47 protein-coding genes and 2 pseudogenes are annotated in these 57,671 nt (G+C 40.1%); 35 read left to right on the top strand and 14 right to left on the bottom strand.

The window, feature by feature from the left end; translation table 11 throughout:
• Positions 1–7 precede the first annotated feature (7 nt).
• The 3 genes from H5200_RS09105 to zapB form a co-directional block, all read right to left on the bottom strand.
• Positions 8–1,027, bottom strand: coding sequence for an MBL fold metallo-hydrolase (locus H5200_RS09105; protein ID WP_182761355.1), 1,020 nt, complete (start codon positions 1,025–1,027; stop codon positions 8–10).
• A gap of 107 nt (positions 1,028–1,134) precedes the next feature.
• The gene (locus H5200_RS09100; protein WP_149980511.1) at positions 1,135–1,434 is read right to left on the bottom strand and encodes a cell division protein ZapA; all 300 of its coding nucleotides are present in this window, start codon (positions 1,432–1,434) and stop codon (positions 1,135–1,137) included.
• Complete coding sequence (gene zapB / locus H5200_RS09095; RefSeq protein ID WP_145238165.1) at positions 1,434–1,664, bottom strand: cell division protein ZapB; 231 nt, start codon at positions 1,662–1,664, stop codon at positions 1,434–1,436. Before zapB ends, H5200_RS09100 begins: the two co-directional genes overlap by 1 nt.
• Before the next feature lie 234 nt (positions 1,665–1,898).
• Between zapB and H5200_RS09090 the strand changes: the two genes are divergently transcribed.
• On the top strand, positions 1,899–2,738 hold the full coding sequence (locus H5200_RS09090) for a 23S rRNA (adenine(2030)-N(6))-methyltransferase RlmJ (RefSeq protein ID WP_145238319.1): 840 nt from the start codon (positions 1,899–1,901) through the stop codon (positions 2,736–2,738).
• Between the two features lie 51 nt (positions 2,739–2,789).
• On the opposite strand, the gene H5200_RS09085 is transcribed toward H5200_RS09090, so the two are convergent.
• Positions 2,790–3,605 carry an META domain-containing protein gene (locus H5200_RS09085; protein ID WP_182719583.1) on the bottom strand — a complete coding sequence of 272 codons (816 nt, stop codon included), beginning with the start codon at positions 3,603–3,605 and terminating at the stop codon, positions 2,790–2,792.
• Between the two features lie 149 nt (positions 3,606–3,754).
• The gene (locus H5200_RS09080) at positions 3,755–4,321 is read right to left on the bottom strand and encodes an alkylphosphonate utilization protein (protein WP_145238171.1); all 567 of its coding nucleotides are present in this window, start codon (positions 4,319–4,321) and stop codon (positions 3,755–3,757) included.
• Positions 4,322–4,576: 255 nt separating this feature from the next.
• Here H5200_RS09080 and H5200_RS09075 point away from each other — a divergent pair, with 255 nt between their 5' ends.
• The 13 genes from H5200_RS09075 to H5200_RS23985 all read left to right on the top strand — a co-directional run bounded on the left by H5200_RS09075 (position 4,577) and on the right by H5200_RS23985 (position 21,444).
• Positions 4,577–5,851: an EAL and HDOD domain-containing protein gene (locus H5200_RS09075; RefSeq protein WP_182732177.1), complete on the top strand. Its 1,275-nt coding sequence runs from the start codon at positions 4,577–4,579 to the stop codon at positions 5,849–5,851.
• Between the two features lie 47 nt (positions 5,852–5,898).
• Entirely contained in the window at positions 5,899–6,507 is a 609-nt protein-coding gene (locus H5200_RS09070) for a paraquat-inducible protein A (protein WP_145238177.1), read from the top strand.
• A gap of 86 nt (positions 6,508–6,593) precedes the next feature.
• Complete coding sequence (locus tag H5200_RS09065) at positions 6,594–6,962, top strand: hypothetical protein (RefSeq protein ID WP_149980515.1); 369 nt, start codon at positions 6,594–6,596, stop codon at positions 6,960–6,962.
• Between the two features lie 87 nt (positions 6,963–7,049).
• A complete protein-coding gene (locus H5200_RS09060; protein WP_182761354.1) occupies positions 7,050–8,375 on the top strand; it encodes a TolC family protein in 1,326 nt (441 codons plus the stop codon).
• Positions 8,365–10,110 carry an efflux RND transporter periplasmic adaptor subunit gene (locus H5200_RS09055; protein ID WP_182761353.1) on the top strand — a complete coding sequence of 582 codons (1,746 nt, stop codon included), beginning with the start codon at positions 8,365–8,367 and terminating at the stop codon, positions 10,108–10,110. The genes H5200_RS09060 and H5200_RS09055 overlap by 11 nt, the downstream gene beginning before the upstream one ends.
• 8 nt (positions 10,111–10,118) lie before the next feature.
• The gene (locus H5200_RS09050) at positions 10,119–13,235 is read left to right on the top strand and encodes an efflux RND transporter permease subunit (protein WP_182761352.1); all 3,117 of its coding nucleotides are present in this window, start codon (positions 10,119–10,121) and stop codon (positions 13,233–13,235) included.
• A 252-nt stretch (positions 13,236–13,487) separates the two neighbouring features.
• Entirely contained in the window at positions 13,488–14,018 is a 531-nt protein-coding gene (locus H5200_RS09045) for a hypothetical protein (protein ID WP_182761351.1), read from the top strand.
• A 61-nt stretch (positions 14,019–14,079) separates the two neighbouring features.
• Positions 14,080–14,406, top strand: a complete 327-nt coding sequence (locus tag H5200_RS09040) for a hypothetical protein (RefSeq protein ID WP_182761350.1) — start codon at positions 14,080–14,082, stop codon at positions 14,404–14,406.
• Positions 14,407–14,446: 40 nt separating this feature from the next.
• Complete coding sequence (locus H5200_RS09035) at positions 14,447–14,752, top strand: hypothetical protein (protein WP_182761349.1); 306 nt, start codon at positions 14,447–14,449, stop codon at positions 14,750–14,752.
• A gap of 241 nt (positions 14,753–14,993) precedes the next feature.
• Positions 14,994–15,347 (top strand): hypothetical protein, encoded by a 354-nt coding sequence (locus H5200_RS09030; RefSeq protein WP_182761348.1) that lies wholly within the window; start codon positions 14,994–14,996, stop codon positions 15,345–15,347.
• Between the two features lie 23 nt (positions 15,348–15,370).
• The gene (locus H5200_RS09025) at positions 15,371–15,697 is read left to right on the top strand and encodes a hypothetical protein (protein ID WP_182761347.1); all 327 of its coding nucleotides are present in this window, start codon (positions 15,371–15,373) and stop codon (positions 15,695–15,697) included.
• A gap of 384 nt (positions 15,698–16,081) precedes the next feature.
• The gene (locus H5200_RS09020) at positions 16,082–16,522 is read left to right on the top strand and encodes a hypothetical protein (protein WP_182761346.1); all 441 of its coding nucleotides are present in this window, start codon (positions 16,082–16,084) and stop codon (positions 16,520–16,522) included.
• 425 nt (positions 16,523–16,947) lie between these two features.
• Positions 16,948–21,444, top strand: a complete 4,497-nt coding sequence (locus H5200_RS23985) for an RHS repeat domain-containing protein (RefSeq protein ID WP_182761345.1) — start codon at positions 16,948–16,950, stop codon at positions 21,442–21,444.
• Between the two features lie 368 nt (positions 21,445–21,812).
• On the opposite strand, the pseudogene H5200_RS09010 reads toward H5200_RS23985, so the two are convergent.
• Positions 21,813–22,148 (bottom strand): annotated as a pseudogene (locus H5200_RS09010) (transposase); the annotation flags it as partial.
• 71 nt (positions 22,149–22,219) lie between these two features.
• On the opposite strand from H5200_RS09010, the gene H5200_RS09005 reads away from it, so the two are divergent.
• Entirely contained in the window at positions 22,220–23,059 is an 840-nt protein-coding gene (locus H5200_RS09005; RefSeq protein ID WP_182761344.1) for a transposase, read from the top strand.
• Between the two features lie 130 nt (positions 23,060–23,189).
• Here H5200_RS09005 and H5200_RS09000 read toward each other — a convergent pair whose 3' ends face one another.
• Both H5200_RS09000 and H5200_RS08995 read right to left on the bottom strand, forming a co-directional pair.
• A complete protein-coding gene (locus H5200_RS09000; RefSeq protein ID WP_182761343.1) occupies positions 23,190–24,245 on the bottom strand; it encodes a porin in 1,056 nt (351 codons plus the stop codon).
• A gap of 114 nt (positions 24,246–24,359) precedes the next feature.
• Positions 24,360–26,180 carry a methyl-accepting chemotaxis protein gene (locus H5200_RS08995; protein WP_259399194.1) on the bottom strand — a complete coding sequence of 607 codons (1,821 nt, stop codon included), beginning with the start codon at positions 26,178–26,180 and terminating at the stop codon, positions 24,360–24,362.
• A gap of 531 nt (positions 26,181–26,711) precedes the next feature.
• Between H5200_RS08995 and H5200_RS08990 the strand changes: the two genes are divergently transcribed.
• Positions 26,712–27,167, top strand: a complete 456-nt coding sequence (locus tag H5200_RS08990; protein ID WP_145238201.1) for a hypothetical protein — start codon at positions 26,712–26,714, stop codon at positions 27,165–27,167.
• A gap of 54 nt (positions 27,168–27,221) precedes the next feature.
• Here the strand turns inward: H5200_RS08990 and H5200_RS08985 are convergent, their stop codons facing one another.
• The 3 genes from H5200_RS08985 to H5200_RS08975 all read right to left on the bottom strand — a co-directional run bounded on the left by H5200_RS08985 (position 27,222) and on the right by H5200_RS08975 (position 31,416).
• Positions 27,222–28,709, bottom strand: coding sequence for an exopolyphosphatase (locus tag H5200_RS08985; RefSeq protein WP_182719198.1), 1,488 nt, complete (start codon positions 28,707–28,709; stop codon positions 27,222–27,224).
• Positions 28,702–30,789, bottom strand: a complete 2,088-nt coding sequence (gene ppk1, locus H5200_RS08980; protein ID WP_182740448.1) for a polyphosphate kinase 1 — start codon at positions 30,787–30,789, stop codon at positions 28,702–28,704. The genes H5200_RS08985 and ppk1 overlap by 8 nt, the downstream gene beginning before the upstream one ends.
• A gap of 120 nt (positions 30,790–30,909) precedes the next feature.
• Entirely contained in the window at positions 30,910–31,416 is a 507-nt protein-coding gene (locus H5200_RS08975) for a glycine cleavage system protein R (RefSeq protein ID WP_149980525.1), read from the bottom strand.
• A 359-nt stretch (positions 31,417–31,775) separates the two neighbouring features.
• Here H5200_RS08975 and H5200_RS08970 point away from each other — a divergent pair, with 359 nt between their 5' ends.
• The 10 genes and pseudogenes from H5200_RS08970 (at position 31,776) to H5200_RS08925 (ending at position 42,615) form a co-directional block, all read left to right on the top strand.
• The gene (locus H5200_RS08970) at positions 31,776–34,010 is read left to right on the top strand and encodes an ABC transporter permease subunit (RefSeq protein ID WP_182761341.1); all 2,235 of its coding nucleotides are present in this window, start codon (positions 31,776–31,778) and stop codon (positions 34,008–34,010) included.
• Between the two features lie 14 nt (positions 34,011–34,024).
• Positions 34,025–35,674: pseudogene (pstA, locus tag H5200_RS08965) on the top strand (phosphate ABC transporter permease PstA).
• A gap of 27 nt (positions 35,675–35,701) precedes the next feature.
• The gene (gene pstB, locus H5200_RS08960) at positions 35,702–36,529 is read left to right on the top strand and encodes a phosphate ABC transporter ATP-binding protein PstB (protein ID WP_145238219.1); all 828 of its coding nucleotides are present in this window, start codon (positions 35,702–35,704) and stop codon (positions 36,527–36,529) included.
• A gap of 54 nt (positions 36,530–36,583) precedes the next feature.
• On the top strand, positions 36,584–37,285 hold the full coding sequence (phoU, locus tag H5200_RS08955; protein WP_064668157.1) for a phosphate signaling complex protein PhoU: 702 nt from the start codon (positions 36,584–36,586) through the stop codon (positions 37,283–37,285).
• Positions 37,286–37,456: 171 nt separating this feature from the next.
• A complete protein-coding gene (locus H5200_RS08950) occupies positions 37,457–38,134 on the top strand; it encodes a TIGR00153 family protein (protein ID WP_145238222.1) in 678 nt (225 codons plus the stop codon).
• A gap of 39 nt (positions 38,135–38,173) precedes the next feature.
• On the top strand, positions 38,174–39,442 hold the full coding sequence (locus tag H5200_RS08945; protein ID WP_182719201.1) for an inorganic phosphate transporter: 1,269 nt from the start codon (positions 38,174–38,176) through the stop codon (positions 39,440–39,442).
• Between the two features lie 92 nt (positions 39,443–39,534).
• Positions 39,535–40,455, top strand: a complete 921-nt coding sequence (locus H5200_RS08940; RefSeq protein WP_149980528.1) for a hydrogen peroxide-inducible genes activator — start codon at positions 39,535–39,537, stop codon at positions 40,453–40,455.
• 111 nt (positions 40,456–40,566) lie between these two features.
• Positions 40,567–41,109 carry an RNA polymerase sigma factor gene (locus H5200_RS08935; protein WP_182735511.1) on the top strand — a complete coding sequence of 181 codons (543 nt, stop codon included), beginning with the start codon at positions 40,567–40,569 and terminating at the stop codon, positions 41,107–41,109.
• Positions 41,102–41,692 (top strand): hypothetical protein, encoded by a 591-nt coding sequence (locus tag H5200_RS08930; protein ID WP_182761340.1) that lies wholly within the window; start codon positions 41,102–41,104, stop codon positions 41,690–41,692. Before H5200_RS08935 ends, H5200_RS08930 begins: the two co-directional genes overlap by 8 nt.
• 11 nt (positions 41,693–41,703) lie before the next feature.
• The gene (locus tag H5200_RS08925; RefSeq protein ID WP_182761339.1) at positions 41,704–42,615 is read left to right on the top strand and encodes a hypothetical protein; all 912 of its coding nucleotides are present in this window, start codon (positions 41,704–41,706) and stop codon (positions 42,613–42,615) included.
• Between the two features lie 63 nt (positions 42,616–42,678).
• Here H5200_RS08925 and H5200_RS08920 read toward each other — a convergent pair whose 3' ends face one another.
• Positions 42,679–42,903 (bottom strand): hypothetical protein, encoded by a 225-nt coding sequence (locus H5200_RS08920; protein ID WP_145238241.1) that lies wholly within the window; start codon positions 42,901–42,903, stop codon positions 42,679–42,681.
• A gap of 203 nt (positions 42,904–43,106) precedes the next feature.
• Positions 43,107–45,632: an EAL domain-containing protein gene (locus H5200_RS08915; RefSeq protein ID WP_182761338.1), complete on the bottom strand. Its 2,526-nt coding sequence runs from the start codon at positions 45,630–45,632 to the stop codon at positions 43,107–43,109.
• Between the two features lie 168 nt (positions 45,633–45,800).
• On the opposite strand from H5200_RS08915, the gene queA reads away from it, so the two are divergent.
• The 8 genes from queA to H5200_RS08875 all read left to right on the top strand — a co-directional run bounded on the left by queA (position 45,801) and on the right by H5200_RS08875 (position 55,616).
• Positions 45,801–46,832, top strand: coding sequence for a tRNA preQ1(34) S-adenosylmethionine ribosyltransferase-isomerase QueA (queA, locus tag H5200_RS08910; protein WP_182719211.1), 1,032 nt, complete (start codon positions 45,801–45,803; stop codon positions 46,830–46,832).
• A gap of 174 nt (positions 46,833–47,006) precedes the next feature.
• Positions 47,007–48,134, top strand: a complete 1,128-nt coding sequence (gene tgt / locus H5200_RS08905) for a tRNA guanosine(34) transglycosylase Tgt (protein ID WP_145238250.1) — start codon at positions 47,007–47,009, stop codon at positions 48,132–48,134.
• 25 nt (positions 48,135–48,159) lie between these two features.
• On the top strand, positions 48,160–48,498 hold the full coding sequence (gene yajC / locus H5200_RS08900; RefSeq protein ID WP_016709184.1) for a preprotein translocase subunit YajC: 339 nt from the start codon (positions 48,160–48,162) through the stop codon (positions 48,496–48,498).
• Between the two features lie 16 nt (positions 48,499–48,514).
• The gene (gene secD / locus H5200_RS08895; protein ID WP_145238253.1) at positions 48,515–50,374 is read left to right on the top strand and encodes a protein translocase subunit SecD; all 1,860 of its coding nucleotides are present in this window, start codon (positions 48,515–48,517) and stop codon (positions 50,372–50,374) included.
• A gap of 9 nt (positions 50,375–50,383) precedes the next feature.
• A complete protein-coding gene (secF, locus tag H5200_RS08890) occupies positions 50,384–51,331 on the top strand; it encodes a protein translocase subunit SecF (RefSeq protein ID WP_149980534.1) in 948 nt (315 codons plus the stop codon).
• A gap of 963 nt (positions 51,332–52,294) precedes the next feature.
• Entirely contained in the window at positions 52,295–52,825 is a 531-nt protein-coding gene (locus tag H5200_RS08885) for a hypothetical protein (protein WP_182761337.1), read from the top strand.
• A gap of 94 nt (positions 52,826–52,919) precedes the next feature.
• On the top strand, positions 52,920–54,707 hold the full coding sequence (locus H5200_RS08880) for a bifunctional diguanylate cyclase/phosphodiesterase (RefSeq protein WP_182761336.1): 1,788 nt from the start codon (positions 52,920–52,922) through the stop codon (positions 54,705–54,707).
• An 81-nt stretch (positions 54,708–54,788) separates the two neighbouring features.
• Positions 54,789–55,616 carry an ABC transporter substrate-binding protein gene (locus tag H5200_RS08875; RefSeq protein WP_182740446.1) on the top strand — a complete coding sequence of 276 codons (828 nt, stop codon included), beginning with the start codon at positions 54,789–54,791 and terminating at the stop codon, positions 55,614–55,616.
• A gap of 48 nt (positions 55,617–55,664) precedes the next feature.
• Here H5200_RS08875 and suhB read toward each other — a convergent pair whose 3' ends face one another.
• A complete protein-coding gene (suhB, locus tag H5200_RS08870) occupies positions 55,665–56,468 on the bottom strand; it encodes an inositol-1-monophosphatase (protein ID WP_145236520.1) in 804 nt (267 codons plus the stop codon).
• Positions 56,469–56,758: 290 nt separating this feature from the next.
• Here suhB and trmJ point away from each other — a divergent pair, with 290 nt between their 5' ends.
• Positions 56,759–57,481: a tRNA (cytosine(32)/uridine(32)-2'-O)-methyltransferase TrmJ gene (gene trmJ / locus H5200_RS08865; protein WP_145236524.1), complete on the top strand. Its 723-nt coding sequence runs from the start codon at positions 56,759–56,761 to the stop codon at positions 57,479–57,481.
• Positions 57,482–57,671: the final 190 nt, after the last annotated feature.

Below are 57,671 nucleotides of genomic sequence, written 5' to 3'. Positions count from 1 at the left end.
GCGAGCGCTATTTTGACTGTTTAACTCGTTTAAGTCCAGCCTCTAGAAACAGCGGGTAAGCTTTTCGTGCTATCTCATCAACTTGGTAGTCTTTCGCAAACTGCTGATTAAAGCTTTGCTGTAATTGCACTAAATCTTGCTCTGGATAGTTTGTTACATGCTGTTGTATCGCGTGCAAAAAGTTTAATGGTTGCTGTAAATCGTCTCGTTTTAGTACGCTTCCGTGGCCAGGCAGGATTATCTTGATGCGCTGATCTGAGTGAAGTTGTGTGAGTATTTGCAACCAGTTATTAAAATTACCATGGCCGGGATAAGGTAGCCAATCAACCACATCAGCACCGACTAAAATGCGATGATTTTCGGCGCTGAGAGTTAAATCACCATTAGTATGGGCTTGGTGTGCGTTAATCGTGACTGGGTAGTTGCCAAGTTCAATGGTTAAGCTATCAACAACGTAAGTTTGTGGTGGTTGTAGTTGATATTGGCGCCATCGTAATAATCGCTGCTTAGCTAAGTTGAGTTTGTTTTGCCAGTGCTGTTGTTGCGCTGCGGGCTGCTGGGCTAAACGCTGTAAACTCAATTCGATACTTTTTTCATAACTATCAAGTTTATTAGTATAGGTTTGTTGGAGTTGACTAAATTCAGTAGCAAGCTGTTGATGGACAATTAATTGAGCATCGGGGAAATGATGCTGCAAAATAGCCATGCCCAGTAAATGGTCGTCGTGGAAGTGACTAGCAACTAAGTAACACAAGGGGGTTTTTAAGGTGCTTTTTAGTTGCTTAACGGTTGCTTCAACAGCGGCAAAGTCGCCACTAGCATCAAACATTAGCGCGCATTTATCACCTTCAATGAGCACTTGGTTTGAGTCATAAAAGCGTAGGGCTCGTTGCTGCTCTAAAAATTGTACGTTAGGGGAGATTGTTTGCCACTGTGTTGCTGCAACAGCAGAGCGGGGTGCAACAAGACTAAAGCTTAGCAATAAAAGTGCAGTTAACTGAGTGGGGATATAAAAAGGGTGAGTCATAACAGTATTGCCAAAATAGAGAAAATAAAATAGGCAAGTTAGCTGATTTTGTTTTTAATTGATACTGGAATCCACGAGATAATAAAAAAAGCGCGAGTGCGCTTTTTTTATTCGGCTGACGATTGCCCTAAGTAAGCACTGAGCTTATCGATGAGTTGATCCTGTTGCTGTTGGGTAACGCTTTGCTGTGTTTTTGCTTCGAGTAACTCATGGCTAATATTCAAGGCTGCCATTAATAAGGCTTTTTGATCATTGCGCACTGTTGAGCGCTGCTTCATTTGATCAACCAAATCATTTAAGTATTTGGCTGATGCAATGAGTGCATCCTCTTGCCCAGCTGGGCAAGCAAATTGCTGCTCTTTACCAAGCAACTCAACTGTGACTCGCTGGTTTTGCAGCTCAGACATTAGTTAGCCTGTTGGGCGCTTTGTAGCTTCTCAAGTAAACCCGTTAAAGTTGTGCTGGTGTCTTTTTGTTTTTCTTCACTTTCAAGTACTTCAAGTTGAAGAATTTCATTTTCATCGATTAGCTTACTATTTTTATCTTTAAGCTCGCTAACCTGAGTTTGTAGCTGTGAATTTTGGCTAATTAATTGGTCGATCAATTGTTCTAGTTGAGAAAGGGTATCGTTATTCATAAAGGCGCTCATAAAACTGTGATTATTGTCATGCAAATGTAAAGCAAAGTTGCTTTATATGCCAGCATTTACGTGTGTTTTGGCTGATTTTTATTTAATGTTAATAAGCTGTTCAGGCTAGCGACTAATTTGTTCATAAGTGGTTCACTTAATGGCCAGCAATTTATGACCCTTGGCGTTTTATGTTGTAGAATATAACTAACTTCAATGAGTTTATTTAAGCGAAATTATATTATGCTCAGTTACAGACACTCATTTCATGCTGGAAACCCAGCCGATGTCGTTAAACATTTGGTATTAGCTCAGGTATTAAGTTACCAGACGCTCAAAGATAAGCCATTGGACTATATCGATACTCACTCAGGAGCTGGCTTTTTTGAATTAGCCAGTGCTGATGCACAAAAAACGCAAGAATACCTAAATGGCATTGCTAAGCTTTATCAACATCGCAGTGAGCATCAGGAACTAAATGATTATATTGATTTAATTAAATCATTTAATGATACAGAACAATTAGCTTTTTATCCGGGCTCTCCGAAAATTGCTGAGCATTTCTTGCGTCGCCAAGACAAAGGTTGGTTTTTTGAGCTACATCCGCGAGATTTGGCATTACTACAAGAAAACATGAGCGGTAAGCGCTCAATTCGTGTCCGCGGCGAGGATGGCTTTACGGGTCTAGTGGGGTTATTACCCCCCGCTTCGCGCAGAGCATGTGTACTCATTGATCCACCTTATGAAATTAAAGACGATTACGACACTGTGGTAAAAACATTAACGAAGGCTTATCAACGCTTTGCTACTGGCACTTACATGATTTGGTATCCGGTGGTCGACAGAGAAAGAATTGAGCGTATGGAAGAGGGATTGATTGCTTCAGGTATGCGTAATATTCAGTTATTTGAATTAGCGACTGAAGCCGATACTGACGTGCATGGCATGACTGCATCGGGGATGATAGTGATTAATCCACCGTGGAAGTTAAAACAAACTATGGATAAGGTATTACCTGAACTAGTTAACTTATTAAGCGATTCATCAGGCTTTTATCGCAGCGAGCAATTAGTTGCCGAATAAACATTGAAACGCCCAGTTCACTGGGCGTTTAATTACAGAGAGTGATTAGAGTTAATTAAAATACACGGCTTTAAAGGTTGCCAGTACTTTACCTTGCTTATCTTTTAAGGTGAGTGATTCACCATTAATATTCCACGTCGCAGTATTTTCTAGTACGCCAGACATTGCAGTTTCTTGTTCCATACCTTGAGAGCACATTTTTCTAGTACTAGCTTGCGGGCTGAATGTCAGTGCTTGTTGATCTACTTGATAACTACCAGCAAAATTATTGCAGCCTAAAAAGCCATGGCTTTTGTTATCTTTACTAAATTGAATAAAGGGTTCTTTTGTTTCAACAGTGACTTGCACGCCATTTATAGTAACAGCTTTAAAATACGTATTTACTAAATCGACATTGGGCTTTTGCGGCGCAACTTTAGACACGACTACTTCATAAGGTGCTTGTTGTGATTGCTCAAATGGATTGTTATGTGTAGTACTAACGTACAATAACTGATCTTGATTAGTGATACGTGCAATTACGCTATAGCGATGACGTTGATCCATTTTGCTCGCGTCGTAGCTAAGCTCTACCGTATAAGGTGGTGCGCCATTGATATCAATAGTTTGTTGACTAATTATTTCTGCTTCAGTATCCATCTTTGACACATCAGCTAAAGTCACTGTGAGTTGTGATCCCGGACCTAACATGCTGCGATCAAGGTAGCTAACTTGAGTTGTTAAAGTGGCCATGGCTGCATCTTCAGTGGTTTGTTTCGTTTGTGGATCAGGTAGGCTCTTGCACCCGTTAAGTACCATTGCACTGCTGGCCAATAAACTAATGCTGGCAATCGATTTTAAAACTGTATAAGGTTTGTTCGATAGCATGGTTTATTCCTTGAAATAAATGAATCGGTTGATTTTTAATCTATGGGTAGTTTACAGCGCGATTACTTAATCATAGCTTAATTATTCTAAGTTGTTATTTAATAACAAAAAAGGCGCATAAATGCACCTTTTTGTAGGCACAGAGATATTTACTTCTTCACAAACTTGGTCAAAATAACAATGCGCTGACCGTCCACACGTCCTTCAATATGTTCAGGGTTGCTGGTTAAGCCGATATTACGCACAGCAGTACCACGTTTAGCCGTTAAGCTACTGCCCTTAACATCTAAATCTTTAATAAGTGTGACTGTATCGCCGGCTTGCAGTACCACGCCGTTGCTATCAACATGTTTAATATCATCATTTTCAGCAAGTACTTTTTTAGCCCATGCTAACGTATCTTCTTCAAGATAGATCATGTCTAGCGCATCTTGTGCCCAGCCATTATCAGCAGCTAAACGGGTTAGCATACGGTACGCCACCACTTGTACCGCAGGTGTTTGGCTCCACATGCTATCGTTTAAACAATGCCAATGAGTAGGGGTAATATCAGTGGTGCCTTCAACTTGGTCTTTACACGTTTGGCAAGTATAAATACATTTATCTGAATGAGCTTCAGTGACAGGTGGCACTTCGTATACAGAAAGGTTTTCAGTTGCAGTACATAGCTCACATTGGTTATTACTGCGTTCAACTAAGGCTTGTTCAATGCTCATATCAAGGCTCTTTTGGGGGTTAACAGAAAAGTAAGCCCTTATTATACTCAATCATCAGTCAAATTAGAACTTATCCATTATTTTAGTGTGGGTATAGTGAAAACTTTGACTTTACAGATGGTTTGCAGACATTCAATAAAAGGAGCATTATTACTTACAAGTTTAGGCAAGGCGCAAAAACCTTACTATACTGAGTACATAAAATAACAACAATTTAGCTGGCAAGAGTCACTATAGTTATTAGCAGGAAATAATATGCTTAATACGCAGATAACCGCCGAGGTGCCAAAACTTGTTACACAATACATTGCCAGGCAGCCTATTTTTGATGCTGAAACAGGCATTTATGCATACGAATTACTGTATCGAGATTCGATAAATAACGCATTCCCTATTGGCACAACAGATGGTCAGGCTACTGGGCGGCTGTTTTTTAACGCTTTAATGCTTATTGGTATAAATAAACTTACTGCGAACCAACGCGCTTTTATAAACCTATCTTCAGATGCCCTGTTAGATGATTTCCCTAAATTATTGCAACCAGATAGCGCAGTAATAGAAATCGTTGAACGAGCCGACAACATTGATAAAGTGACCAGTCGAGTTACGGCTCTAAAAAAAGATGGCTATACTTTTGCTCTCGATGATTATGATGGAGATGAAAAATGGGAGCCATTATTACATTTAGTTGATTATATAAAGCTTGAAGTTGAAGAGCCCATCATTAAAACCAATATGCTGTTAAAAAAGCTTAAACGCCGTTTTCCTGATGTAAAAATCATAGTTGAACGAATTGAAACGCACGAACAATTTATGTTGCTAAAAAGTGCCGGCTGCGATTACTTTCAAGGCTTCTTTTTCGCGCGTCCAGAAATGCTCAGCTACCATAATGTTGAGCCATCTAAATTTGCTGTTTTTGATTTGCTGCGCTGTACGTCGCGCCCAGATCTCGATTTTGATGAAGTCCACCAGCGGGTAGCTAAAGACGTCGGTTTAACTGCTCGTATTCTTAAATTAGTGAATGCACGCTCTGGTAACCAAAATTTAGTGATCACCTCTATTTCACAAGCGGTTATTTATTTAGGTGAAGATGCAATTCGTCAATTTGTAAGAGTGTTGGCGCTTAGTGAACTAGGGGTTGATAAACCTAGTGAACTAACTAAGTTGGGGTTAACTCGTGCGCATTTCATGCAGTTAATGCTAGAGCCTGGCGGTAAGGAAATGTCTCAGCGTGGTTACTTAGTTGGCTTGATGTCAGTGCTCGATGCTATTTTAAATATGGAACTGGATGTTATCGCAAAAGAGTTTTGTTTAGGCGATGATTTATCGAGTGCACTGCTTAACTTTAACGGTATGTTAGGTGCTACTTTGCAGTTAGCTCGCGCGGTAGAGGAAGATAATTGGCCATTAGCAGTTAAATTGTTAGAAACCATTCGGCCAGCTTCTCCCATCGATGTTATTTATAATGCCATGCTCGTAGCACGGCAATACGGCGATGAGGTTTTAGCCTCAATTATTGAAGATACTTAATACCTTGAGTATGATGCGCCATTATCAATATACTTTAAAAGACGACTATGCGTTTATTACTGCCGATCACGACTATTTTAATTGCTCTGGCGTTGTTATTACCTGGCGTTACTCAGCCTGTGCTAACCCTTGAGGGGAAAATTGATAAATCAAAGCTCGCCAAAACAGGCATTGCTATGATTGCTGATGAAGGTGACCGTCATACCCGCAATATGTTAATGATGGCGTCGAGCATGTTGGGCCTTGATAAACTCGAAGGTGAAATTAGTGCTTATAAAAAAACACGGAGCATTTGGGGCACGGTTAACGAACTTGCCAATAATAAAAATTACCTAGTCGCAGCATTGGTAGCATTGTTTTCAATTGTGGTGCCAGCTTTAAAACTGTTGATGCAATTAGTTTATTGTTTAATACCGATGAACAAATTAAAGCATATACTCGGTCAAGTTATACAAGGCTTGAGTAAATGGAGCATGGTAGATGTTTTTGTCATTGCTTTGATTGTGGCTTACCTTGCTGGTAACGCCGATGGCCAGATGGGGGAATTGATCAACATGCATGCCGAATTTGGTACAGGTTTTTGGTACTTTACCGGTTATTGCTTATTTGCCATCGCCGCCAGCAGCTTAATTAAAGTTACGCCAAAAAATAGCTAAACGTTTGTGTTAACTAAATAGTTATCATAAACTTCGCTAGAACCTAGAACCTAGAACCTAGAACCTAATTTATAAAAGGCACTTTTTTGCAACGCATTTATATTAGTTTATTCACAGTCGTTTTATTGCTCACTTTAGTGGGTCAAGCGGTTGCGTCTGTAACTATGAGTTGTGATATGCCACACATGAGTCAACCGCATGCAACTATGGCTGATAGTAGTGATATGCATCACGACATGTCTGCGGGTATGATGAACATGGATTGTTGTGACGATGACGCAAGCGCTAATCAAGAGTGTGGTTGTCCAATGAGCGCCTGCAGTACCCACTCAATGTTAAACATGAGTGTGTTAGTTACCGTTATACTGACGACGTCTGAAAAAGTACAACTTTATATCCCGCAAAATCAACATCGTATAGCCAGTTCACTGTATCGCCCCCCTATGCCTGCTTAATTGCAGGATAGGTGCGTCTAAAATTTACCTAAATCACCTTTTCTGCCCCCTAAATTTAGTTGTCTTTTAATTTTAGTGGAGTAAGTGATGAATCACTTCGCAGTATTTAAAGTCAGTTTTTTAGCGCTTATGCTAACAACTGCAATTCCAGCACACAGTAATGAATTAAGCCTTGATGAAGCGCTCAGCTATGCACTTGATAATGAGCCATGGCTAACCGCCAGCAAATATCAACAAGCTGCTATACAAGCACAAAGTTTAGCGGCAGGCACACTGCCGGATCCAGTATTAACGGTGGGCTTAATGAATTTACCTACCGACGGTTTTGCTTTTGACCAAGAAGGCATGACCCAATTAAAAGTTGGCGTGAGCCAAATGTTTAGCCGTGGCGATAGCTTAGCGCTTAAGCAGCATGCGTTAGCGCAGTCAGCGCAGCAATATCCTTGGCTACGAGCCGACAGACTCGCTCAAGTAAAAACCATTGTTATTGAATCTTGGCTCAATGCGTATCGTGCCCAGCAAAGTATTGCGTTAATTGAGCAAGATAAAGCATTGTTCTCGCAACTTATTGATATTACTGAATCGAGTTATGCCAGCTCAGTAGGTAACACCCGCCAACAAGATATTATTCGAGCGCAGCTAGAGTTAACCCGCCTTGAAGATAAATTAATGATGTTAGAGCTGCAGTTCGAAAGCGCGAAAAAGCGTTTATCGCAATGGTTACCAATCAACATGTTAACTCAGCCTGTCAGCGCAAAACGTCATGATATAGCGCCTTTAGTTGATTTTTCACAACTTGAATTTGCACAGTTGATGCCATTATTAATGGCGCATCCAGCGATTGTCGCGCTTGATAAAACAGTAGCGGCTAAACAAACAGAAGTTGAGGTGGCAAAACAAGGCTATAAACCGCAGTTTGGGGTAAATATGGGCTATGGTTATCGCGATGATACGCCAATGGGGGATTCCCGAGCGGATCTGTTTTCAGTTGGTGTGAGTGTTGATTTACCACTATTTACTGATAACCGCCAAGACCAACAAGTTAATGCGGCGATAGCTATGGCTGAGGCGGTGAAAACTCAAAAACTAATTGCATTACAAAAGCTACAAGGGATGTATTTTAAAGAGTTTAGTCAGTTGTCCCAATTAGCAAAGCGTGATGCACTTTATCAAACTAAATTATTGCCACAAATGGCAGAGCAAGCACAAGCCACATTAAATGCTTATACCCGTGATGACGGTGACTTTTCAGAAGTAATGCGCGCCCGAATCAGCGAACTGAATGCCAAAATTGATGCGTTAAACATAGAGATTGATCAACAAATTATTATTGCTCGCCTGAATTATTACGCTAGTAGCAAAGATGCTGCTGTGATGGTTGAGCAATTAGCAGGAGAGCACCGTGAACACTAATTTAAAATTGCTTATCGCAGTACTTATAGGTGCAGGAATATCTGCTAGTGGCTTGTATTTTTTCGGTAATAGTACAGAGCCTGAGGTGATCAGCGCAGAGAAAAAACCATTATATTGGGTTGCGCCTATGGATAGTAATTATCGCCGTGATGCACCAGGGCTTTCACCAATGGGGATGGACTTAGTACCTGTGTATAGTGAAGTAGCTGACAACAATCAAGATGGTCCCGGTGCAGTGACAATTTCCCCTGCTGTTGTTAATAACTTAGGGGTTAGAACGGCTAAAGTACAGCTCAAGGCACTGCAAAGTGAAGTAAAAACGGTGGGCTACGTACAATACAATCAAGATCAGTTAGTGCATATTCACCCGCGTGTAGAAGGCTGGATAGAAACGCTGTACGTTAAAGCCGCTGGCGATCAGGTAAAACAAGGGGAACCGCTGTATACCTTATACTCTCCGCAACTGGTAAATGCTCAAGAAGAATTTGTACTGGCTGTTGATCGTAATAACACCGTGCTTATTCGTGCAGCCAAAGCGCGCTTAAAAGCATTGAATGTGTCGGGTGGTTTTGTCGAGCGCCTACAAGTTAATAAAAAGGTGATGCAAAATATTACCTTCTATGCTCGCCAAAGTGGTGTGGTTGATGAACTTAATGTGCGCGAAGGTTTTTATGTCAAGCCAGGCACCTCAATGATGAGTATTGCTCAACTTGATGAAGTTTGGGTAGAAGCCGAGGTATTCGAGCGGCAAGCGCAGCTTATTGAAGTCGGTTTACCGGTGACTATGACTCTAGATTATATTGCCGGACAAAGCTGGCGCGGTAAGGTCGATTATATTTACCCAACATTGGATGCCAAAAACCGTACTTTGCGGGTGCGTTTACGCTTTAATAATCAAGATCACCAACTAAAACCGAATATGTTTGCGCAAGTAAGCATCCATGCTAAAGCTGCTGAGCAACAACTTATAGTACCTAAAGAAGCGGTGATCCGCACCGGTTCCCAAGACCGTGTTGTTATCGCTTTAGGCGAAGGACGCTTTAAATCGGTGGCAGTCGAACTGGGCCGCAGTGATAGCCATAACGCCGTTATTTTAGCGGGCGTTAAAGCCGATGATGAAGTGGTGACTTCAGCGCAATTCTTGTTAGATTCAGAATCCAGCAAAAGCTCTGATTTTAAGCGCATGCAAACACCAGAAGCTACCACTAGCGTGTGGGGCAAAGGAGTCGTTAATAGTGTAATGGCAGATCGCCGTATGGTGAATATCAGCCATGACCCTATTGAAGAGCTCGATTGGCCTAGTATGAAAATGGACTTTACGGTTGCCGATAGCGTTGATTTTCAAGCGCTGCAAGCTGGGCAAACACTGCATTTTGAGTTGACTAAAAAAGCCGATAGCAGTTATATGATTAGCGGCATTCATATTATGGATTCCACCCATATGATGAGCGAAGCGCAAAATATGGCGACCGTAACCGGTACTATCAACAGCATTAATAAAGCCCAGCGCACTGCCAATATTAGCCGTGGTGCAATTGAGAAATGGCACCGAGATCCGGCCACTATGGACTTTATGTTTGCTGAACATATTGATTTAAGTAGCCTTGAGCCGAAGCAACAGCTGACATTTACTTTTAGTGTGCAAGATGGTGAGTTCGTGATCCAGCGTATCGATACTGAATCAAGCATGCGAACTAGTGACAATAGCGCCATGTCATCGCATGACGGACATTAGGAGGCTTTATGATAGCAGCAGTTATTCGTTGGTCCGTTACCAATCGCTTTTTTGTATTATTGCTAACAGCAATACTCATTGGCAGTGGTTTATTTGCGGTAAAAAATACCCCAGTTGATGCCTTACCTGATTTATCCGATGTGCAGGTGATTGTAAAAACCTCATACCCAGGGCAAGCGCCACAGGTGGTGCAAGATCAGGTTACTTTCCCACTTACCACCGCGATGCTCTCAGTACCCGGGGCGCAAACAGTACGTGGTTTTTCATTTTTTGGTGATTCCTACGTATATGTCATCTTTGATGAAAACACCGATCTTTACTGGGCTAGAAGTCGAGTGCAAGAGTATTTAAGTCAAGTAGCAAGCCGCTTGCCCGACAGCGCAACCGCAGAGCTGGGCCCAGATGCCACCGGTGTAGGTTGGATTTATTTATACGCGCTGGTGGATAAAACCAATCAGCACGACATTAGCCAGTTACGCAGCTTGCAAGATTGGTTTTTAAAGTTTGAATTGCAAACCGTACCAGGGGTGTCAGAAGTGGCCTCAGTGGGCGGTATGGTGAAGCAATATCAAGTCAATGTAGAGCCAGATAAACTGCGTGCTTATGGTATACCACTGAGTTTAATTCAAACCGCAATTAAGCAAGGTAACCAAGAAATGGGCGCTTCGGTGGTGGAAATGGCCGAAGCCGAATACATGGTAACCAGCACCGGTTATATAAAAAGCGTCGCTGATTTAGAGGCAATTCCACTTGGGGTGAATGCCAACGGCACACCGCTGCAATTACGCGATGTAGCCGATATTCGCCTTGGGCCACAAATGCGCCGTGGCATTGCTGAGCTAAACGGCGAGGGCGAAGTAGCTGGTGGCGTAGTGGTGATGCGCTATGGCGAAAACGCACAAAAAACCATAGAGCTGGTGAAAGCAAAACTTGAATCACTTAGCAAAGGCTTACCCGATGGGGTAGAAATTGTGCCTGTGTATGACCGCTCTAATCTGATCAAAAATGCAGTGGATAACCTCACCAGCAAACTATTTGAAGAGCTAGTGGTAGTGGCGCTTATCTGCATCGTATTTTTGTTCCATGTACGCTCGTCCTTGGTGGCAATTATCACTTTACCGCTGGGAATATTAACGGCATTTATCATCATGTATTGGCAAGGCATAAACGCCAATATAATGTCGCTCGGTGGTATTGCTATCGCCATTGGTGCGATGACCGACGGCGCGATTGTAATGATCGAAAACATGCATAAACACATGGAAAAAACGCCACTAACCGATGAAAACCGCTGGCAAGTTGTCACCGATGCTGCCAGTGAAGTCGGTCCAGCGCTGTTTTTTAGCTTAATGATTATTACCGTGAGCTTTATGCCAGTGTTTATTTTAGAAGCCCAAGAAGGCCGGATGTTTGCTCCGTTAGCGTACACTAAAACCTATGCCATGGCCGCATCTGCGGGCTTGGCAATCACTTTAGTACCGGTATTAATGGGTTACTTTATACGCGGCAAAGTTATTTCAGAGCACAACAACCCAGTAAACCGCTTGCTAGTGAATGCTTACAAGCCACTGCTGAACACGGTTTTGCGGTTCCCTAAAATGACTTTAGTACTGGCTGTGGTGGTCGCTGTCATTGGCTTTTATCCGGTCAATAAAATTGGCAGTGAGTTTATTCCGCCGCTGGATGAAGGCGATTTAATGTATATGCCGACGACTTATCCTGGTTTATCGATTGGGAAAGCGCGCGAGATTTTACAACAAACCGATAAGCTCATCGCCACAGTGCCAGAGGTGTTAACTGTGTTTGGTAAAGTGGGCCGTGCAGAAACTGCCACTGATCCTGCGCCACTGACCATGATCGAAACCTTTATTCAGCTCAAGGCTAAAGATCAATGGCGCGTAGGCATGACTTTAGAAAAATTGAAAAAAGAGCTCGACGGCTTAGTGAAGTTTCCAGGCCTGACTAATGCATGGGTGATGCCGATCAAAACTCGTATTGATATGCTGGCAACTGGGATTAAAACCCCTGTGGGCATTAAAGTTGCGGGGCCAAATTTAAGCGAGATTCAAAAAATTGGCCAGCAGATTGAAGTGTTACTTAAAGATGTACCCGGCACGGCTTCCGTTTACTCTGAGCGAGTAGCGGGTGGGCGTTATATAAAGGTCGATATCAACCGTGAAAAAGCCGCCCGTTACAGCTTAAATATTGCCGATGTGCAGCAAGTGGTTGCCACCGCAATTGGCGGCATGAATGTAACCGAAACGGTCGAAGGGCAAGAGCGTTACCCGGTAAACTTACGCTATCCGCAGGATTACCGAGATTCGCCCGAAGAACTGATGCTATTGCCAATAGTCACCCCTGCAGGGCAACGCATTGCTCTTGCCGATGTGGCTGACGTATTTATTGAAGATGGTCCGCCGGGCATAAAAAGCGAAAATGCCCGCTTAAACGGCTGGAGCTTTATTGATATTGATGGCATTGATATTGGTAGTTATGTCGACAATGCGCGCCAAGTGCTTGACGAAAAACTAGTGCTACCAGCGGGTTATTCAATAACCTGGGCAGGGCAATATGAATACATGGAACGTGCGAAAGAAAAGCTCGCCTATGTATTACCACTGACCTTAGCGATTATAATTGTGTTGTTGTACCTCAACTTTAGAAGCTTTGTAGAAGTGGCAATTATAATAGCAACCTTACCGCTGGCGATGATCGGAGGCATCTGGTTAATGTACTTAGAGGGCTTTAACTTCTCAGTCGCCGTGGGGGTGGGCTTTATTGCCCTTGCTGGGGTCGCGGTGGAAATTGGCGTGATTATGCTGGTGTACTTAAATCAAGCCTACCAAGAAAAGTGTGCTCAAGCCAAACTAGCAGGTACAAAGCTTAGTTTTGCTGAGCTTAAACAAGCCATAGTCGAAGGCGCAGGCCTGCGAGTACGCCCAGTGATGATGACAGTCGCCACTATTATAATCGGTTTGCTCCCCGTACTTTACGGCACAGGCACCGGCAGTGAAGTAATGAGCCGCATCGCCGCCCCTATGGTCGGCGGCATGTTCAGCGCGATTGTATTAACCTTGCTCGTGTTACCCGCAGTGTATTTGTTATGGCGAAAGCGGGAGCTGTAAAGCAGATAATAAAAAGGAGTGGGCTAACTACCTGACTCCTTTATTATAATACTTTAATTTATTATTTTTATGCTGGGGAAAGTGTTAAATATAAAACGATGTTCGAAAAAGCGGACTATGAACTAGTACTTAATGCTGTATTGTAAATTGGAATATTTACAAATCGTATTTCTTTCTTTATAATTCCGTCCCTTTTTTAGGCTCATCTTTCAATAGGGATGATTTCCAATATAGATCACGGATCGAATAAAGATGAGTTTTTTAAAAAAAATAATAATTTTATCTCTTCTAATGCTTTTAGGGTGTCAAACCCTTAACACAATACCAATTGAGGTAAATATATCGCAAGAAGTTACTTTTTCCGGTAAAGGAGCTGGTGCAGGAATCGCACTTATGTCAGCTATGGGGCCTTCAGGTTTAGCTATTGGATTGGCTATCGATGTTGGTATCGCAAAAGAAATCAAAAAAAATATAACTCACCAACAATTAGAATCATCAATTAAGTCCATCCTGTCGAAATATAATAGTGTTCAATTGCAAAATGATCATATCCACTATTTTGAAATTACGACATTGAAGTTTCAATCGTTCTCAGACGACAGTGATCCTACCGCAGTTATAATAGAGGGTAACATTCTATTTAAAGATGAGCGGCTTTTACCCTTTTCTAATATCTCATACTATGAAAAATATATAACTCCTCTAATGCTACTTAAATCTAAAAAAAGTGAATCGAATGCATTAATATTAGAAAATATTGAACATCTAATCTCAACTATATAAAAGGAAAGTATGATGAAAATCATAAAAAATAATAACCGGAATAGTTATTATGTATAAATTAATGTTAATAATTCTGCTTGGTGGAATATCATTTTCTTCAATTGCAGACACACATTGTATTGGCAAAGTGGAAGGCCTTGGAATGGGGAAAGGAGGGATCCTATATGTGAGTGGCCCCGGAGGCTTACCTGCAACTTATCTTTGTAGCGTCCATAGCAAAAGTAATAATGTAGAAACCGAAGCATGTAAGGTAATTTATAGTCAGTTACTTGCAGCAAAAGCTCAAAATGAGACTGTTAATATTACATTTAATCCCGCAACGCCTTGTACATCAGCGAAAAGCTGGGGGTGGGCGGCTAATTTTAACTGGGTGATCGTTGGTGGTTAGTAATTAGTGACTATTAAATAAATTAATTATAGGAAGTGAAATGAAAGTTTTTTTAATAGGCTTCTTTACCTTGTTATTTAGTCAGGTCGCTTTTTCTTATGAGAGCAACTCCAATACAAAAATAAAAAACATTCGAGTGCGACCTACCGTTGCGTATGTTTTATTTGAAGGGTGTAGTCGATATTCAAAGATATATTTAACAAATGATTATTATAAAGCAATGTTATCAGTGGCTTTAACTGCTGCAACTGCAAATAAAAGTGTTGCTGTTGGGTTTGAAAGTGGCCAAAGCTGTGCATCACCAGTTGAGCCTATCGTGTCATATATTGATGTGAAATTTTTATAATATGAATAGTCTAACTATTACTTATAATAATTACCCCTGAATTTAACATCTGAATTATATTAAGTTAAATAGGGAGCTCTGTGTTAATACTAATGGCTAAGGTAAATATATATGCTAAATAATGCTGCCTTGCCAAAATTATGAGAGTTTTTAGCTATTTTGCAATAAATAAACCTGAATAAAAGATAGAATTATCACTAGTGAATTTAAAGTTAAGTAATTGATGGAAAGGAAATTAAAGATGAAACCTAAAGTAATTATACCACTTGTAGCCTTAACCTTGAGCACACCAGTTTGGGCAAATCATTATTGTGCAGGCACCATAAAAAATGTGCAGTTAAACCGTGGTGGAGAAGTTTATGCAACAATTAATAATTTAGCATCTAATGCTTTTCTTTGTGATCTTTCTCCTGCTGATGGTGGAAATGATGCTGAATTTTGTAAAGCGTTATATAGCAGCTTGCTTTTAGCACAAACTACACAGCAAAGCGTAACCTTTTGGTTTGATATCGACACAGATAAAAGTTGTAGTAAAGGTGATTGGGTCAATCTTTATAAAAACCATGGCCTCTATCACTTCATGCTAGGTGGCTAATTAATAATAAGGTAGATGAATAAATGATAAAAAGCATAATCGCGATTTTGATGACATTCACCTTTTTTAGTACTCAGGCTGTAGCAACAGTAGGGCAAACTGTCGACCAAATATTTTATTGTGGTGATGATTTTGCAATTCATACAGATGCAGGAAATTGGTATGTAGTACTAAAATCGGCCGTGGGTGAAAAGAAGCAGGATCATTTTTTATCTATGGCGATGTTTTCAATGGCCACAGGTAGTAAAACAGGAAACTTTTTTCCTGGTGACCCACTAAGTAATTGGTGCGGTAACAAAAATTTTTTACCAATTACCTCCTTCAGTATTAAAACTGATAGCCCTAAATAAATTATTACTAGTAAGTTTTCTTTTTTTACTTCCAAGTACAGTTAAAGCTGCATGGCTTAATTCAACTGGCGAAATTGAAACGCTGATTTTGTATAACCAAAACCAAATTTTAGTGAAATTAAAAGGTAACAATGGAGCCCCTGTAGCTGCCTGTAGTAATAAAGAACACTTTATAATACCAGCATCATACACAGAAGAGTCTCGCAATAGAATGTATAGCACTTTATTAGCTGCAAAAATGGCGGGTGTACCAGCATCAATAGCATACAGTGAAGTAGATAATTGTGATGCTTGGGGTGCAACTCCAAATGTTTACAGAAAAATAACGCGAATAACGTTTTAAGGATTAACTATGAAACACTCAAAATTTATCCGTGAGGGACTATGAAAAAAATATTAATGCTAATGTTACTTTTTACAGGAACATTAAAAGCAGAAACTACATGGATACCGATTAGTAATGGCGATAATTTTATCATCATTCCGTTTATTCCAAGTGAAAAATATAACCAACCGAGTAATGTGAATTTAGTGAAACTTTCAAATGGCGTTACTATCACTTGGAATGATATTCAGCATGCAAGTAAATATCGTGTTGAAGGATTAGATAGTAACGGTAATTGGGTTTTGTTAAGGGACGTTGATTCTAATTCAGTCACATTTTCGCCTCTACCAGTTGGTATTTCGAGCATTAGAGTTATGGCGTGTAGTTATATATCTTGCGCTAACAGTGGGCTATGGAGTAATAGCGTGGCTTTGAAAAAACAAATTATATTTATACATACGGATTTGTTAGGTAGTCCAGTTGTAGAAACCAAAGGATAATAAATATGAAAAGTTACATAAAGGTTTTGTTTTTATTTCTTATATATTGCTCGAATTAATATTGTTTAGGTGTATCTGGTGGTACTGATGACAAAGTCGAAATTAACTTAGTTGCACAAATTATTCCAAAAAAATATACAGCTTCTAATAATGATTATGACTCCTATAACCCGGTAACAGGGGAAGTTACGTTTGCTGTTACAGATGTTTCTCTTAAGGGAAACTCACAGATTCCAGTTGAGTTAATACGGTGGATACCATCTGATGACCTAGATACGGGTGGACCAAATGGCTGGAAATGGGATATTCCGTTAATTAAAGGTAACTTTTTATCCGGTGGGAAAGGGCAATGGGATTTTGGCCTTTCTGGTTGGTATAAAGGAGAAAATTGTACAGCTTCAGCAGAAACTGCATTTGAAGTGACTATGGATGATGGTATTCCATCAAGTAATTTCTGGAGTGGTAAATTTCTACATATACCTAATGTTACATCACAGAGATTTTTAAATACTTACGGTCATTCTGCAGAAAAACAGATTACTAAATCTAATTATAAAGTTAAGGGTTGTATCTACAATGCAGACGGGGAAGAGGGGATCGTTGTTTCTGCTCCAAATGGTTTTACCTATACCTTCAATGAGGTAAAAACCTATTATAATGGAGCTATACCAAATCTTCATATGCCAAGGACCTATACGAAAATACTAATGGTTTCAAAGATCGAGGATAAATATGGTAATGATGTAATTTATAATTACGAAGATGGCGACCTAATTAGCATTGTTTCATCTGATGGTAGAAGAATTGATATAGACTATGGGGTTGTTGACAATAAAAAAAGGCCTGTATCAGCTTCTGTAAACAATAGAGTCTGGGAGTATCATTATAACACTAGTGATGGTTATTTAAATAAAGTGATTCTTCCAAATGGGACAACTTGGGAATATGGAGGAATACACATTTTAGGGTATAGGGGGCAGAATCCCAGTTTTTTTTATACCAATCAGCTTCAATTTTATAACCGTAACAAAGGAAGGTCATATGGGGGTCAAAAAATACCTTCGTGCGCTATCGTGCACCCTGAACCTAAAGAGGTAACAGTTAAAACACCAGAAGGTGCAATAATTCGTTACACACTTCAAATAAAAAAACATAATCGTTCAAATGTAATTCCAAGGGTTTATGACTACCAAAGGTTAGATGAATTTAGCTACATGTATAACTTAAACTGTAGTTTATCTTTATCCTTAGTAAGAAAAAGAATAACTGGCAGTAAACTAGATGATATAGACTGGAATTATATTTACTCTGAAAATTCGGGTCATTATGGATTAAGTAATCGTCCACCGTTTTATTTTGATGATGGCGAGCGGAATGATCTCAATGATTTTGTATCAGGTCCGGTCGATATTTCGAAATCAGTTGGCATTGAAAAGTTTCCTTCTATGATTGCATCTCGGACTCCTTTGCATTTCAGGACGGTGAAAATAATTAAGCAAGATAAAATAAATATTTTGTATATTGATAGAGAAAGCCAATCTATCAGTGAGAATATGGTTATTGCTGAAGATACACTCTCTTTAAGTAATCAGTTAATAAAAAGAGAGGAGTATACTTACTCTAAAGGTGATTTTGTAGGTAGTTCATGGGTTGACTGTGGACAAAGGGGAAGTCCCTGCGAAGTAATTAATATCTCACAAATTAAAAATAGAGTTAATCTCGTTAATAAAAAAATAATTATATATAACAATAACTATAAGGATGAATATTTAACAGATTTTGAAAAGTTTGATACATATGGTTTTGTGACAGAAATAAGGGAGAGAAATAATTTTAGTAACAACGAAATTTATAATAAGAAGGTTTATTTACATGATAATGATTCATGGGTGCTAGGGCTTCCTGTTTCTGAGTTTACAGATGATAAACTAATTGATGGTAGCACAATCGCAAACTATGAGATTGAATATAAAAACTTTAGTAACTATAAAAATGGAAAAAATAATACCTTCAAGTTACCAACTTTACAGAAAAAGAGGGGGGTAATATTTATAAATGCTAGGGAGTATTTTTCTTCAGGCTTATTGAAAAAGGTTAGCTATAACTTAAATCGAACATATGGTACTGGTAAGCGTTTCATTGAATATGCCAACTACAAGCGTGGTTTACCTCAGCTTATCACTGTTCCCAATAGGTCAACTTCAGGAAATATGAGTGCGAGTAGAGTCGTTGATAATAACGGGTGGGTAACGCGTACAACCGATTATAATGGCATATCAACTAATTACACCTATGATGACATAGGTCGTATTAAATCCGTAGATTTAACAAATGATGCGGCTAATGGCAACTGGTACGACACGTTATATACTTGGAACAACGATACCAACACCCGCACTGCGTCAACGTGTACATTAAATAATTCAAGGACAGCATGTGCAGGTAACGCTGTATTTAAAACCACAGAGTACTATGACAGCTTACTGCGACTGACAGAGATAAAAAGCCAAGACTTAGTCAATAGCTCAGCAGCAAATAGTACCCGTTATCAGCGTTTCGAATATAACTACTTGAATCAACCAACGTTCCAATCTTATGCAAGCGCAAATGTAAGTGAAAATAAAGGCACTACAACCGTCTATGATTCACTGGGTAGACAGCAAAGTGTAACAACAAGTGGATTGGGCACCGTTAATTACGCCTATTTATCTGGTAATCGTATAGAAGTAACGGATGCTAAAGACAACGTAACGACCACGACTTATCAAGCGTTTGGCTCACCAAGTTACTCACAAGCGGTGAAAATAGAATCTCCCGAAGATGTAACAACACAAATGGATGTTGATATATTTGGTTTAACACACTCAATAACGCAAACAGCGGCTAATCAACACGGAAATACCGTTAGTGTTACCGAGCATCGCTATTATGACAATACGAAGAAGCTATGTTTAACAACGCGCCCAGATGTTGGTAATACGATATATAAATACAATGCGTTGGGTGAACTTAGTTGGCATAAAGCCAGCGTTAATAACACCCAGTGTTCAACGACTAAACCTGTCGGGGCTACTAATTACACTTATGATAATTTAGGCGGCCTCAAATATGTTAATTACCCAGATAACTCAGGTGATGTTAGTTACGAGCGTGATAACAATGGCAATGTGCTTACCTTAACAGCAGGGGATGTTACCCATCGCTACACATATAATAATCAAAACTTATTAGAAGAAGAGCAGCTTTTTGTTGGTAATCAATTACCGTTAATGCTTAGTTATAAATACAATGCGTTACAGCAGCGTAAGCAATTAGGGTATCCAGATGGCACGATTGTTAACTTCAAGCCCAATGGCTTTGGCGAGCCAACTGAGGTTCAAACTTATAAAAACGGTGCAGTTGAACTAAGTTTTGCCAAAGACGCTAAATACTATGCAAATGGCATGCTTGACTCATTCACTTATGGCAATGGTGTAACGCATAAAACCACATTATATTCAGATAGTTTGTTACCTAAGCAGCTAAAAGATACCGGTCCCGCAGGCAGTAATCTACCGAGTACCGTTATGGCGTTGACGTATGATTACGACAACAACGCGAATATTACTTCAATCATTGATGGGCAAAACAGTGCACACAGCTCAACTTACCTCGGGTATGACGACCTTGACCGGTTAACCAGTACAACGGGTGGCACAGGTATAGGCTCAAGTACATTACGCTATGATGGTTTTGGTAATATCACTTATTATAAAAATAAGGGTAAAACACTTAACTATACGTATGACTACGCTAAAAATCGTTTATCAAAAGTAACCGGTGTTAGTGGGCGGTATGGGTCAATAGGGTATGATAGCCGTGGTAATATCACCAATAATGGGGCATATAGTTTAGATTTTAATGAAGCAAACCAACTTACCACTGCAAAAGGTAATAGTTACTTATACGATGGCCATAACCGCCGCGTAAAACAAACTGATGGCAATGGCACCAGTTATTCAATGTATAGCCAAGATGGTATGCTGCTATATAGAGAAAAAGGAAGCACCATAACAGGCAACGGTACTAACTATATTTACTTAGGTAAAAAACTGATTGCCAAGTACGGTGATGTAACGCCGCAAACCGTGAGTGAAAGCCGTCAGCACACGCGTCCATTTGGTGAATCGATAGAAGCACCCAAAGATGACGTAGGGTACACAGGGCATAAATTCGACACCGATTTAGGGTTGAGTTATATGCAGGCACGATACTATGATCCAGTTATCGGGCGGTTTTATTCTAATGATCCGGTGGATGCGTTGGGTCATATGGGGCGTGGTAACCCAGTTCATGGTTTTGGTCGATATACTTACGCAAACAATAACCCGTATAAATATACTGATCCGAATGGAGAGTTCCCATTTCTCCAAGTTGGAGCCGGTGTAATTGGATTTGCCATAGGTGCAATTTCAGAAGCAGTAACAAATGAAAATGCTTCTTTTGGTTCAGTAATGAAAGCCGGAGGAGTTGGCGCTGCGGTTGGTGTTGCTACTACGTTTGGTGGTGGCCTTTTAGGAACAATGGCTGTTGGTGCTGGGGCTAATGGACTCGGCGAAGTTGCAAACCAAGCGATGGATGGTGAGTTTAACACTGAGGATGTTATCGAAGCAGCGGCTATCGGGGCAGTTGGTGGAGCAGTTGCAAAGACAGCCGCAAAAGTTGCTGTCGCAGGTAGAGGGTTGCCTAATAACTCTGCTACACAGGCTTCTAATAATATGACGGGAGCTAATTCCCAACGTATATTGGCTGATTCAAAGACGTTGAGTACAACACCGGGTAATCGGGCAGTTGCTGAGGTCAAACTTGGCGGGGCATACGGAACAGGAGCTGCCGCAGAAGCAGCACATCAACAGACTCAGTGTAATGATGATTCTTGTTAAAGTTGAGAAATATGAAAATAGATGTTTCAGAGGGCAAATCAAAGAAAGCTAACAGATTGAGAGCAATGATTGGATATAGCAGCTTGATTATTGCTAGCTTAACTATTTACTTCTTGGGAAGTCTGGTCGTCGGCTTCTACGGTTTTGAACTTCAAACTCGTATACGAGACGTTGACCTGTCGAGCGCATCTTTAGTATTCATATCAATGTTACCAATTGTTGCTTTAGTAATTTGGGCAACTCTAGCAACTGTGCGTTGGATGTTTAAGATACTCAACATATAGAATATCGATCTTTTGAATCCAAAGCCTCGCACTCGCGGGGCTTTGTTTTGCACGCAATAAAAAACTAAGTAACCTCAGTTCTGCTTAAGCGATAACTAATGCGTTAAGCTCTACGTCAGTTAAATTAAGGTGTGGCTTATTTTCTTTCAAACAATAAGCCACCAATCCAGCCACTAAATTCAACATAAAGCCGTTCATACTCCGATGTCTCGAATGTTCAATGAAAGATATGTTCTTGAGTTGGTCATTAATTGTTTCGATTATAAAACGCTTTGAAAGCATCGCTCTATCCCATAATGACATCGCTTTTGCCTTCATATTTTTGCGAACCGTCGTGATCAGCTTTACCCCTTTATCGAGCAAATCCGCTTCTAAAGCCTTACTTAAATACCCTTTGTCACCGAAAAATAGGGTCAGGTCTTTCTTCTTGCCTTTTTGTTGCTTGCGGCTAATCTTTAGATATTAATTTATACAAATTGATAGGTGAAAAGATGGCAAGGCCTCTTCGATTAGAGTTTGCGGGTGCGTTATATCACATAACTTCGCGGGGCAATGAAAGAAAGCCTATCTATTTAGATGAATCAGATTTTGAGGATTTTTTAAAAATCCTAGGAGATGTATGTGAACGCTATAACTGGGTGATCCATTCATATTGCTTGATGACTAATCATTATCACTTGCTCGTTGAAACACCTGATGCCAATTTAAGTAAAGGGATGCGGCAATTAAATGGTGTATATACGCAATGGTTTAATAGAAAACAGCGACGTGTGGGGCATTTATTCCAAGGACGATATAAGGCAATTTTGGTTGATAAGGATGCATATTTATTAGAGCTAAACAGGTATATTGTTTTAAACCCAATTAGAGCGAAAATGGCCGATAGCCTATCGGAGTGGCCTTGGAGTAGCTGGAATTATGTAATGGGTCAAGAGCCGATTCCCCAATGGCTTGCGGTAGATAAAATGTTACTGCAATTTGCAAAGTATAAAACAATAGCCAGACGTAAGTTTGCGCAGTTAGTAGAGCAAGGAAAAGGGGTGGATCCTTGGGGAAATATTTCAAATCAGGTATTTTTAGGTACTGCTGAGTTTGTAAAGGAACATTTAGAATTACTTAAAGAGCAGGAAGGCGATTTATCGGAAATACCCCAAAAACAAAGGCGCAGAGCAGCGGTACCATTAACAGAATACGCTCAACGGTTTAATAATCGTGATGATGCCATAAGAGCTGCTTATGCATCCGGTGGGTACACGTTGAAAGAGGTTGGCGATTATTTTCAGCTGCATTATTCTCGAGTAAGTAGGATAGTGGCAAAAAGAAAGACCTGACCATTGCGGTTTTGAGCCCATCAAACTTTGTTTGACCAGAGTCGCAGAACCTCGTAAAACGGGTACTGCGACGATTCAATGTTGATATACTTTTGAAAGTAATAGATAGGTAATGTGTAGATTTGCTTGTTTAAAAATCAAATCTAACGCCAGCTTGTAATTGAGACATGTCTTTGCCGGAGCTAGTAGTAGGTTTGCGTTGTTCATCGTTACTTAAGTCTTCGTATGCTACCCAAGCCCTTAAAGCTTTACTCAAATAACGTATATATTCGATTTTAACGGAATCTACATCACCTGATATATCACAACTGTCTATAGCATAACGAGTATGGATTTTATTTTTACCGAATAGGTAACTGGCATATAAACCACTACTTGTTCTATCTTCAGAGCTACATGCGTTAATTGCATTCTTATTACCCTCTACATCAGCATCTTTCAATCGAACCGTTCCAGTACTACTTCCCCCATAAATATCGTAGGTGTTGGTTGCTTTATGTACAAAAGCTGACAGTGTCACAGCATCATTAACATCCCACCAACCACGCAGCCCATAAAGGTTACCTTTATTATCGCCTTGGTTATCTTTAGACCAAGCCGCTTGCACTTTATAAGGTCCAGACTTATATTCTCCACCTAATTGCATTTGATCAACAGAGCTTCCATCTTGCCCTTTAAATTGTAACCCTGCACCAAAGTTCCAATTACCTTGTTTATAAAAATACTGTAGTAAATCATCGTCTCGTACATTACCTTGTCGAATAGTATCTATACCATCTGAAAAATAAGCGCTTCTAACATAGGTATTCCATAATAAAGTTTGAGACCCGAAATAAACTTCACCAAAATCACCTTTCAAACCAACGTAGGCTTGACGAAGAGTCGGGCCATTATTTTGAGTTAAATCAACTGCATTCTCTTCTCTCAGGCCATATTCAACTCTCGTGACTGCTGTTAAATTGTCATCTATTTTGATACTCGCTTTAGCACCTATACGACTCAAAAAGTCGCGGCCATTAGCCCCATCATCAGATGTACCTGCGTCAATATTATCTACACCTAAACGTATAGAAGCATAAAAATCTATATCCTTGATACTTGGCTCAGCTGCTTTTACATTACTAGTAATAGTAAGAAAAGACGTTAGAATAACCCCTACAAAAAGTGGACTAAGTTCTGATTTCATATAAACCTCTAATTATTTTTGTTACTAAATTTGTTTTTATTCAGTTGCTTATTAAAATTTAATTTTTAAGCATTCAAAATTAAGTTTATTTTACTGATAATCTAAAGGTTCACTTCACAGTCTAAACTTACTCACTTCATTGTTAATCTGTCTTCCTAAGTCGTGTAATTTTTGAGCTTGTTCAGCAGCTAATTGGCTTGCTTCAAACATTTCATCACCGACCCCTCGGATTGTCTCAGTATTGCGACTGATTTCTAAGGTGACAGCTGATTGCTCTTCAGCGGCGGTGGCAATTTGTGCTGCCATGTCATTTATCACACTAACCGATTCTAATATTTTACCGAGACTTTGATTCGCTTTTTGAGCATCTTCAACACTTTGGTTGGCCATTCCTTTACCTTTATCAGTCGCATCTACCGCTTTTAGTGCTGCGCTTTGTAGTGACTCAATCATGCCTTGGATTTCTTGAGTCGAAGTATAAGTTCGTTGTGATAAAACCCTTACTTCATCGGCAACTACAGCAAAGCCACGCCCTTGCTCCCCAGCTCTTGCTGCTTCAATTGCTGCATTTAATGCCAGTAAATTTGTTTGCTCTGAAATACCGCTGATAGTAGATAAAATTGATGTTATTTCTTGCGCATGTTTATTCAAATCACGAATAATTTCGCTCGCTTTTTCGACCTCATCAGCTAGGATTTTTGTAGATTTTTGACTTTGCTCAACGCCAAAACGGCCTTGCTCTGTAACGCTTACGCAGTTTTGTGATGATTGTGCCGTTTGTTCTGCATTAGCAGCGATTTCTTTTGTTGCCGCAGCCATTTCAGTTACCGCAGTTGCAACCATATGAATTTCACTTTGATGACGCTGTAATCTATCGTTTTGCTTATTTGTTGCTGTAGATACATCACCAGCTTCACTTAGCAATATTGTTGATGCGTCACTCAGTCGACTTATAATGCCATGTAATTGTTCAACAAAACGGTTAAAGCTCGATGCAAGTTGGCCTATTTCATCGCCACTATTCACTTCTAACCTAACTGTCAAATCGCCATTACCATTAGCAATAGCATCTAAATTTTGAGTGATAGAACTTAAGTTTTTGAGCATGATTTTTAACAAAAATGAGATGATAAACAGTACAAATATTAACATTGCAGTGCTGATGATCACTTGAGTAATAAGCTGGCTTCGTACAGGTGCAAATAAAGTATCTTTGTCCATTACTAAAATAATTGACCAGCTGGAGTTAGGAATAGCCTGTGCAAAAATAAGTCGCTCGCGATTATCTAAGGTCATTTCTTCTAAAGTATGCTTAGTCACTAGCTTTTCTAACAACTGACCCGTAAAGCTTTTATCGAGAGCTGATGCTTTAGTACTTTGTTTTTTTGTATCAGGATGAGCAACAACTTGATCGCTTTTGTCAACAATGATGGCATATCCATCGCCAGGTACATCGAGAGCATTTATATATTTAGTTAATTGAGCTAAAGTTAAATTAGCGCCAACTGCACCAACTATCTCACCTTCCTTTCTCACTGGCTCTGAAAGAGTAACCACATATTCTTGGGTGCTTGCAGAAACAAAAGGAGCAGCTAAAAAACTACCATTTTCTTCTAATGCACCTTTGTACCAACTCCGTACTCTGGGATCATAATTTGGTGGATTAAGGTTAGGGTCGTTACGGTACATTTCTCCTTGTTCATTACCATAGTAAACAAGCGAAAAACCTAAACTTTCTTTTACTTGGTCAAGCAAAATATAAGGTTTTACTTCAGGATGGTCAGCAATAACTTTAGACAGTTTAATAACAGCCTGACGCCTGTCATACATCCAATCACCAACCCCATTTGTAAATACATCTGAGACTAAATTTATTTCTTCTCGTAATGCGGAATCTATATTTTTTTGTAATGCATTTAAGCTCTGTATTAGCATCGCTATAAAAAATATAAAAAAGCAAAAAAAAGTAATAATTAATATTTTTTTTCGAAGGGAATACTTATCCATAAAGCGTTAACCACCAATAAAAAGAGCATATGCTCAAGCTGAAATAATTTACTGTTTTCATCAATCAACAAATGAATATTAGTAAACATTAGAAATTACACCAGCATAGCGATGTAAAATTTATTTATGATTCCCGGCTAAGGGTTGTAGAGATTTCACAGTGGCAGCTAAGTTATCAGCAAACTTGGGATGTCATGTTTTGCATTTACTTATGCTTTAAGATGAAACGCTACTTAGCTACTAAGGTTAGAATTTGCGAGTGTTTTATGTCACATCAATTAGTCATAATTTAAATATGAGCCACCGTTTTTGTACCACCACTCTATAAAAATTACCCTATTACTTGTAACTTATACGAGTTTGGGTGATGGTTTTTTAATATCTCTCTGTTTTAATTTAACTTTTTATTGGCACGTTTTACGCAGGAGTATGGTTACTAGGGTTAATTAAGGAACGCACATGCAAGTTAAAACAATACAAGAAGTGTACGACTGGACTGTACTATTTCATACCCAAATGGCGGCAAATTTTTTTAGTCTCAGAGACGATTTAGCAGAGCATAACCAAATGCTGGCAGACTACTTTGTTAAGTACGAAAAAAAGTTGGCTGAGGATTTAGTTGGTTTTAAAGCCATCACGGAGATCAATACCTTAGATACTTATTGTTACGAGTACTTTGCTGAAAACTCTGAACTGATTAATTTTACAGATTTAAACCGTGATACGCGTGTTGATGAGCAAGCCATGCAAGGTTATATATCAGATCAGCATCAAAAGGTGATCAATCTTTATCAATACTTACTTAGTCGTGCAGAAACGCCAACAGGTAAAGAGAAACTATCTCAATTGCTGGAGCTTGAACATCAAGGATTAAAGCAAATGATGCAAAGTGCTAATCGCCATATGGATATGTAATAGAAGATCTAATTTGGGTAGCGCATGCTATCCAAATTCAGCCATGTCTGTAAATCACACAAAGTCGATTAAAAAGCCTACTTTCTTCAAATATTTTTGCTCTTGTTGTAAATCAGCATGAAGCAAGGTTTGTTCATTGAGCCAATCCGCTGGGAACTGCAATAGCATACTATTGCCTTTTACTGATACTGCTAACTCTTGATGTTGATCGTTAAGGCGTTTTTGATTTAATAATATAGCTAGTCTGAGTAATACAATTAATTGTAATATTTGAAAGTGCGGCACCGAGAGTAAAGTTGGAAATTCTTCTAAACGAATTTTTTTACGGTAAAACCGTATCATACAGCTTAATAATGTTTGCTGTTGTTGAGTAAATCCTGGCAGCTGACTATTTTCAACAACATAAGCACTATGTTTGTGTAAGCCTGATGAGTTAATACCTAAACCCACTTCGTGTAATTGCGCTGCCCACACTAATAATTGATGATTATCTAATGAGTCGAGCTGCCATTCTTTTTGTACTTGTAGGAATAACCAATCGGCAGTATTTGCAACACGTTGTGCATGTACTTTATCTATTGTGTTTCTTTCGCTTAAATTAGCTATGGTATTGGTGCGTATATCTTTAAGCGCTAACTTTTGCTGCATTTCATGCAGTAAACCTTCACGTAGTGAAAAGTCGCTGTAATCCATTTCGGTAATATTAAACAGCTGAAAAATCGCGAGTAAAATAGTTAAGCCACCGCAAATACTTACTTGACGCTCCGGGCTTAAACCTTCAATAAGTAAGTTATCGATAGTTTTAGCGGCTATAAACTGAGTTTTAAGTTCGAGCAATCGCTCCAGTGTGATATTTTTTTGTTCAGGGTCATTAGCGTTGATCATGGCTAATATTGATTTAATGGTGCCTGACGTCCCCACTACCGATTGCCAGCCTGCACTAATGTAATTGGCAAAAATAACCTCAAGTTCTTGCTCTGCTTTTATTTGTGCTTTGCTAAAGCGTTTATCATTAATAATACCATCGGCAAAAAATTGCTTGGTATAGCTTACGCAGCCCATATTGCGACTTGAGAGCAGCTTATGTTTAAAATGCTTGCCAATAATTAGCTCGGTACTACCGCCGCCAATATCAATAACTAAACGGTTTTCATCGTGATGAACATAATGAGCTACACCTTGATAGATTAAGCGCGCTTCTTCTTGACCTGAGATCACATCAATATGATAAGGAAAAACTCTATTTGCCTGAGTTAAAAATGAATTAATATTTTTAGCTCGTCGTAATGTATAAGTTGCAGCAATTTTTACATTGCTCGCAGGGAAGTCTTGTAGCGTAGTAGCAAACTGCTTTAATATCGTTAATGCTCTATCTATGGCAGTTTGACTTAATTGATTTTTGTCGTCTAAGCCATCGGCTAAGTAAACGCGTTGTTTTTCTTTGTGGAGAATTTGCAAAGAGCCATCCACTTCTCTTGCGACCACTAAATGAAAGCTGTTTGACCCTAAGTCAACCGCAGCTATTGAGGGATAATCATTCATTATTGTAATTACCTTCCCATTTTTTTAAGTGATCATAAATAGCTATTTGCGAACGTATTTTTTTACGATTTCCGCGTCTAACATAATGATTTTTCTGTTCGCTATCAATGATTCTCGCTTTGGTACGATCTTTAAATTGCAGTTCAAGTACGTCAACAATGAGTTGTTTTAGTTTTTCATCATAAATAGGCACGCCAACTTCAACTCGATGATCAAGATTACGTGTCATCCAATCTGCAGATGAAATATAGACTTTTTCATCCCCATTATTACCAAAGATCATAACTCGCGGGTGCTCTAAAAAGCGATCGACGATACTAATTACCCGAATGTTGTCGCTAAAATTATTGAGTCCTGGCACTAAGGAACACATACCACGGACAATAATGCGAATTTTAACACCGCTACGAGCGGCCAAGTACAAACAATCAACCAGTTCTTTATCTACTAAGTTATTTATTTTTAATGTTATTTTACCGGTGTGACCATTTTCAACATGGGTTATTTCTTGGTGAATTAAACCAAGCAACAGCTGTCGAGCGTTCACTGGCGAAATCATCAAATGTTCGAACATAAACGGTTTATAACTGCTTTCAATAAACTTAAATACGCTATCACTTTCGTCACAAATACCTTGATGTTTAGTAAATAAACTAAAGTCTGTATAGATTTTGGCGGTTTTTTCGTGAAAATTACCAGTGCCAATGTGCGCGTACTTTACTATTTGACCTTTTTCACGACGATGAATAATACATAACTTACTGTGTACTTTGAGAGCTGGTATACCAAAAATAACTTTAATACCTGCGCCACTGAGTACTTTTGCCCACTCAATATTATTTTGTTCATCAAAGCGTGCTTTTAGCTCCACCATAACGGTGACTTTTTTGCCATTTTTTGCCGCGTTGATCAGTGATGAAATTAATCGAGATTTACTCGCAACACGATAAATGTTTACTTTAATTTGTGTTACTCGAGGGTCAAATGCTGCTTGGCGAACATATTCCAGTAGATGATTAAATGTATGATATGGATAATAAAGTAGAATATCTTGCTGACTAATTGCAGCAAACACACTGGCATGATTATTAAATGCTGTGCTTTGCAAAGCCGGTAATGATTTGTTTTCTAAATATTGCCGACCAACATTGGGAAAACCAATAAAGTCTCTAAAGTTACGATAGCGACCACCGGGGATCAACGCATCGTGATGAGTAACACCTAAGCGTTTTTTCATTACTTTGAGCATTGGCTCGGGCATCGCTTGGTCGTATACTAAGCGCACCGGCTCGGCATAAATACGCTGTTTTAGGCCCTTAGACATCTTATCTAAAATGCCTTCTTCTAGTTCGTCATCTAGGTTGTATTCTGCATCACGGGTCAGCTTGATTGCGTAGCCTTGGATCTCAGTAAAACTAAAAAAACTGCTAAATACGTCACTTAAAAAAAACAAAATAATGTCATCTAACATCACAATAGTTTTATGACGACGGGTTTTTTCGGGTGGTAAAATTACAAAGCGTGGTACGCGATCGGTAGGGACTTCTAACATCGCATAATGACTTTTGTCGTTAAACATTTCGACAAACAAGTACGTCATTGTATCGTTAATATGATCTGAGAAGTCTTTATTTTCATCCAGCATTATTGGCGATATATGCTGTAATACATTGTCGTGAAAAAATATTTTTAGCCAGTTAATATGAAATTCACTAAGCTGCTCGGGACGGTCAACATGAATGTTGTGGGTATTTAAATCATGGAGAATTTGCTGATGAATAACGTTAAATTTTTTACCAAGCTGCAAAACCTTTTGCTGAATTTGGGTCAGTAAAATTTCATCTTCATCAAAATTAGTATCTGGTAGTTTATTTAATAGAATGCGTCGTTTTACATCGGCAACCCGAACTCTGAAAAATTCATCTAAATTGTTTGAGAAGATCCCCAAAAAACGAATACGTTCAATAATCGGGTTATTTTTATCTTTAGCTTCTTGTAAAACGCGATCGTTAAAAGACAGCCAACTTAACTCTGGGGCAAAATAATTAATCGTTTGAGACACATCAGCGCAGGCGTTCATATTCTATTCCTTGGACAGCAACTGAACAAAATATAGAACACTTAGATGACATAAAAATGACAAACATGTCACTTTTATTACATGTTTGTCTTGCTATAGAAGATGGCTGTGAGGTGTGACTTAAGCGTCTTCAATATCAACAATTAAGTCGGATGTAATTGCTTCGAGTGCAGCAACAACTTCGTCTTTATTCATGCCCGTCGGCAAAGCAACGGTTGCAACGGCGCTGAAAATTGGTACACCCCAGTTTGGTGCGCTTTGCTGCTTAGAGTTTAAGTGAGTGATATTAGCCCCTTTGTGACGCAATACTCCTGCAAGTTCTTGAATAATACCTGGTCGGTCATTACCAGTTATCACAAAATTAAGCTGTTCAGCAGGTGTGTCTGGTAGTTCATGCGCGCCTGTTTCAATCCGTACTTCTAATTGTGGTAAGCCATGCAATGCATCTTGTAATTCTTGCAGATGCTCTGCTGGCACTGCTACTTCAATGATGCCAGCAAAGTGACCGGCTAAATGGCTTAAGTTACTGGTTAACCAGTTACCATTATGATTTAAAATTGCAGATGAGATGTCTTCTACAAGTCCCGGACGATCTTGTCCCAAAATAGTTATAACCAATTGCTTCATATAGATAATTCCTAAAGAGTGCCGTAATTAAATAATAAATGCCCAGGCATGAAATTATTGAATGATTAAAAAGAACCGGATTGAGTATTGACTCAGTCCCCAAATTTGTCCAATTTTTTTGCCAATAGTTCAATTTAAAAACAGTAAAATAGTGTGAGTTTACAGTCTGAATTATCTAAACTTTTGTTTATCAATAATAAAGCAATAAGTTGAAAGTTTTTCAAGTTATTGAATATAAACATTGTTTGTTTTGTTATGATGAATACCACAACAAAGTCTTAGCAATTATGACGTTTGTAACAATACTGTCATCTTGGTGAAATATAATCTATCCAACGTTAAGATTTATAGGTGTTTTGATGACTTCCAATCCGAATAAACCGTCTTTTAATACGGATAGAAGCCGTCTATTTAAAGATCGGTTTGCCAAATTTAGCATTACCGCTGGCGGTATTATGGTATTAATAGCTTTGCTATTGATATTCTTCTATTTATTGTATGTTGTGCAACCTATTTTTGAATCAGCGAAGGTAGAAACGCGCGATAGCTTTGCGCTTAGTAATGCTGAACAAATTGTTGGCCTAGGTGTTGAAGAGCAAACTGAAATTGCTTTTTTACTGAGCAAACAAGGTAAGGTTGATTATTACAGTGTTGAGAAAAAGGGCTTTGGTAAAAAGCTTGCTAGCTTGGTTGTGCCACTTGACAGCGAAGTGAGTAGTTTTGCAACCAGCGCGCCATTTCAAGGGCATTACGCATACGGACTAGAAAATGGTTCGGTGATGATAGTGTCACCTAAATTCTTAGTTACCTTTCCTAATAACGAACGTAAATTAACCCCGCGTTTGGGTTATCCACTTGGTGAAAAAACATTGCTGGTTGACGACAATGGTGCTGCCATTAAACAATTTGCATTTAGCCATTATGAAGATAAAACCGCTGTTGTTGCACAAACGGCTGATAAGCGTGTAATTTTTAGCAGTTTTGTTGCAGAAGAAAACATGTTCAGCGGTGAAGTTGAATGGGTTGTTGAACGCACTGAACTTGATGTTGAAGGGCGCGTAGACCAACTACTAATGTCGCCAGATACCACCCGTACTTTTGTGCGCTCAGCAAATCAAATTTATGTTTACGATACTCGCAATCCAAGCGAGGTTGAGCTGATCCAAATGCTTGCGGCGAATGAAGAAAATGCCAACTTGGTTTCGGCGCAATTATTAGCCGGTGCTAACTCGCTGATGCTAGCGAATGACAATGGTGAAGTTTCGCAGTGGTTTGAAATTAATACTGACGATGGCCGTGAATATCAGAAAATACGTGCGTTTGAAACCTCAAAGCAGCCTAAGCTAGATATATTCACTGAGTTTTATCGCCGTACGTTCTTTACCACCAGTTCTAATGGTGAGTTAGGCGTGTATTACACCACCAGTGAAGCAAAACTATGGCAAGGTAAAATCAGTGAAGGTCCGATTGAAAACTTTGCTATTGCACCACGCTCAAATGCGGCACTTATTCTAGCTGATGACAAATTAACCGTGGTTGAAATTCACAATGAACACCCTGAGGTGACTTGGTCAGCCTTGTGGCAAGAAGTGTGGTATGAGGGTTATCCAGAGCCGGGTTATATTTGGCAATCAACGTCTGCCGGTGATGACTTTGAAGCTAAGTTTTCTTTAGTGCCAATTTCATTTGGTACTATAAAAGCTGCTTTATATGCGATGCTATTTGCAGTGCCGATTGCGCTCTCTGCAGCAATTTACACCGCTTATTTTATGTCAGGTCCATTACGTAAAGTAGTCAAACCAACAGTTGAAATTATGGAAGCATTACCAACCGTAATTTTAGGATTTTTAGCAGGCTTATGGCTTGCGCCGTTGATAGAAGAGCATTTACCTGCGATTGTTGGCTTGCTGTTTATGCTGCCGCTGGGGATTTTAGCGACCGCATTTGCGTGGACTAAATTACCAGAAAGCTTTCGTCACCGAGTTCCTGAAGGGGCCCACTCAATCTTACTAATACCAGTATTGTTACTGATTGGTTGGTTAGCCTTTGCGATGAGCGGGGTGGTTGAGTTGTGGATGTTTGACGGTAATGTTCGCCAGTATTTGACTAACGAATTGGGTCTGACTTTCGATCAACGTAATTCACTGGTAGTCGGTATTGCGATGGGTTTTGCGGTTATTCCGACTATTTTCTCTATCGCAGAAGATGCTGTATTTAGTGTGCCTAAGCATTTATCAAACGGTTCATTGGCGCTAGGCGCAACACAATGGCAAACCTTGGTTAGTGTGGTGTTATTAACCGCCAGCCCTGGTATTTTCTCTGCTGTGATGATGGGCTTAGGCCGCGCCGTAGGTGAAACGATGATTGTACTAATGGCAACAGGTAATACGCCAATAATGGATTGGAGCATTTTCCAAGGTATGCGTACCTTAGCCGCTAATATCGCAGTAGAAATGCCAGAATCGGAAGTGGGTAGTTCACACTATCGGATCTTATTCTTAGCCGCTTTTGTATTGTTCATATTCACCTTTATTTTCAACACAATTGCTGAGTTTGTGCGTCAGCAGTTGCGTGATAAATACAGCTCGATGTAAGTGGGAGACACGACATGTTAAAGCAGTGGTTTAAGTCAGGTTCTCCTTGGATATGGATGACAGGTGGTGCAGTAAGTATCAGTTTGATTTCTGTCTTAGGGTTATTAGCAATGATTGCTTGGAAAGGGTTAAGCTTTTTCTGGCCATCACAAGTAGTGCAATTAGAGCTACAGGGCTCGGTTGCGCAGCAAACTGTAATTGGTGAAATATACGACCGTGAAATGGTGCCTAAATCGCGCCTTGAGGCAACCGGTGTTGATTTATCTGGTTATGATAAAGAGCAACTAGAGCGTTATTTAATTAAAACCGGTAACCGTGAATACGTTGATTTAGATTTTCGTTGGGTAATAGAAACTGACATAAAATCAAATACCATGCCTGCGGCTATAGCGGTGTTTGAACGCAGTAAAAACGGTAATTTTTATGGCTACGTCGAACAAGTAATAAAAGACGGCCAAGTGATCACCGATAATAAAACTGAAGTATAAGAAGAATTAGTTGAACTTGCCGTTGAGCTTAATGAGCAAGCGCTTGATTTGCAAAACGGTGACCTTGGGCATATTAAATATCAATTAGAGCGTTTACGTTTACAAGAGAAGTCGTATTTACTCGATGATGCACTGACCGATGAACGAGTGGCTGAGCTTGCGCAACAGCGTGCAGATCTAAGAGCCGAGTATGGCGTACTTGAAAAGCAATTGTTTGCACTGCGCAAACAAGCTAAGCGTGATCAGGTAACCGTAAAAGATATGCGCGGTGAAATTGTTACTTTGCCTTTATATCAGGTTTTGGATTTTTGGTTTCCTAATGACATGAGCTTTGTTGCAAAGCTAGGTCACTACTTTGTACAACTAGGTAAATTTGTTTCAGATGATCCGCGTGAAGCTAATACTGAAGGTGGTGTATTCCCGGCAATCTTTGGTACTGTTTTTATGGTAATGTTGATGGCTGTAATTGTAACGCCGTTTGGGGTTGTAGCAGCTATATACTTACATGAATATGCGGCTAAAAATGCGGTTACCAAGATGATCCGTATCGCGGTCATTAACTTGGCTGGTGTTCCTTCAATTGTTTACGGTGTATTCGGTTTAGGATTCTTTGTTTATGTATTAGGTGGCAGTTTGGATCAATTGTTTTATCCAGAAGCCTCACCTAGTCCAGTATTTGGTACTCCAGGGGTACTTTGGTCTGCTTTAACGCTTGCTATTTTAACGCTGCCTGTGGTGATTGTATCAACAGAAGAAGGCTTATCACGTATCCCAAGTACGGTTCGTCATGGCTCTTTAGCACTGGGCGCAACGCAAGCTGAAACGTTATGGCGTATTATCGTGCCAATGGCCAGTCCTGCGATTATGACCGGTTTAATATTAGCGGTGGCGCGTGCTGCTGGCGAAGTTGCACCATTGATGCTAGTGGGTGTGGTGAAAATGGCACCGACATTACCGCTCGATGGTAACTTCCCGTATTTTCATCTAGATCGAAAGTTCATGCATTTAGGTTTTCATATATACGACGTTGGCTTCCAAAGCCCAAATGTTGAAGCGGCACGTCCGCTAGTGTATGCCACCGCATTCTTATTGGTATCAGTAATTATTACACTGAATATCACCGCGATAGGCATACGTAACCATTTACGTGAAAAATTTAGATCGCTTGATCAATAATTAGTAAAGATTCTATAGGTAACAAACATGATTACAGTCGCTCCACAAGTAAACCAATCAAGCACGAGTTTGAAATTGGACTTAGACAATTTAAGCACCGAGCAAACGGCACTCGAGATCAAAAACTTAGATCTTTACTATGGTGAAAAACAAGCGCTTAGCTCAGTGAATATGAATATTCCAAAAGGCCAAGTAACCGCATTTATCGGACCATCAGGGTGTGGTAAATCTACGTTGTTGCGCTGTATTAACCGTATGAATGATCTGGTTGATATTTGCCGTATTGAAGGTGAAATTTTACTACACGGACAAAACATCTATGACAAAAAGGTAGATGTTGCAGCGCTGCGTCGTAATGTTGGTATGGTATTCCAGCGTCCGAACCCGTTTCCTAAATCAATCTACGAAAATGTGGTTTATGGCCTACGCTTACAAGGTATCAAAGAAAAACGTAAATTAGACGAGGTGGTTGAACAGTCACTGCGAGGCGCGGCACTGTGGGATGAAGTAAAAGATCGGCTTCACGATAGTGCATTTGGTTTGTCAGGTGGTCAGCAGCAACGTTTAGTGATTGCACGCTCTATCGCCATTGAGCCTGAAGTATTATTACTCGATGAGCCAACATCAGCATTGGATCCTATTTCAACACTGGTAATTGAAGAGCTTATCAACGATTTAAAAAATAAGTTTACCGTTGTTATCGTAACCCACAACATGCAACAAGCAGCGCGGGTTTCTGATCAAACGGCCTTTATGTACATGGGTGAATTAATAGAGTACTCAGATACCAATACGTTATTTACTACCCCAACGAAAAAGAAAACGGAAGATTATATCACCGGTCGTTACGGCTAGGCTGAGTCAAACTGTTTTTGGGTGACGTTAGCGATTTTGATAAGAAGGTAAACAATGGAACACAATATTAATAAGCATATTTCTGGCCGCTTTAACCAAGAGCTAGAAAACGTTCGCAACCATGTATTAAGCATGGGTGGCTTAGTTGAGCAGCAACTTAATAGCGCGCTTGATGCGGTAAGTAATGGCGATGCTGAGTTAGCGCGTAAAGTGCGTGAAAACGACTATAAAGTAAACGCCATGGAAGTAAATATTGATGAGGAATGTACCCGTATCATTGCTCGTCGTCAGCCAGCTGCAAGTGATTTACGCTTAGTAGTCGCGATTGCTAAAACCATTGCCGATTTAGAGCGTATTGGCGATGAAGCTGAGCGTATTGCTAAAGTTGCGCTAGATTCATTTACTAAAGATCAGCAAGATTTATTAGTTAACATCGAAAATATGGGTCGCCAAGTTTCAAAAATGCTGCATGATGTACTCGATGCTTTTGCACGTATGGATGTACAAAAAGCATTTGAAGTACATAAAGAAGATGCCAAGGTTGACCGTGAGTATGAAGCAATTACTCGTCAAATTATGACCTATATGATGGAAGATCCACGTTCAATTCCAAAAATTATGGATTTAGTTTGGTCGGTACGTTCATTGGAACGAATTGGCGACCGTTGTCAAAACATCTCTGAATACATTATTTACTTTGTTAATGGCAAAGATATTCGTCATACATCTCAAGAGGATATAGAAAAATCGTTATAGATTTTTTGATACCGTCTTGTTTTATTAAAGCGGCCAATGGTCGCTTTTCATGTTTTCGTTATAATTATAATGCTGTAGCGGCAGCTGTGATGTAATAAAAGCATTCACAATCGCGGTGAATGCTGTAAAATTCACGCCGCAAAGCATACTAATTTGATTTAAGGGTCAGTTATGCCTACAAACGCATTTTTAGGGGTATTCGCAAAATCTCCTATAAAGCCAATGGAAGATCACATCAAGAAGGTACATCAAGCAAGTAAAGCTTTGATCCCTTTTTTCAATCATGTATTTAAAGAAGAGTGGCAACAAGCAGAAGAGATTCGCTTGAACATTCGTACTTTAGAACGTGAAGCCGACGACATGAAAAGAAATATACGTTTACAGTTACCGCGCGGTTTATTTATGCCGGTAGAGCGTACAGATCTGCTTGAACTCGTCACCCAGCAAGATAAAATTGCTAATAAAGCAAAAGACATTGCTGGTCGTGTAATTGGTCGTGAGATGACCATTCCAAAAGAAATTCAAGTTAACTTTTTAGCCTATGTAACTCGCTGTGTTGATGCAACTAAACAAGCATCAAACGCAATCAATGAGTTAGATGAGTTACTAGAAACTGGTTTTAAAGGTCGTGAAGTGACCTTAGTAGAAAAAATGCTCGTTGAATTGGATGCAATTGAACAAGACACGGATGATATGCAAATCATAATACGTCGCCAATTACGTGACGTCGAAGATGAACTCAATCCTGTAGATGTAATGTTTTTATATAAAATCATCGAATGGGTCGGCGAGCTTGCGGATATCGCAGAACGCGTTGGTTCGCGTCTTGAGCTGATGTTAGCTCGGTAATTTACACTCAGTTCAATAACGAAAGATTAGGGTTACACAATGGATATCATTGCATCTTATGGCACGGTATTAATTTTAATTGCCGCAGCAGTCGGTTTTTTTATGGCTTATGGTATTGGCGCGAATGACGTTGCTAATGCGATGGGCACATCGGTAGGTTCAAAAGCATTAACTATTAAACAAGCTATTTTTATAGCGATGATTTTTGAATTTGCAGGCGCCTACTTAGCTGGCGGCGAAGTAACATCGACAATTCGTAAAGGCATTATCGATTCTACGCCGTTTTTAGACCTGCCAGAACTTATGGTATTAGGGATGATCTCGGCATTATTTGCAGCGGGTAGTTGGTTGCTAATAGCTTCATTCTTAGGTTGGCCGGTATCAACCACGCATTCAATTATTGGCGCTATCATCGGATTTGCCTTAGTTGCAGTTGGCAGCGAAGCGATTCAATGGGACAAAGTTGCAGGTATTGTGGGGAGTTGGATTGTTACCCCGGCGATTTCAGGGTTTATTGCCTACTTAATATTTATGAGTGCGCAAAAGTTAATTTTTGACACCGAGGCACCACTTAATAATGCCAAACGCTATGTGCCTATTTACATGGGTTTAGCCGGTTTTATCATGTCTTTAGTAACCATCAAGAAAGGTTTAAAGCACATTGGTATTAATTTAGGTGCTGTTGAAGGTTATGCATTAGCAATCGGTATTGCTGTTATTGTTGGTATTATTGGTAAAATCGTTATTTCTCGGTTAAAGATTGATCCAAAAGCCGATAAGAAAATGCAATTTAATAACGTTGAGAAAGTATTTGCTATCTTAATGGTATTAACCGCATGTTGTATGGCATTTGCTCATGGTTCTAATGACGTGGCTAACGCGATTGGTCCGTTGGCTGCAGTTGTAAACATTGTTGAAAATAACGGTGAGATAGCTAAGCAAGCGACAATCGCATGGTGGATTTTACCACTAGGTGGTTTCGGTATTGTTGCAGGCCTTGCAATTTTAGGCAAAAAAGTAATTAAAACGATTGGTGAAGGCATTACGCATTTAACACCAAGTCGTGGTTTTGCTGCTGAATTAGCTGCTGCTTCTACAGTTGTAATTGCATCGGGAACAGGCTTACCAATTTCTACTACACAAACCTTAGTTGGCGCGGTATTAGGGGTAGGTATGGCACGTGGAATTGCTGCACTTAATATGGGTGTGATCAGAAACATTGTAGTTTCTTGGGTAATTACATTGCCAGTTGGCGCTGCCCTTGCTATTGTTATTTTCTACATACTGAGAACTGCCTTTGGAGTTTAAATCCAGCAGTCTTTAAGTATTACAGACTTTTAGCTTGAAAAGATCTCAACGCCCTTGGTGTTGGGGTCTTTTTATTTGTGGGTACAAAAAGTATGACGAACTTACCAAGTATTAAACAGCTGCAGTATTTATTGGCAGTTCATCAGCATCAACATTTTGGCCGCGCCGCAAGTGCGTGTTTTATTGGTCAATCAACACTCAGCAGTGCAATTCAAACCCTTGAAGAAACACTCGGTTGCCAACTCATAGAGCGTGAAAATCGTAGTTTGATGTTCACAGCTATCGGCGAAGAGGTAGTAGAGCGGGCACGCAAAATTATTGACGATACGCTAAGTGTTAGAGAGCTGACTAAAAGCCATTTAACACCGCTAAGCGGTACGCTCACACTTGGAGTTATTCCAACGATTGCTAGTTTTATTGCGGCACCTCTCTACCACCTTTGTCAGCAACAGTTTGCTGATTTAGAGTTGGTACTGGTTGAAGACACCAGTGATAGCTTGTTAGATAAACTCGAACATGGCCATATCGATATGGCGCTGTTGGCACTACCTTACGATACTGATAAATTTCATACTCAAGTACTCGCGCAAGATCACTTTTGCTTAGTACATCATAAAGACTATTTACCTGCTAAGAATATAGAAGATTTTAACTTGTTACCGGAAGCCAGCGTGTTCTTATTAGAGCGAGAGCATTGTATGACAGGGCACGCATTAAGTGCTTGTCATTTAAATCGTTCAAGCTGTATCAATCCGTTTGAAGCGGCGAGCTTACACACCTTACTTAGCATGGTTGAGCACCAGTTCGGTGTGACTTTCTTACCGCAAATGGCGATTAACGCGGGTATTTTAGCGAACAAAAATATGCTTGCCACTCCTTCACAAAGTGACGCTTACCGCGATATTGGCATTCTGTGGCGCAAAACAACCGGTCGTATTCGAGATTTTCGTTTATTTAGCCAAATGCTAGAAAGCTTTTTAAAGCAACAATGCCGTTTAATGGCGGATGAATAGCTCATTTAGGTGAGCTTTTTTATTTATTTTCATTTATTTTTATCTTTTCCAAACTATCTGCTTCACTCTATCGACTAACCTCATAAGTAAAATAACTAAGCATCGAGAATCGTGTTTTTTCAATCAATAGAAACATTAATCGCCAAAGCACAACAAGGAAATAAGCGCGCCTGGCTTAAGCTGGTTAAGCAGCATGAAAGCCAAGTTTATAACTATTGTTTGCGGATGCTAAGTAACCCAGATGATGCCATGGACTTAATGCAAGAGGTGTTTATTTCGGTGTATAAAAGTCTGCCGAACTTTCGTGGTGAGTCGAGTTTTAATACTTGGGTATTTCAAATTGTGCATCGGCGTAGCGTTGAATACTACCGCCGTCGCAAGCATTATCAGAGCTTAGATGATGTGCCAGAACAGGCCTGTGAACACAGTGAATTAGAAGGCAATCGTGTAGCACAGGCCCAGCATCAGCAATTAAAAAGTATGTTGAATAAGTTACCGTGGGAGCAGCGTTTAGTGGTGGAGTTGAAATTTTTCCAGCATTGCACCTTTGAAGAGATTGCTGAGCAATTAGATATTTCAACTAATACTGCTAAGTCGCGGTTATACAGTGCATTAGGAAAATTAAAAGTTCATTTGGAGGCCGTAGATGGCTAGTTTAGAGTCGCTTTTTGAGCAATGGTTAGATGGTAAAGTTTTGAGCGATAAACAATTGCAGCAGCTCGAAAATGATCCCGAATATGCAGCGTTGATGAGCCAAGCGCAAGTATGGCAACAACATAGCCGTGACTATAAGGCTGTACCTGTACCAATCTGGGATCGCCAATCAACAATATCGCAGTTCTCCGCTGTGCGTGTGTTTAGCGTCGCTGGAACGTGGGCTGTTGCAGCATCAGTATTGGTTTGTTCGTTAATCTTTTTAGTTATACCGCAATCAGATACGCAGGGGTTACTTGCACAAGTAACGAAACAAACACATTTATTGCAGTCTCAACAAAAGCAAATTGACCAAATGCAAAAAATTATTACTGCGCAAAATCAATTGCAGCAACAGCAGATGTATCAATTAGCAAAAGAGGCCATTGCAACAGGACGAGTTGAACGCCAAGAAGATATTGCCAGTTTAATCACTTACATCAAAACCCAGCGAGCTCAAGATCAAGCGTATCTACGGATGCAATTAAATGATTTAGCCGAACAAGTACAAGAGCAGCCAACAGCCGCGATTGCGAAAAATTAGGAGTATAGAGCATGAATAAAAAACTTATCAGCAGCGCCATAATGGCCATACTTGGGTGTTTAAGTGCTAATGTATCTGCGCAAGCCCCAGCGGAGTTGGCATCAATACAGCGTGAAGTAGCAATAATGGAAAACATTTTAAGCAGCGCGTTAAAGCAAGATACCAATAAAAGGATCCGTGCGATTCAAGCCAACTATTTTGTTAAGCAGGGAGTGGTATTTGAGCTGGACGTAAGAGGCTCTAGCCGCTGGCAGACTATTTTTAGTAACGCACCTAATGCGCCGTTACCACCACTGCCTGAAATTGATTTTGCTAATATGGATATTGAAATTATCAGTGATCAAGTAGAGTTTATTACCGAAGATGTTGTTGAATCATCACGAGAAGCTTATCAACAAGCGATGGAACTAATGCGTGAAGGCGCAGAACAAGTGCGCGAAATTGCAGAGCAAGAGCGTGATGTGGGCCGAAAGTTGCGGGATTTAGAGCGTGAAAAGCGCGATTTAGAGTTTGCCAGCCGCCATGATAATAGCGCCGAAGAGAAACAGCTTGAACAACGCAAAAAAGCGTTAGAAAAAGATATCGCGAAGCTGGAAAAACAACAAACTACACTCACTAAACAGCAGCAACAGCTACGCCAAAATATCAATGCAAAGCATGCCGAGCGTGAGCAACAACAAGCCGCAGAGCAACAACAGTTACTGGAGCAAGTAAGCACAAGTATCAGTCTTACGTTATGTGATTACGGTAGTGGTTTACGTAGTCTGCCAAACGACGAGCATGTGAGTTTTGTTCTTAAAGGGCTCGGCGATAAAAATACGAGTTTAATAAAAGTATTTAATAAATCAGATATTAAAAAGTGTGTCGCCGGCGATATCAAAGCCAGCGTACTGACTAAAAAAGCTATTAGCTACCAATTTTAATTAGCCGAGCTGATATTAACTGAGCTCAATTAATAACTTATCCCTGACCAACAAGCAGCCGTGTTACAAAGGCTGCTTTTCGTTATGCCCTTCATATTCAAACTGTTTATTGAATGGCGTAATATCTGGTAAAAATAACAAATAAACCCACACCACTAAGTTAAAGTAGGGGATCAAACCTAAGCAGGTAAAAGTTACAACCGGGTAACCTTTGATACTGGCATATCGATAGCATTGGTAAGTTATCCCTAAGTTTACCGCTAATAGTAACACTATTAATTGCATCATAATTCACTCCATAAATTGACAATGATACTAATAACAACATGTTAGTTTGTGAGTGGCATGTTGCTATGATTTAACGATGTCATGTGAAATTTCGATTATCATCATAATCACAAGACATTTATCGCCCGATGAGCAAAGTATAGATGAGTTATCACAAGATGGAAGTAAAAAAATGCGTAGATTTGTATGAAAAGTTCGCTATTTTAGCTAGGTGGTTGTTCGTAAAAAGTTTTGTTTTGATAAATTTTTTGTAACTGATGTTTGATTTTTTCTACGGGCACCGGGCGTGAAATAAAGTAGCCTTGGCCATAATCAACACCTATTTCTTTTAGTGCTAAAAAGATCTCTTCATTTTCAACATATTCAGCAACTGAACGCTTATTGAGCGAGCGACTAATATCATTTATTGCTTTAACTAACGCCAAGTCGATTGGATCATTGAGCATATCGCGAACAAACGAACCGTCTATTTTTACATGTTGAGCTGGCAGCTGTTTAAGATAATTAAAGGTGCTAAAGCCAGTGCCAAAGTCATCAATTGAAAAATGACAGCCCAAGCGATTGAGCTTTTCGATCATCGCACGAGTGGCAGTTAAATTATTGATACTGGCGGACTCGGTGATCTCAAAAATAACCCGAGTAGGGCTGACATCGCACTTTTCAAGGGTCGATTCGATATGCGGTAATAGGCGTTCATCTAAAAACGATTGCGCAGATAGGTTTATTGCAACTTGATTTAGTTCAGGGTTAGCGGCAATGGCAGAAATTGCATTGCTGATCACACATTGATCCATTAAGTAAGTGTCGTTCAATAATTCAAGTGACGGAATAAATTGGTTTGGATAAACCAGTTCACCGTCGAGTTTTAAGCGTAACAGTGCTTCAAAATAAGCGACACCACCATGTTTAAAGTCCCAAATCGGCTGGTAATGCAATTCAATTTGGTTTTGTTGCAATGCTTGGCGAATGCTGTGTCCCCACTCTAATCCAGCTTGCAAGGTGTTATGGCTGGCATCTTCTTTAGAGTAACAATGAACCAAATTACGGCCTAAGCTTTTAGCAACGTACAAGGCAATATCAGCTTGTTTTAAGCATTCACTCGGATCATGGTTCGCTGCTGTTATTTGCGTTAAGCCAATTGAGCAGCTAATTGAATAAACTTGTTCTTCAGATTTAAACTGGTGACCTTCAATAGCCATACAAATACTTTCAGCTATCAAGTGTGCATCAAGCAGATTCATATTATTTAAGATCACCGCAAATTCATCACCACCAATGCGACACACTAAGTGTTCATCACTGATATTGGCGTTAAATAGTTGCGCAACTTCTTTAAGAACTATATCGCCTTGTTGATGACCTTTACTGTCATTAATTATTTTAAAATGATCGAGGTCAATATAAATTAAAGCGTGTTCTATGTCGCCATTAGTGCGTTGCGGCTGGCAAATTCGATTGAGTTGTTGATCAAAATAATAGCGGTTATGTAAGCCGGTTAAGGTGTCATGAAGCGCTAAATGGCGCAGCTGTAATTCAGCTTGTTTGCGCTCATGAATATTATCTATTGTGGCGGTGATCGTGGCAGCATTACTGCTGTTTTTGATTAGTTGTAAGCGGCACTCAACCCAAATAGCTTGACCATCTTTATGAATAATTTGCACTTCAACCTGCTGTTGCAAGGCACCGCCATGCAAAATACTGCTAATTGTTTGCAGTAGTTTATCTTTGCAATCATTGATACAAAAGTCAGAGAGTGCTTTGCTCAAGGTTTGTTTTATGCCAAACCCACTGAGTGCTTCCCACGCAGGGTTGATAAAACGAATGCGGCCTTGTTGATCAAATTCAAGCACCACAGTATTAAGATGTAATAGTATCCGCTGATGGGCTGAAAATAGCTCCTTATAGCGGCTTTGACTTTGACTTAGCTGTTCTACTTTTTGTGCAAACTCTGCATAACTGACCATAAAATCTTCACGGCGCGCAGCATGGTCGCATACTTTACTTAACAAGGTTTGTTCATACGGTGCACGAATAAAATCAGTAACCCCTGAAAGCAATAGTTGTTCAGCATGATCGGCATCTTTTGTATCAATAATAGTTACAATGGCTTGTTTTGGGTTGTGTTGTAAAATCTCTTCAACTAATTGACTGGCAGCTCCTGCGTGTGCTGCGGTTGCATCAAGTAACACAATGGCAAACTTTTGCTGCAAATAGATTGATAATGCTTGTTTATTACTAGAAACATGGGTGCAGGCAAAGTTTAGCTGTAGTTGTTGCGTTATTTCGGCGGCTTTACTACTGTCGGTTTCGAGCAGCAACAAATCTAAGCGACTGCTTTTTTCTAAATGCGTTGATAATACATTTGCCAGTACCTGTGGCAGCATATCTTGGCGTTCAAATGGTAATACCGCATCTATGCCATAACTGCGTGCTGTCGTTTCGGCTATTCGCTCACAATAGATAGGCGGAGTAAGCACAATTGGTGTGTTTTTTGGGGTTTTTAATAACCCTGAACGGATCATCCGAGAAAATCGCCAGCCATCGATTTTACCAACATTTAGACCGGTAATAATGACATCGACCGCTTGAGATTTAAGAATTTCGAGGGCTTGTTGGCTATCGGCCACTTCAAGGAAAGTAAATACATTGAGCCGATTTAAGGTTGACTTAACAGCCTGACGCTCAGCGACACTGGCGTTTAAGATCAGCAAAGTTAGCTGCTTAGCCATTTATGTCACACCTCTTATCAACCTAGCTCTAATCAAGTTGAGTAGAATAATGCCATTTGTCTCGAACCACAAGAGAACATTCCATTGTATTTTAATTAAAGCCGTTGGTTGAGCTAATAGCACGATACAGTTAAACTTGGCGCGACTTTTTTGATCTGGATATATCCTATGCGCGTGGCTGATTTTAGCTTTGACTTACCTGATGAATTAATTGCTCGTTTTCCTAAACAGGATCGAACCAGCAGTCGCTTATTAACCTTAGATGGCCCAAGTGGCGCTGTAGAACATAAAATATTTAGCGATATTCTTGATTTAGTAAATGAAAATGACTTGTTGGTATTTAATAATACCAAAGTGATCCCTGCTCGTATGTATGGCCAAAAAGCATCTGGCGGTAAACTTGAAGTGCTGGTAGAGCGCGTGCTTGATGAGCATCGCGTGCTGGCTCATGTACGCGCCAGTAAATCACCAAAACCAGGTACAGAACTTATTCTCGAAGGTAAAGCGCAGGCGACTATGGTGGGTCGTCATGGCGAATTGTTTGAACTAGAGTTTACAGGTGAGCAAAACGTTCTGGAAATTTTAAACGATATTGGTCATATGCCACTGCCGCCTTATATTGACCGTCCAGATACTGACGAAGACCGCAAACGCTATCAAACAGTTTACGGTGAAAAACCTGGCGCGGTTGCAGCGCCAACTGCCGGTCTACATTTTGACGATACGCTCATGGCTGCATTAAAAGCCAAGGGTGTAAACATGGCATTTGTTACTCTGCATGTTGGCGCTGGCACATTCCAGCCGGTGCGCGTAGACTCGGTTAATGATCATATAATGCACTCCGAATACATTGAAGTGCCTGATGATGTTGTTGCAGCAGTCGCTGCAACCAAAGCTAACGGCGGCAGAGTGATTGCGGTAGGCACAACTTCGGTACGTTCATTGGAATCAGCAGCTAAGATACATGGCGGCCAATTAGCCAGTTACTTTGGTGACACCGATATTTTTATTTACCCAGGTTATCAATTTAACGTAGTTGATGCCATGGTCACTAATTTTCACTTGTCAGAATCGACATTGATCATGTTGGTTAGTGCATTTGCTGGGCAAGATAATATTATGAGTGCATACCAAACTGCAATTGCACAAAAATACCGCTTTTTTAGCTACGGCGATGCGATGTTTTTAACCCGTAAATAGTTTTTTCTATAAAAGCACTTAAAGCCCAGCCTAGCGTTGGGCTTTTTAGTTTTGATTTTTGCACTTTTAATTTCAGCTTTGAGCCCAATTAATAGTAATGGTTTTACAAAAAGGGTAGAATCGAGCGGTTAAATTATAGCTTGTTGGACTGTTTTTCTGACATTTGAGGATGATATGAAGTTTGAATTAGACCGTACAGACGGTAAAGCCCGCCGCGGCCGCTTGATTTTTGATAGAGGCGTAGTCGAAACGCCAGCATTTATGCCAGTAGGTACTTACGGTACTGTCAAAGGTATGACCCCAGATGAAGTCAAAGACACTGGTGCGCATATTTGCCTAGGTAACACCTTCCATTTAATGCTTCGCCCTGGTACTGAAATCATCAAGCAGCATGGTGGATTACATGGTTTTATGAATTGGGATAAACCAATTTTAACCGACTCAGGCGGTTTTCAAGTGTTTAGCTTAGGCGCAATGCGTAAAATTACCGAAGAAGGTGTATTGTTTAGCTCGCCTGTTAACGGTGAAAAAATTATGCTTTCACCAGAAAAAGCCATGCAAGTGCAGCGTGATTTAGGTTCAGACATCGTAATGATTTTTGACGAATGTACGCCTTATCCTGCCACCGAAAAAGAAGCTAAAGATTCAATGGAGTTATCACTTCGTTGGGCTAAGCGTTCAAAAGAAGGTCACGGTGACAATCCATCAGCTTTATTTGGTATTATCCAAGGTGGTATGTACCCGGAGTTGCGTGCTCAGTCACAACAAGGTCTTGAAGAAATTGGTTTTGATGGCTACGCACTCGGTGGTTTATCGGTCGGTGAGCCAAAAAATGAGATGATTAACATTCTTGATCACTGTGCTTATAAAATGCCAGAGAACAAACCCCGTTACCTTATGGGTGTAGGTAAACCTGAAGACTTAGTTGAAGCCGTTCGTCGCGGTATCGATATGTTTGACTGTGTAATGCCAACTCGTAATGCGCGTAATGGACATTTATTTATAACTGGTGGCATTGTGAAAATTCGTAATGCTGTGCACAAAACAGATACCGGCCCACTTGATCCTGAGTGTGATTGCCATACTTGTAAGAATTATTCGCGCGCGTACCTACATCATCTTGATAAATGTAACGAAATTTTAGGTGCACGACTAAACACAATTCATAACTTACGTTACTATCAGCGCGTTATGGAAGGTTTACGTAATGCGATCGGTGACGGTAAGTTAGATGAATTCGTAAATGATTTTTATGCACGCCGCGGCCAAGAAGTGCCAGAGCTTGCAGATACCACAAATTAAATTTAAAAATTAAAGAGGAAGTGTTATGAGTTTATTTATTTCAAACGCCCACGCAAGTGCGGCAGGTGCAGCGCCAGCCGGTGGTGGTTATGAGATGTTGATCATGCTAGCTATCTTTGGCTTAGTATTTTACTTCTTGATTTACCGTCCACAAGCTAAGCGTGTAAAAGAGCATAAAGCGCTGATGAATGCGATGGCAAAAGGCGACGAAGTTCTTACTCAAGGTGGTTTAGTGGGTAAAATCGCTAAAATCTCTGAAGATAAAGATTTCATCGTTATTTCACTTAACGATCAAGCTGAAGTAACTGTACAAAAATCAGCAGTGTCAGCAGTATTGCCTAAAGGCACAATGAAGTCGCTATAATAATAAGGACGCCCACGTGTTAAACAAGTTTCCATTATGGAAGTATTTACTTGTTCTAGCTGTGATTGCGGTAGGTCTTTTATATGCCTCTCCTAATTTGTATGGTCGTGATCCGGCCATACAAATTTCAGGTACTAAAGGAACTGATGCAGATCTAGCTGTAGTAGACAAAGTAAATGCGACCCTCAAAGAGCACAATGTTACCGTAAAATCAGTTAAGTTCGAAAACGGTCAAGTGTTGATCCGCTTTAAAAATGTTGAAGAGCAGCTTAAAGCGCAAGATTTATTGCGTGATTCATTGAGCGACGATTACATCTCAGCCATTAACATGGCCCCGGCGCAACCTCATTGGTTAAAAGCCCTTGGCGGCAATCCAATGAAATTGGGCTTGGATTTAAGTGGCGGTGTTCACTTTACGATGGAAATTGACATGGTGACAGCGGTTGATAACGCGCTGGAGCAAATGGATCAAGACTATAAAAGTGATTTACGTGAAGAAAAACTACGCTATCGCACGGTACGTCGTGTAGCTGGTACTGAACGTATTCGTGTGGAGATGCGCAGCGCAGAAGATAAAGATGCGGCAGAGCGTTTTTTACAGTCACGCTATCCATTACATAACTACATTGATGATAGCTCTAACGATAACGCGTTTTATGCCACCATCAGCGAGCAAAAACTCAAAGAAATTCGTGACTATGCTATCAAGCAAAACGAAACCATTATCCGTAACCGTATTAACCAAATCGGTGTTGCTGAGCCTAACGTACAACGTCAAGGTGCAGAGCGCATTATTGTGCAGTTACCTGGTGTGCAAGATACTGCGCGTGCGAAAGAGATTTTGGGTGCTACAGCAACGCTTGAGTTTCGTGAAGTAGACGAAAATGCCGATCCAACGGCAGCAGCGCAAGGGCGTATTCCGCCTGGTACTGAAATGATCATGAGCCGTGATGGCTACCCAGTGGTACTTAAAAAACGCATTATTCTCGAAGGTAGTCACATTACTGGTGCGCAATCGGGTGCCGATGAATACCAACGTCCGCAAGTAAGTATTAGCCTTGATAGCAAAGGCGGCGCGAAAATGAATGCTTTCACTAAGCGTGCTATTGGCAAGCGTATGGCGACGGTATTTATAGAGTATAAGCCCTCTGGTAAAACAGACGAAAACGGTAAAGCGCTACCACCAATTAAGGTGGAAGAAGTGATCAACGTGGCAACTATACAAGCGCGTCTTGATCGTTCGTTTCGCATCACCGGCATTGATAACCCTGCAGAAGCACATAACTTAAGTTTATTACTACGTGCGGGAGCACTTGTTGCGCCAATTCAAATTGTTGAAGAGCGCACGGTAGGGCCAAGCTTAGGTCAAGAAAATATCGAAGCAGGTATGACGGCGGTTGCTTTAGGCTTCCTGTTTGTACTGATCTTTATGTTAGTTTATTACAAAGGTTTTGGCTTAGTCGCTAATATTGCCTTAGCAGCTAACTTAGTATTGATTGTGGGTGTTATGTCGTTGATCCCAGGCGCTGCACTAACACTGCCAGGTATTGCTGGTATCGTACTAACGGTAGGTATGGCAGTTGATGCCAACGTACTAATATTTGAGCGTATTCGCGAAGAGCTGGCCGATGGACGTAGTCCGCAACAGGCTGTTCATCATGGCTATGATAGTGCTTTTAGTACGATTTTTGATGCCAATATTACCACCTTAATTGCTGCGATTATCTTGTTCGCAGTGGGTACAGGCCCAATTGCTGGTTTCGCAGTGACACTTGCGATAGGTATTATCACCTCAATGTTTACAGCCATTGTTGGTACCCGTGCGGTAATCAACTTATGTATTGGTGGTAAGCGCATTGATAAGCTGTCAATTTAAGGAGCAGATATGCAAATTTTAAAATTAGGCGGCAGAACTTTAGGGTTTATGTCGCTGCGCAAAGTTGCTATGAGCATCTCAACGCTACTTATTTTGGCATCGTTCGCATCGTTCTTCGTTAAAGGTTTAAACTTTGGCTTAGATTTTACGGGCGGTACTGCTGTAGAAGTCGGTTTTGCACAACCAGCAGACTTAAAGAAAGTACGTTCAGTGTTAGCTGAAAATGGTTTTGCAGATGCATCAGTACAATTATTTGGTTCAAGCCAAGAGATTTTGGTTCGCTTAGCACCACGCGGTGATGATGTTAAAGCCGAAGTAATTGGTAACCAAGTAATTGATGCACTTAAAAAAGCCGATGATAGCGTAGTAATGCGTCGAATTGAGTTTGTTGGCCCAAGTGTAGGTGAAGACTTAAAAGAGCAGGGTGGCCTTGCCATGTTAACTGCGCTTATTTGTATCTTGATCTATGTGGCATTTCGCTTTGAGTGGCGTTTTGCGGTAGGCGCAGTGTCGGCACTTTTACACGATGTAATCATTACTTTAGGTTTGTTTTCAGTATTAGGGTTAGAGTTCGACTTAACCATATTGGCGGCAATACTGGCGGTAATAGGTTACTCTCTTAATGATACTATCGTTGTATCTGACCGTATTCGTGAGAACTTCCGCAAAGTGCGTATCGACGATACTGTTGAGATCATTGATATTTCATTAACGCAAACACTTAACCGTACTCTAGTAACTTCAATTACCACTATTTTAGTATTAATCGCCTTGTTTGCTTGGGGTGGTCAAACTATTCATGGTTTTGCTACAGCGCTGTTATTTGGTGTGTTTATTGGTACTTATTCTTCGATTTATGTTGCTAGTGCCGTTGCGATTGCGATGGGCGTAAGTAAAGAAGACTTAATACCAGAAGTTATCGAAAAAGAAGGCGCAGATTTAGACGCTATGCCATAGGTATAAATCTAAGTTTACGTTTAAAAAACCGCTCATTGAGCGGTTTTTTGCTTTTAAGTGTTTGTGTCGCCTACGAGAGTATAGAGTTACTTTGGTGCTTAATAACTTGTAGGCGAGTGGCTTGCCACCGCGCTGTTAAAAATATTCTAATGTCTTCTCTTTGTGCAAAATATTTTTAGTTATTCATTCGCAAAGAGGTTAAGAGACGCGCGTCAGCAAGCTTAACGCCTACGGGAGTTTAAAGTTACTTTGGTGCTTAATAACTTGTAGGCGAGTGGCTTGCCACCGCGCTGTTAAAAATATTCTAATGTCTTCTCTTTGTGCAAAATATTTTTAGTTATTCATTCGCAAAGAGGTTAAGAGACGCGCGTCAGCAAGCTTAACGCCTACGGGAGTTTAAAGTTACTTTGGTACTTAATAACTTGTAGGCGAGTGGCTTGCCACCGCGAAAGGTTTTTCACAACTCTATGTCTAACTGGTGAATTTAAAATTGCGCGAGGTACCTTGGTCAAGTAATTCCGCCTACGGGTTGGCATTGGTGTTTGGATTTGCGTAGTCGGGGCTTTATGCCGCGTGACTCAAATGTCTTCTCTTTGTGAAAAATATTTTAAGTTTTTCATTCACAAAGAGGTAAAGGAAGGTAATAGGGTTCGGCTTAACCTTACTTTCTCTGTGTTGCGCGAAGCGCCTCGGTGTCCTCTGTGGTGCAAATTGTTTAAATGATTAATTCACCACAGAGGGCACAGAGGGCACAGAGCTCACAGAGCTCACAGAGCTCACAGAGGAAGAGATTAAAGGGATAAAGTTAAAGGTGCTAGGGTTTTGGGAAGCCTGCGGGTTGGCATCGGTGTAAGGCTATATGTAAGCGGGGCTTTATCATAGCGAATTTTAATTATTGCTATTTATGAAATTAAATATTTCCTATAATAGTAATTATTGATTAAGTATTGATGTAACCAACTAATGTTAAAGCAACTTGTAGTCGCTAGTAGTCTAATTATTGTTAGCGGATGTGATGACAACGTTAAACCTAAGCAATCAAAGGCTGCAGTACAACCTTATCAATTAACAACACTTGAGCATTACCAGCATCAAGCTAACAACTTACTTCGCAGTATTAGAGTGCAAAAAGATGCGGCTAATTTAGAAACTCAATCTGCTGATTTAGTCGCGCTATCGCAGACTATCCTCAGTGACTTGATAGTTGATTATCCACAATGTGCTGAATACTTAAATGCGCTTATTGCTGTTGCTGATTTGCTCCCGTCATTGCCCCTAGAAGAAATTGAAAGTGGTTATCATAGCGATGGTAAGCTACCTAAGTTTGACGATCCCATATGTTATCACGGTAAGGATTTATTGGTTCATCCTGCGACTGTACAGGCGGTTGCTCGTTTAGGATTTGTTGACCCACAAGCTTATGAATATGCTGAACTTGAGATTATTGAGGTGATAGCTCATTTTGATCAGGTTGAACAAGCATTAAATAAATAACAAAATGCCGGAGTGTTAACGGGTACTGACATAAAATTGTCATACCAGCTTGCTACTTTAGCACTCTCTTAATGAAGTAATGGGTTGATGATAAGTGAGTGCTCGGCTAGGTATATTAGAAAATATCTTAAAAAACAGTGAAATAACGACACTGTTTCAACCCATCTTTGATATTGCAGGGCAGCAAATTTTAGGTTACGAAGCATTAAGTCGAGGCCCTAAAAATTGCGATCTAGAGATGCCAAATGCGCTTTTTAGTGCTGCAATTGTGCACGATAAAATCTCAGAGCTTGAGTTGTTATGCCGTTCAAAAGCGATCGAAAATTTTGTAAGGTTAAAACTACAAGGCAAATTATTCTTAAATGTAAGTCCTAAAACGTTACTTGATCCCTGCCATCCGAAAGGCGAAACATTACACCTAATTAAGCAGTTTGGCTTGGCCGCTAATAGAGTGGTGATTGAAGTTACCGAACAAGAAAAGGTCGATGATGGCTTTTTATTGCTGAAAACAATTGCTCATTATCGCCAGCTCGGTTTTTCGATTGCCATCGATGATTTAGGTGCAGGCTACTCAGGATTAAAGCAATGGTCAGAATTATGTCCTGACTATGTGAAAATTGATCGTTATTTTATTGACCATTGTGATGAAAGCGTGGTTAAAAAAGAATTTTTAAAATCAATTATAGAGTTAGCGAAAGTTACCAAAACAGCCGTGATAGCAGAGGGCATAGAGCGGGTTGAAGAACTAAGTTTACTTGAAGGGCTAGGCATTGTGAATGCGCAAGGCTTTTTGCTGGAACGACCAAGTTTAAAGCCTAGTTTAGCGTTTGACTCAGCTCAATTACAGCAATTAAGTTTTACTCCACTTACCAATCAGTTTGAGCAATCAATGGCGATAGGTTGGCTAGCAATCGAACAAGCCTCCATCGACAGTCATACCCGTTGTAAAGATGCGCATAATATTTTTGAAAAAGATAAATCGATTATCAGTCTTGCGGTTGTAGACGAAAACTTACAGCCGATAGGCTTATTACACAAAGATCAACTGACAGAAGTATTTGCGGCTCCTTATGGCCATGCTTTATACGACAAACAACCGGTTACGGCACTAATGCATAAGCAACCCTTGGTAGTTGATGAAAATCAGCTACTTGATACTGTTAGTCAGCAAATTACCGAAAATGATTTTGATATTCGCCGTCATATTGTGATCACTCGCACTGAGCAGTACTTAGGGCTCGCGCCACTGCGGGATATTTTAAAACATATTACGGAAGAGAAAATTCGTCATGCTCAGCATGCTAATCCACTTACGATGCTGCCGGGGAATGTTGCAATTAACGAAGCAATTGAGCATAGATTAAGAGCCAAACACAGCTTTGCATTAGCCTATATTGATTTAAACCACTTTAAGCAGTTCAACGATTTATATGGTTACGCCAGTGGTGATAGTGTCATCAAATTATTGGCCGATGTCACCACCCAAGCTTGTAGTAATGTGCCCAGTTTTGTTGGTCATATTGGTGGCGATGATTTTATGGTGGTCTTTGATGGTGATGATGCGGCTACAGTATGTAACAACATAATAACTGAGTTTGAGCTGAAATCTCGTGCATTCTTTACGCCAGAGCATATTGCCAGTGGTGGTTATTGGGCAACTAATCGTGAAGGTGAAAAGCAATTTGTACCTTTACTTACTTTATCGATTGGCGTTGTTGAACCCGATCTAGAGCAGTGTACTAACAGTCATCAAATTGCTGCATTGGCAACAGATGCTAAAAAAGAAGCAAAACGTTATCGCCACAGCTATCTATTTTTATGTAAACGACGTGGCCCTGCTTTGGCGGTTGTACGTTTAACTCCTGAGAAACAAGTCATATAAAATAACGTTAAGTAGGGCTGTTTTTCTTGAGTATTTATTGCTCAGCGTGTAGCTTTACTAAAACACTAGAAAATAATAAATATGACTAGGTATTTCTTTTCACTCATCTCGCTCTCGGTACTTATTGTTAGTACCGTATACAGTGCTAAAACTGCAGCAAAAGAAACGGTCACAATCGCTCAAGAACCTCGAACATTATATAAACGAGATGCATACTTAAAAGAGTTACTGCAACGTGCGCTTGATGCCGCTAATTATTCAGCCCAGTTAGAATCTGTCGTGGTACACCCTCACCAACAGCGAGCGCTCATATCCCTTGCCGATAATAGCGTTGACCTATATTGGAGTATGACCAGCCCCGAACGCGAAACCTTAGCAATACCGATAAAAGTGCCGTTATTTAAAGGTTATATTGGTAAGCGAGCCTTAGTAACTAGGCAGTCGTTTCTTAATCGCTTTGTTGATATCAAGAGCAAAGAGCAACTAAAAGGGTTTACTGCAATTCAAGGGCATGACTGGCCAGATACCAAAATATTGGCACATAATGATTTATCAGTACGGCCGTTTGCAAATTATCAAGCGATGTTTAATATCGTTTTGACCGGACGAGTTGATTACTTTCCTCGCTCCTTCATAGAAGTAAGCTCAGAGTTAAAAGAAGTTAATAAGCAAGCGCTGGTTATTGTGCCAAATTTATATATTAGCTACCCGAGTGCTTTTTATTACTTTGTGGCCAAACACAAGCCAGAACTGGCAAAAACGCTCAGCGATGGCTTAGCTATTATGCAAAAGAACGGTAGTTTTGATGAGCTATTTAATCAGTATTTTGGCGATGATTTAAAGGCCTTGCCATTTGATCCGCAGAACACTGTTGAGATCAAATTAGAGAACCCTTATTTTAATCATTAAAAAAGGAGCCTAGGCTCCTTTTAGTATCGATCTGAGTATAACTTGCTATTAGCGAAGTAACGCTTCAGTTAATACTGGGCGAATTTCACGGATCATCGCTTGTGTTAATTTCGGTGCGCCACAGATAATATTACCGCTGTGAGCGTAATTATTACCACCGGCAAAATCTACAACCATACCGCCAGCTTCTTTAACCATTAGTTCACCTGCAGCTGAGTTCCATGGTTTCAAACCAATTTCAAAGAAACCATCAACACGGCCAGCTGCCACGTATGCCATGTCTAGTGCAGAACAACCGGCACGGCGAATATCAGCAGTGTGAACAAACAATGCTTTGAATGCTTCAGTATACGCATCCATATGGTGTTTGTTTTTGAATGGGAAACCAGTGGCAAGAACAGTACCAGAAAGAACGGTAGTTTTACTTACACGAAGACGTTTGCTATTTAGCTGTGCGCCTTGACCACGAGAAGCGGTGAAAAGCTCGCCACGAATTGGATCGTAGATAACAGCTTGGTCTAGACGACCTTTAACTTTAAGTGCGATAGAAACCGCGTAATGAGGGATGCCTTTGATGAAGTTTGTAGTGCCATCAATAGGATCAACAATCCATTGGTAATCTGCATCTTTACCTACGTGCTCACCTAGCTCTTCACCAACAATAGAGTGAGTAGGGTAAGATTGTAAAATAGTGTCGCGAATTACGGCTTCGGCTTCTTTATCAATATTCGTTACTAAATCATTAGTGCCTTTTTGTTGCACTTCAACTTTTGATAAATCTTCGCCAGCGCGAAGTAAAATTTTGCCTGCGTTACGCGCAGCGCGAACCGCAATGTTTAACATTGGATGCATGGTATTACCTTTGGGTTGTAAAAGAACGTGTATATATTTCTATATATTTCAGCCGGCGTATTCTAGCGATTTTTGACACAAAGTAAACAATAAACCCCAAAAATTTTTGAGTGTTTTTTGTACTGGATTGAGTTGCAAGGTAAAAATTACAAGACAAAAGCCAGCATTGATCGTTGATACATAAAACTTCCCATATTTATTACCTAGAACCTAGAACCTAGAATCTTTGCTGCTTACAGCTTTTCTCTATGTTATAATTCGCGCAATTTTTTGGTATGAGTTAAACAGTAATGATCTTAGATGACATCCGCATTGTTTTAGTAAACACCTCGCATTCAGGTAACATCGGCTCAGCGGCGCGCGCGATGAAAACCATGGGCTTATCAAAACTGTATTTAGTTGATCCAGCGTGTGAAGTTGATAGCCACGCCAGCGCATTAGCGGCCGGTGCAACTGATGTGCTAGGTAATGCGGTAATCGTTGACACAGTTGCTGAAGCGATTGCAGGTTGTGCTCTAACTATTGGTACTAGCGCCCGTTCACGTACTTTATCGTGGCCTATGGTGGAACCACGTGAATGTGGTGAGAAGCTAGTTGCCGAAGCTGTTACTGGTCCTGTAGCATTAGTTTTTGGCCGCGAAAACAGTGGTTTAAGTAATGAAGAACTGCAACTGTGCAACTACCATGTGTGTATTCCGGCTAATCCTGAATATAGCTCGCTTAATTTAGCAATGGCTGTGCAGACCTTATGTTACGAAACGCGTATGGCATTTTTAAATCAACAACCAAAAGCCACGCCAGTAGATGATGCTGTGTATCCAAGCTCAAAACAAACCGAGTTATTTTACGAACACTTAGAACAAACCTTACTGGAAACAGGCTTTATTATTAAGCAGCATCCGGGCATGGTAATGACTAAGCTACGTCGTTTATTTAACCGTGCACGCCCAGAAGATGCAGAGCTAAATATCTTGCGCGGTATTTTAACCTCAATAAATAAGTCTACTAAATAAGCGAAAGTTATAAGACTATTTGCCGCTAATACTTGACTAAATTACTCAGGTAATTACAATGAACACAGTACTTGACTAAAACAGTCGGGTATTGAAGTTAATTGAGGGGCTAGGAAGATATAGGCACTAGGAATAGCTTGACTAGAATCGAGCTATATAAACTTTGTAGAACCTAGAACCTAGAACCTAG

Source organism: Pseudoalteromonas sp. SG43-7, assembly GCF_014164295.1.
Classification (GTDB): domain Bacteria; phylum Pseudomonadota; class Gammaproteobacteria; order Enterobacterales; family Alteromonadaceae; genus Pseudoalteromonas; species Pseudoalteromonas rhizosphaerae.
Note: the sequence above shows the minus strand (reverse complement) of the source record. Positions and strands in the feature narration are given on the sequence as shown.

Coding starts and splice junctions, on each gene's coding strand:
- H5200_RS09105 (WP_182761355.1), bottom strand. CDS start 1,027: ATGACTCACCCTTTTTATATCCCCACTCAGTTAACTGCACTTTTATTG.
- H5200_RS09100 (WP_149980511.1), bottom strand. CDS start 1,434: ATGTCTGAGCTGCAAAACCAGCGAGTCACAGTTGAGTTGCTTGGTAAA.
- zapB (WP_145238165.1), bottom strand. CDS start 1,664: ATGAATAACGATACCCTTTCTCAACTAGAACAATTGATCGACCAATTA.
- H5200_RS09090 (WP_145238319.1), top strand. CDS start 1,899: ATGCTCAGTTACAGACACTCATTTCATGCTGGAAACCCAGCCGATGTC.
- H5200_RS09085 (WP_182719583.1), bottom strand. CDS start 3,605: ATGCTATCGAACAAACCTTATACAGTTTTAAAATCGATTGCCAGCATT.
- H5200_RS09080 (WP_145238171.1), bottom strand. CDS start 4,321: ATGAGCATTGAACAAGCCTTAGTTGAACGCAGTAATAACCAATGTGAG.
- H5200_RS09075 (WP_182732177.1), top strand. CDS start 4,577: ATGCTTAATACGCAGATAACCGCCGAGGTGCCAAAACTTGTTACACAA.
- H5200_RS09070 (WP_145238177.1), top strand. CDS start 5,899: ATGCGTTTATTACTGCCGATCACGACTATTTTAATTGCTCTGGCGTTG.
- H5200_RS09060 (WP_182761354.1), top strand. CDS start 7,050: ATGAATCACTTCGCAGTATTTAAAGTCAGTTTTTTAGCGCTTATGCTA.
- H5200_RS09050 (WP_182761352.1), top strand. CDS start 10,119: ATGATAGCAGCAGTTATTCGTTGGTCCGTTACCAATCGCTTTTTTGTA.
- H5200_RS09045 (WP_182761351.1), top strand. CDS start 13,488: ATGAGTTTTTTAAAAAAAATAATAATTTTATCTCTTCTAATGCTTTTA.
- H5200_RS09040 (WP_182761350.1), top strand. CDS start 14,080: ATGTTAATAATTCTGCTTGGTGGAATATCATTTTCTTCAATTGCAGAC.
- H5200_RS09035 (WP_182761349.1), top strand. CDS start 14,447: ATGAAAGTTTTTTTAATAGGCTTCTTTACCTTGTTATTTAGTCAGGTC.
- H5200_RS09030 (WP_182761348.1), top strand. CDS start 14,994: ATGAAACCTAAAGTAATTATACCACTTGTAGCCTTAACCTTGAGCACA.
- H5200_RS09025 (WP_182761347.1), top strand. CDS start 15,371: ATGATAAAAAGCATAATCGCGATTTTGATGACATTCACCTTTTTTAGT.
- H5200_RS09020 (WP_182761346.1), top strand. CDS start 16,082: ATGAAAAAAATATTAATGCTAATGTTACTTTTTACAGGAACATTAAAA.
- H5200_RS23985 (WP_182761345.1), top strand. CDS start 16,948: ATGGATGATGGTATTCCATCAAGTAATTTCTGGAGTGGTAAATTTCTA.
- H5200_RS09005 (WP_182761344.1), top strand. CDS start 22,220: ATGGCAAGGCCTCTTCGATTAGAGTTTGCGGGTGCGTTATATCACATA.
- H5200_RS09000 (WP_182761343.1), bottom strand. CDS start 24,245: ATGAAATCAGAACTTAGTCCACTTTTTGTAGGGGTTATTCTAACGTCT.
- H5200_RS08995 (WP_259399194.1), bottom strand. CDS start 26,180: ATGCTAATACAGAGCTTAAATGCATTACAAAAAAATATAGATTCCGCA.
- H5200_RS08990 (WP_145238201.1), top strand. CDS start 26,712: ATGCAAGTTAAAACAATACAAGAAGTGTACGACTGGACTGTACTATTT.
- H5200_RS08985 (WP_182719198.1), bottom strand. CDS start 28,709: ATGAATGATTATCCCTCAATAGCTGCGGTTGACTTAGGGTCAAACAGC.
- ppk1 (WP_182740448.1), bottom strand. CDS start 30,789: ATGAACGCCTGCGCTGATGTGTCTCAAACGATTAATTATTTTGCCCCA.
- H5200_RS08975 (WP_149980525.1), bottom strand. CDS start 31,416: ATGAAGCAATTGGTTATAACTATTTTGGGACAAGATCGTCCGGGACTT.
- H5200_RS08970 (WP_182761341.1), top strand. CDS start 31,776: ATGACTTCCAATCCGAATAAACCGTCTTTTAATACGGATAGAAGCCGT.
- pstB (WP_145238219.1), top strand. CDS start 35,702: ATGATTACAGTCGCTCCACAAGTAAACCAATCAAGCACGAGTTTGAAA.
- phoU (WP_064668157.1), top strand. CDS start 36,584: ATGGAACACAATATTAATAAGCATATTTCTGGCCGCTTTAACCAAGAG.
- H5200_RS08950 (WP_145238222.1), top strand. CDS start 37,457: ATGCCTACAAACGCATTTTTAGGGGTATTCGCAAAATCTCCTATAAAG.
- H5200_RS08945 (WP_182719201.1), top strand. CDS start 38,174: ATGGATATCATTGCATCTTATGGCACGGTATTAATTTTAATTGCCGCA.
- H5200_RS08940 (WP_149980528.1), top strand. CDS start 39,535: ATGACGAACTTACCAAGTATTAAACAGCTGCAGTATTTATTGGCAGTT.
- H5200_RS08930 (WP_182761340.1), top strand. CDS start 41,102: ATGGCTAGTTTAGAGTCGCTTTTTGAGCAATGGTTAGATGGTAAAGTT.
- H5200_RS08925 (WP_182761339.1), top strand. CDS start 41,704: ATGAATAAAAAACTTATCAGCAGCGCCATAATGGCCATACTTGGGTGT.
- H5200_RS08920 (WP_145238241.1), bottom strand. CDS start 42,903: ATGATGCAATTAATAGTGTTACTATTAGCGGTAAACTTAGGGATAACT.
- H5200_RS08915 (WP_182761338.1), bottom strand. CDS start 45,632: ATGGCTAAGCAGCTAACTTTGCTGATCTTAAACGCCAGTGTCGCTGAG.
- queA (WP_182719211.1), top strand. CDS start 45,801: ATGCGCGTGGCTGATTTTAGCTTTGACTTACCTGATGAATTAATTGCT.
- tgt (WP_145238250.1), top strand. CDS start 47,007: ATGAAGTTTGAATTAGACCGTACAGACGGTAAAGCCCGCCGCGGCCGC.
- yajC (WP_016709184.1), top strand. CDS start 48,160: ATGAGTTTATTTATTTCAAACGCCCACGCAAGTGCGGCAGGTGCAGCG.
- secF (WP_149980534.1), top strand. CDS start 50,384: ATGCAAATTTTAAAATTAGGCGGCAGAACTTTAGGGTTTATGTCGCTG.
- H5200_RS08885 (WP_182761337.1), top strand. CDS start 52,295: ATGTTAAAGCAACTTGTAGTCGCTAGTAGTCTAATTATTGTTAGCGGA.
- H5200_RS08875 (WP_182740446.1), top strand. CDS start 54,789: ATGACTAGGTATTTCTTTTCACTCATCTCGCTCTCGGTACTTATTGTT.
- suhB (WP_145236520.1), bottom strand. CDS start 56,468: ATGCATCCAATGTTAAACATTGCGGTTCGCGCTGCGCGTAACGCAGGC.
- trmJ (WP_145236524.1), top strand. CDS start 56,759: ATGATCTTAGATGACATCCGCATTGTTTTAGTAAACACCTCGCATTCA.